The organism is uncultured Anaerococcus sp. (assembly GCF_963512375.1).
GTDB lineage: Bacteria > Bacillota > Clostridia > Tissierellales > Peptoniphilaceae > Anaerococcus.
The window spans coordinates 1-42415 of record NZ_CAUPMI010000020.1 but is presented as its reverse complement, the minus strand read 5'-3'; the positions used below and the strand labels follow the sequence as shown (position 1 = coordinate 42415).

The window sequence follows — 42415 nt, the reverse complement described above, 5'->3', positions numbered from 1 at the left end:
AGGTTTAAGGAGGGGCATGAGGGGGCATCGGCCGCCCCCTTCGCCCCTCCTTTAGGCGAAGTCATCAGCTTGATGATAATAATTTACTATAAGATATAGTTACGAAGAAAAATAGTATATGATATTGTATTATTTAAGGATGAAAGTCTTGGGGCTCCCCCTTGAGACGAAGATTCAATTGTAAATAGAAAATATTAATTATGTGATGAAGTTACGAAGAAAAATAGCAAATAAAAATAATTTATTAAGCAATAAAGTTACAAAGAAAAATACTACATAATATTGTATCACTAAAAAAAAGCATATAATAATATTATTATCTTGGATAAAAAACCCCAACCAGGGGGTTATCAGGGGGAAGCCCCCTAAAAATAATTTATCTTGGATAAATATAGAAAGGAATAGTTAGAAAAAATGAATTTTATTATAATCTCTCCTTATTTTCCACCAAATTTTCAAAATTTCTCCCACCGTCTTAGGGCTAATGGGCTTAATGTTTTGGGGATTGGGGATGAACCTTATGAAAACTTATCTGATGAGCTTAAGGGCTCTCTTGGGGAATATTTTAGGGTTGATTCTCTAGAAAATCTTGATGAAGTTAAGAGGGCTGTGGCCTTTTTGTTTTTTAAGCATGGACCTATCGGAGGCCTTGAAAGCCACAATGAATATTGGTTGATGCTTGATGCTAAGCTTCGTGAACAATTTAATATACCAGGCCTTAGGCCAGATGACCTCCTTAAATTTAAGTATAAGTCTAGAATGAAAAAGTATTTCAAGGAGGCTGGGGTCCCTGTTCTTGAAGGTTATGTAATTAAAAATGATGATGATTTTAAGAAGGCTGTTGAAGAAATTTCCTATCCTTTTGTGGCCAAGCCTGATAATGGTGTTGGAGCTGGTGGGACTTTTAAGATTGAAAATGAGGACCAGGCTAAAGATTTCCTTGAAAAATGGGATAGGTCTATAGAATATTTCGTGGAGCCTTATGTAGAAGATGGAATACTTTGTACTTATGATGGGATTGTTGACTTGGATGGGGAGATAATCTTTGAAACTGGTCTTTATCATACTATTCCTACTCTTGAGCTTGTTCGTGACCAGCTTGACCTGGCCTTTATTGTTAAAAGTGACCTTGATCCAAAAATCGTCGAATATGGTAGGGCTGCTGTAAAGGCTTTTGGTATGAAGGGAAGATTTTTCCATATAGAATTTTTCAAAAGGGCTGATGGGTCTTATATAGCTATCGAATATAACAACAGGGTTACTGGGGGCTATGCTATAGATGTCTATAATCACGCCTTTGCTATCGACCTTTATGATATTTATGCCAGGATGGTTAAGGGTGAGAAGATTTCTAAAATTGCCAAGGCTCCTCACAATGCCCTTGGTCTAAGCCAGAGAGATATTTATACTTATTGCCATTACGAAGATGATATTAGGGCGAAATTTGGCGATAGGGTCAAGGAAGCAAGTCGTGCTGAAAAGGCCTTTGCTTCAATCCAAGGTGATTTTAAATATATAATTACAACTGATGATGTAAATGAGATTGACCAAATCATTGATTTTGTCCATAAGCACAAGGAGGACTAATGCACGTAGAATTTTTAAGCCATTATTCTGGAATTTTGGGTAGGGAAATGTACTTAAATAGGTATGGCTATTCGGGCATGCCTGTCCTAGTCTTCCCATCATCTGGGGGAAGCCACAACGAATTTGCCGACTTTGGCATGATTGATGCTGCCAAAGACTTTATAGAAGCAGGTAGGGTTCAATTTTTTACCCTATCTTCTATTGATGGGGAATCTTGGTTGGCTAATAAGTCTATGCACGATAGGGCCCTTGCCCACAACCAGTATGATAAATATATCATTGAAGAGGCAATTCCCTTTATTAAACACAAGACCGTCTGGTTTGATCCTATGATGACTACGGGGTGTTCGATGGGAGCCTTTCATGCTGTCAATTTCTACCTAAGACACCCTGATGTATTTTGTAAGACCCTTGCCCTATCAGGTGTCTACGATGTTAGATATTTTGGGGGCGACTATGGGTCAGATATGGTTGTCTACGAAAATAGTCCGGCTGATTATTTATGGAATCAAAATGACCCTTGGTTTTTAGATAAGTATAGAAGCGGATCTATAATTGTTTGCACTGGCCACGGACCTTGGGAAGATGATGGCCTCCCATCATTTTATACCTTAAAATCCGCCTTCGAAGCAAAAAATATCCCAGCCTGGTTTGACGAATGGGGATCAGATGTGCCCCACGATTGGCCATCTTGGCGCAGGCAATTGCCTTACTTCTTGGGACATTTATTTGGCTAAATATTATAAATAACAAAGAATTAAAGGGCTATCCTAGTGGGATAAGTCCTTTTTCTTATCCTAAAAGGATGTTAAAAAACGAAGTCCTTTAAAAGACCCAGAGGAAGACCTCTTGAAATTAATCGATTTTCTAAGGAAAAACCCAGAATTTGACTTAATCCAATTTGAGTTAGATAGGCTTGCTGTAAATGTCTATAAACTTAGGGCAAATGAAGGAATAAAAATACCTGAAGACCTTGGCATTATAGGTTTTGAAAATATCAATGCGACAGACTTTACCAACCAAGCCATAACTTCCATAGATCAGAGAATTTCCGACCAGGTTGATTTTGCTATAGATAAGCTTCTAAAGATTTTAAATGATGAAGAAGCTCAAACAAATATTGTTTTAGAGGCAAAATTAATTGAAAAAGAAAGCGATTTTATGGGTATTAATACATAAGAGGCTTTGTTTAGGAAAGCAAATATTCGATATAGAAAAAATTGGAGGATGATTATGACAAATTTTATTGAATCTTTTGATGGCACAGCTTTATTTTACAACAAGGAAGAAGCAAAAAATGCCAAGGCTGCAGTTGTTATTGTCCATGGATTGGCAGAATATTCTGGTAGGTACGATTATGTGGCTGAGAAATTTCACAATGCAGGTTTTTCGACCTATAGGTTTGACCACAGGGGCCACGGCAAGTCTGAAGGCGAGAGGGGATATTACAAGGACTACGAAGACATGCTAGAAGATGTAAATGTAGTTGTAGATAAGGCTATAGAAGAAAATCCTGATAAGCCAGTATTCTTGCTAGGCCATTCTATGGGTGGTTTTGCAGTAAGCCTTTACGGGGCAAAGTATAGAGATAAGAACCTTGCTGGAGTCATAACTTCTGGTGGTCTTACCCACGATAATAATAAGTTGACTGAAATGGTAGGTCCTGGCCTTGACCCACACACAGAACTTCCAAACGAGCTTGGCGACGGGGTTTGCTCTGTAAAAGAAGTTGTAGAAGCCTATGTTGCTGACCCATTAAACCTTAAAAAATACCAACTGGGTCTTTTATATGCATTAAAGGACGGAATAGTTTGGTTTAAGGAAAATGAAAAAGACTTTTCTTACCCAGTTTTAATCCTCCACGGCAGGGACGACGCCCTAGTTAACTTTAAAGATTCTTTTGACTTTTTTGAAAACAACTCTTCTAAAGATTGCCAAATCAAAATATACAAGGGTCTTTACCACGAAATCATGAATGAATACGCCAAAGACGAAGTAATTGGCGATATAATTAGCTGGATAAATAATAGAATATAAGCAAGGAAGCTTTAACAACAAAAACGCTAGGGGGAAAATTTTCTTGGCGTTTTTTTTGATTTGCTTTTAGGGAGGGATAAGATTGAAAATTATACTTACAAAAAGTGCCGGAAACAACTAGTGTAAGATTAGTTAGTGATGATGTATTACTATTTTGTTTCATAAATACATTGTATTAGAAAAAGACGAGGATGCTTAGTTTCCTCGTCTTTTTCTATATTAGGACTTTTGCAAAAGCCACTTATATTTTTTAGAAGTCTACCTTTTCTCCGTAATAAGCGGCGTGGTAGATTTTTTTGATGTCTTCTGGGCTTGTTTCTCTTGGGTTTGTAAGTGTACAAGCATCCTTGAAGGCATTTTCGCTCATTGTATCTAAAACTTCTTCAAATTTATCTTCTGGGATTACTGTATTCTTACCATCTTTGATATTAGCACTTATACCAACAGCTGCATTTAGCTTTCTAATTTCTTCAGCTATATCATCAACTCCAAGGATTTTTTCTATCTTGTCATATTTATCTGTTGATTTTCTATTGTAATCGATGATGTATGGAAGCATGATAGCATTGGCTTCGCCGTGGGTTAGGTGGAAGATGCCGCCGATTTTGTGGGCCATGGAATGAACTATACCAAGGGAAGCATTGGTAAAGGCCATACCAGCTATACAAGAAGCAATGTGCATTTTTTCACGAGCTTCCATGTCATCTCCTTTGTCATAGGCCTTTTTTAGATAGCCAAAGACAAGCTCTATAGCTCTGATTGCATATGGATCTGTAAAATCATCAGCTGCTGTAGAAACAAAGGCCTCAACAGCGTGGGTCATGACATCCATACCTGTAGCTGCTGTAATCTTAGGAGGCATGGTAGCAGGAATTCTCATGTCAAGTAGGGCAACTTCTGGAACGAAATCTGGGTGAACAAGTGGGTATTTTATTTCCTTTTCTGTGTCTGTGATAACAGAGAAGGCTGTAATTTCACTAGCTGTACCAGATGTAGAAGGTATACAAATCATCCTAGCCTTGTTCTTAAGTGGTGGGTTGTCAAAAGCTGCAAGTCTTTCAAAATCCCAATCTGGATATTCATAGAAAACCCACATAGCCTTAGCAGCATCCATAGCAGAACCGCCACCTATAGCAATAATCCATTCAGGTTCAAATTCAGCCATCTTAGCCCCACCAGCTAGACAAGTCTTAACAGATGGATCTGGCTCAACTCCATCGATGATTAAAACTTCCATACCAGCCTTTTCTAATTGTTCTTTAGCCTCATCTAAAAAGCCAAATCTCTTCATAGAAGAACCACCAGTTACAAGGCAAGCCTTCTTGCCCTCTAGGCTGGCTAAATATGTAAGAGCGTTTTCCCCGTGTACAATTTTGTTAGGTACTGAAAAAGTTGTATAAGTCATAAATTCCTCCGATTCTATATTTGTTAATTTAATAACTAACTATCTGAAAACATTATACTGCAGCTATTATTTTTAGCAAGATATAACCAAGCAAATTCAAGTCTTTATGAAAAAGATTGATGGAAGCTAGCAAAGATTCTTAGTTTAGACCTAAAATGAGTATAATAAAGATAAGATTGAATGATTGAAATGAGGAGGAGATTATGAAATTTAACTTTGATCAAATGCTTGAAAGGCATGGTATGGATGCTATAGCGGTCGATGGGCTTGGCCTTATGCCTGGTATGAGTCCTGATAGACCAAAGGAGGGCTTTGATGTAATTCCTATGTGGGTTGCTGATATGAATTTCCCAACAGCACCCTCTATTCAAGAAGCCATCATCAATAGGGTAAACCATCCAGCCTTCGGCTATTTTATGGCGACTGATGCCTACTATGATGCGATTATTTCTTGGCATAAGGATAGAAAAGGAATCGATGATATCAAAAAAGAGGATATCGGCTATGAAAATGGGGTCTTGGGCGGTCTTATATCAGCCTTAAATGTCTTTTGTTCCAGAGGAGATAAGGTCCTAGTTCATTCTCCTACCTATATCGGTTTTACAAATTCTTTGGCTAATAATGGCTATCATATCATCCATTCAGACCTAATAAAGGATGAGGATGGAAGATGGGTCATGGATTATGAGGACATGGAAAGAAAAATAATTGACCAAAAAATCACTACAGCTATCATCTGTAACCCTCATAACCCAACAGGCAGGGTTTGGACAAGAGAAGAACTTAAGAAAGCTGTCGATATTTTTGAAAGACATCAGGTAAAGATTATTTCAGACGAAATCTGGTCAGATATTATTCTCTTTGACAACAAGCAAATCCCAACCCAATCAGTAAGTGCCTATGCCCACGAAAACACAGTTGCCCTCTACGCTCCAAGCAAGACCTTCAACCTAGCAGGCCTAGTCGGTTCTTACCACATTATCTACAATGAATATATAAGAAATAGGATAAGTAAGGAAGCCTCTCTTTCCCACTACAATTCCATGAATGTCTTATCCATGCATGCCTTAATCGGGGCCTATTCAAAGACAGGCCATGAATGGACTGACGAGCTTAATAAGACTATAGGCGAGAATGTGACCTATGCTTGTGACTTTATAAGGGATAATTTTGCTGGCGTTGAAGTATTTAAGCCAGAAGGAACCTATATGCTCTTTGTTGACTTTGAGAAATATTGCAAGGATAAGGGAGTGGATATCGGTCATATCCTAAAATCTGGCTGGGATGTAGGAGTGGCCTGGCAGGATGGTAGGCCTTTCCATGGCAAATATGCTATAAGGATGAACCTAGCCTTGCCTCATGAAAAGGTAAAAGAAGCCTTTGCTAGACTTAAAAAATATGTTCTTAAGTAAAAAAATATCCCACTCTTTGTAAAAGAATTGGAGGATTTCTACTTAGGTCTTATAAGAATGGTAAAGTCTTATAAAGGAGATTTTATGGATTTTATTAAAAAAATTCCTGCGGGAAATATGATGGTGCCCCTCTTGCTTGCGGCCCTTATTCATACCTTTTATCCTGGCGGAATAGGATTTGGAGAATTTAGCCAGGCCTTATTTACGAATGGGTCTGTTAAGGTCCTCATGGCCCTAAACCTCATGGCAGCTGGTTCTCAGATAGATTTTTCAAACATTGGCGAAGTCATAAAGAGGGCTGGGGTCATTTCTATTGCCAGGATTTCAATGGGTCTTATTCTTGTCTTTGGTATTTCCAAATTTTTTGGCAGTGATGGGATTTTTGGCCTATCGCTATTAGCCCTGGCTTGTGGCCTTTTAAACCACAACAACTCAGTCTTTATCAGCCTAAATATAAACTATGGAGATAGGATTGACCAGGCTTTGGCAGGCTTCGGGTCCCTTATAACAGGACCTATGCTTGCCATGCTAGTTCTTGGCATGGGTGGCCTTGCCAATATTCCTTTTTTGGCAATCTTAGATTCTGCCATGCCAGTAATCTTGGGAGTTTTTATTGGTCATTTCATAAAGGGGTCTAGGGAGATTTTTGCAAGTAGCCAAAAGATGATTATTCCCTTTTTAGGATTTTCTATGGGCGCTGCCATTGACCTTAGGAATGTCTACAGGGCAGGTTTTTCTGGCCTAATCCTTGCCTTCATTGTAATTGCTATAGTGGGATCTTTTACAGTTCTTGCTGATATGAAGGTTAATAAAAGACCAGGGCATGCTGGATGGGCTCTTTCCACAACTGGGGCCAATGCAGTAGCTGTTCCTGCTATGATTGCAGAAATTGATCCGACCTGGCAAGCTTTTGTAGGCCTTGCCACAGCCCAAGTAGCAGCCTCAGTAGTAGTTACAATTATCCTCACGCCCTTAATTACAGATTTTTGGGCCAAGAGATTTAAAAGCTAGATTAATAAGGAAAGAATATGGAATTTGTAGTAAGAGAGATAAAAGATAAGAAAGAAAAGGAAGAGATAGCTAGGGAGATTTTAAATGATTTGCCAGAGTGGTTTGGCCTTCCTGAAAGTACTGAAGCCTATATAAGAGATTCTCAAGCTAAGCCCTTTTTGGCAGCTTTTTGTAAAAATAATCCGATTGGCTTCATTGTCTTAAATGCGACTAGTCCTGACTGTGCAGATATTTTTGTAATGGGTATAAAAAAAGCCTTTCACCGCCAAGGAGTGGGAAAAGCCTTAAATAAAGAGTATGAAAGGCTTGCCAAATCTCTAGCTTATTCGTATTCGCAAGTTAAGACTGTTCAGTCAGGTATTTATGAAGAATATGATATCACAAACGGTTTTTATAAGGCTATCGGCTATAAAGAGCTGGAGGTCTTTCCGAGTCTTTGGGACGAATGGAATCCTTGCCAGATATATATTAAGTATCTTGGGGACTAAGAGATTCGTAAGGGACAAGAGCACCTTGACTTTTACTTAGGAGAAAATATGTTGAGTAATTTTTTTAAAAAAATACCAGCGGCTACAATAATTGTCCCACTATTTATTGGGGCCCTTATAAATAGCCTTCTGCCAAATATTTTTAACATAGGACCCATGACTAAGGCCATTGCAAGTCCTGATGGGCTCAATGCAATTATAGATATAACCCTCCTTGCTGTTGGTAGCCAGCTTACCTTAGCCAGATTAAAAAAAGCCCTACACAGGGGTTTAGTTTTGCTTTTGTCTAAGTGGCTTACAGCGATTGTCCTAGGCCTTATATTTTTCAAGGCCTTTGGAAGAGAGGGTATCTTTGGCATATCGGCCCTTGCCTTCATCGCCGCAATTTCAAACCAAAATAACTCCATCTTTATAGGTATAAGCGGAGATTGTGGGGATGAGTATGACATAGCAAGCGCAGCCATAACAGCTATTATTTCTGTGCCGATTTTTACTTATTTCACTCTGTCAATGCTGGGGGTTGCAGATATAACACCTACGTCCATCCTGGATTTAGCCATGCCAATTCTTTTAGGCATCCTTCTTGGAAATATTGACCAGGGCTTTTGTGAATTTCTTGCAGGAACACAAAAGTATATCATGCCCTTTTTGGGTTTTGCCATTGGTTGTGGTATTAATCTTGGAACCATCATAAGGGGAGGAGTAGGTGGCTTTATCTTAAGCCTTCTAACAATTGGAGCAGCCTTTGTAATTAGCCTACCCCTTGATATTTTCATAAATAAAAGACCAGGCTGGGCGGCTATCTCAATTTATACAGCAGCTGGCAACTCGGTGATAGTGCCAAGCTTAGTGGCAGATTTAGATCCGACTTGGAAGAGCCTAGCTCCTCTTGCTAGTGCCCAACTAGGAACTGTAGTAATCCTTACATCAATATTAGTGCCAATAGTTGCTGGCCTTTGGAATAAATATTATAAAAAATCCTAAGCTCTATAATATATATATAGAAAGAAATATTAATAAGAAAATTATAATAGACCTTGAAATATATGATTATCCTAGTAAACTTAATGCTAGGCTTGAAGAAAAGCTTGTAATTTAAATAGATTTTATAAATGCTGGTTAATATATCTAAATTTATGAAAAATCTTAAGAAATAACTTGCAAAGCAAGACTTAAAGCCGTATTATATAAGGGTGCTTAGAAGTTAGATGTTGCTTATGTTTTAAGGCCAAAGACATAAGGGAACTCTAATCGAGCAAGCTTGGGAAGAATCCCAAGTGATTTCCAAATTATTATCAAACGCCCGGACGGGCGTGAAAGAAAGAGAGAGGAAAATGGCTAATCAACAAAAGATAAGAATCAGACTTAGAGCTTATGATCACGAAGTGATTGACAGCTCTGCAGAGAAAATCGTAGAAGCAGTTAAAAGAAGCGGAGCAGAAGTAAGTGGACCAATTCCATTACCAACAGAAATCGAAAGAATTACAATTCTTAGAGCTGTCCACAAATACAAAGATTCCAGAGAACAGTTTGAACAAAGAACACACAAAAGATTAATCGACATCATAGGACCTAATGCAAAGACATTAGACGCACTAAAGAAGTTAAATCTTCCAGCTGGTGTTGATATCGAAATTAAACTATAACTGTAATTAGGATGATTGAGAATAGGGGTTAATAAGAATTAACTAGATTGATCAATCCGCTGTAATTAAGGAGGTACTCATGAAGAGTATATTTACAACAAAAGTAGGCATGACTCAAGTAATCGATGCTGACGGAGTTATCACTCCTGTTACTGTTCTAAAAGCAGAGGAAAATGCCGTTGTCCAAGTTAAGACAATCGAAAATGACGGTTACAATGCTATCCAAGTAGGAACAGTTGACAAAAAAGAAAAGAATGTCAAAAAACCTATCAGAGGTCACTATGACAAAGCTGGCGTATCTTACAAAAGATACCTTAAAGAAATTAGACTAGGCGATGAAGCTACAGAACTAAAAGCTGGTGATAAAATCACAGTTGATATCTTTGAAGAAGGCGAACTAGTTGATATAGTTGCTATATCAAAAGGTAAGGGAACTCAAGGTGCTATCAAAAGATGGAACTACGGAAGAGGACCTGAAAGACATGGTTCAAAATCTCACAGAGTAGCAGGTGCTAGAGCAGCAGGTTCTGACCCAGCTAGAGTATTCAAAGGTAGAAAAGGTTCAGGAAAAATGGGACATGACCGTGTTACTATCCAAAATGTTAAGCTTGTAAAAGTTGACGCTGAAGATAGCTACATCTTAGTAAAAGGTGGCGTTCCAGGACCTAAAGGCGGCCTTGTAGAAGTAAAAAGCGCTATTAAAAGCCTAGACTAAGGAGGAGAAAATGCCTAAAGTAGATATTTTAAATATAAAAGGAGAAAATGTTGGTTCTCTAGAGCTAAACGAAACTCTATTTGCTACAGAAATAAGCGAACACGCTGTATATGAAGTAGTTAAAAACCAACTTGCAAATAAAAGACAAGGTACTCAATCTGCTAAGACACGTGCTGAAGTACGTGGTGGTGGTAGAAAACCATTCAGACAAAAGGGAACTGGACGTGCTCGTCAAGGTTCTATAAGAGCACCACACTTTACAGGCGGTGGCGTAGTATTTGCACCAAAGCCAAGAGACTACAGCTACAAATTAGCAAAGAAATTAAGAAGAAAAGCACTTTACTCAGTACTTACATCTAAACTTGAGAACAATGAACTAGTAGTAGTTGATAGCCTTGCCCTAGAAAATTCTAAGACAAAAGAAGCAAAGGCTGCACTAAGCGCCCTAAATGCTGAAAAGAAAGCATACGTAGTAACAGCAGAAAGAGATGACCTAGTATATAGATCATTTAGAAACCTTGCTGGCGTAGACGTAGCTGAGGCAAGACTAATAAATGTTTATGATTTAGTAAGACACGACAAGTTAGTAATTACAAAAGATGCAATTGCTAAACTTGAGGAGGTATTTATCTAATGAAAGCACCTTACCAAATAATCAAAAGACCAATTATTACAGAAAAAAGCATGGAAATGCTTGATGAAAACAAATACACATTTGAAGTAGACAAAAATGCAAACAAGCCACAAATCAAAGAAGCAGTAGAAGCAATCTTTGAAGGCGTAAAAGTAAAATCAGTTAGAACCATGAACTATACAGGTAAAAAAGTAAGAACAAGATATGGTTATGGTAAAAGAAGTGACTGGAAAAAAGCTATCGTTGAACTAACAGAAGATAGCCAAGCAATTGAATACTTCGACGGACTATAAGGAGGGGTTAAATGGCTATTAGAAAATTAAAACCAACTTCAAACGGACATAGAAATATGTCAGTAAGTACCTTTGAAGAAGTTACTACATCAAAACCATACAAGAAACTTACAACCGACCTTAAGAGCAAGGGCGGAAGAAACAATACAGGTAGAACAACACTAAGATTCCGTGGCGGCGGAGTAAAGAGAAGATATAGAATTATCGACTTCAAAAGAGATAAGGACAATATCCCAGCAAAAGTACAAACCATCGAATACGATCCAAACAGAAGCGCATATATCGCACTAGTAGCTTATGCTGATGGTGAAAAAAGATATATCCTAGCTCCAAAGGGACTAAAAGTAGGCGATGTAATCGAAAGCGGTTCTGAAGCTGATATCAAACCAGGAAACGCACTAGAGCTTAAAGACATCCCAGTAGGTACAACAGTACACGCTGTAGAGCTTAGAGCAGGTACAGGTGCAACACTTGTAAGAAGTGCAGGAACTGGTGCTCAACTTATGGCTAAAGAAGGAAACTTTGCAACACTAAGACTACCTTCAGGCGAAGTAAGAATGGTACACCTAAACTGTAAAGCAACAGTAGGAACTGTAGGAAATACAGAACACGAGCTAATCAGAGCAGGTAAGGCTGGTAAGAGCAGATACCTAGGCAGAAGACCACACGTAAGAGGATCAGCAATGAACCCAGTAGACCATCCACACGGTGGTGGTGAAGGTAGAACACCAATCGGTAGACCAGCACCAATGACACCATGGGGCAAAAAAGCAATCGGTGTTAAAACAAGAAATGCTAAAAAACAATCTTCTGCATACATCGTAAGAAGAAGAAACGAAAAATAGGGGGATATAATGGCTAGATCACTTAAAAAAGGACCATTTGTCGATGATCATTTAATGAAGAAAATCGAAGCTTTAAATGAAAAAAATGAAAAGAAAGTTGTAAGAACATGGTCAAGACGTTCTACAATATTCCCTGAATTTGTAGAACACACAATCGCAGTACATGACGGAAGAAAACACGTTCCAATCTATATCACAGAAGATATGGTAGGTCATAAACTAGGCGAATTTGTACCAACAAGAACATTCAGAGGCCACGCTAAAAAGGCAACTGAAATGAAAAGCAAAATGAGGTAGGAGAAACTAATGAAAGTAAGAGCAATAGCTAAATATCAAAGGATATCTCCTCTTAAAGTTAACTATATAGCAAGAGAAATCAGAGGCAAACAAGTTGATGAAGCACTAAATATCCTTAGATTTACAAACAAAAAAGGTGCTAGACTACTTGAAGATGTACTAAAAAGTGCAATTGCCAACGCTGAAAACAACAACGGACTTGATAGAGAAAATCTAATAGTTGAAAAAGCATACGCAAATGATGCACCAACTATGAAAAGATACAGACCTAAAGCAAAGGGTGCTGCATACCCTATATTAAAAAGATCAAGTCATATCGGCGTAGAGTTAGCGGATATAGAGGAAAGGTAGGATTAATATGGGACAAAAAGTAAACCCTAAAGGATATAGAGTAGGCGTAATCAAAGATTGGGATTCAAAATGGTTTGCTGACAAAAAAGATTTCTCAGACCTTCTAGTAGAAGACTACAAAATTAGAGAATTCATCAAAAAGGCAGCATACGAAGCAGGAATCGCAGATATCGAAATCGAAAGAGCAGTAAACAATCTTAAGGTTACAATCTTTACAGGAAAACCAGGAATGGTAATCGGTAGAGGTGGAGCTGGAGTAGAAGAACTAAAAGCAAAATTAGAAAAAATAGCTCCTGGTAAAAGAATCATCATCAATGTTGAAGAAATCAAATACCAAGACCTATCTGCTCAACTAGTTGCTGAAAATATCGCTCAACAATTAGAAAACAGAGTTGCATTTAGACGTGCAATGAAACAAGTAATCGGTAGAACAATGAGAGCTGGCGCAAAAGGAATCAAGACAATGGTTTCAGGAAGAGTTGGCGGTGCTGATATGGCAAGAAGTGAAGGATACTCAGAAGGTACAATTCCACTTCAAACCTTAAGAGCAAACATAGACTACGGATTTGCTGAAGCAGATACAGAATATGGTAAGATTGGTTGCAAGGTTTGGATCTACAAAGGCGAAGTACTTCCAGGAGAAAAAGCTGAAAGAGAACCAAAACTAGCTGCACCACAAAACAACAGAAGAAGAAAAAGAAATAATAGACGTCCAAACAAAGCTAACGCAAAGGGACAAAATTAGTCTTAAAGATTAGGAGAAATTTTTATGTTAATGCCTAAAAGAGTTAAATATCGTAGACAACATAGAGGCAGAATGAAAGGTAATGCTAATAGAGGAAACCAACTAGCTTATGGTGAGTATGGTTTACAAGCTCTAGAAGCAAGCTGGATGACAGCAAACCAAATCGAGGCTGCTCGTCGTGCGATGACAAGATATATAAAAAGAGGCGGAAATATTTGGATCAAAGTATTTCCAGACAAACCAGTATCTAAAAAGCCTGCAGAGGTAAGAATGGGTTCTGGTAAAGGTGCACCAGAATATTGGGTAGCCGTTATCAAACCAGGAAAAGTACTATTTGAGATGAGTGGTGTTAGTGAAGAAGTTGCAAGAGAAGCTATGAGACTTGCTGCACAAAAACTTCCAATAAAGACAAAATTCATCCAAAGACTTGAAGTAACAGGTACGGAGGAATAAGGATGAAAGTAAAAGAAATCAGAAATTTATCAGATAGAGACCTAGATAAACAACTATTTGATTTACAAAATGAGCTTTTCAATCTTCGTTTTAGGCTTGCCACAGGTCAATTAGAAAACCCAGCAGCTATTGGAACTGTTAAGAAAGATATAGCTAGAGTAAAGACTATCCAAACAGAAAGAAAGCTACAACAGGGCAAGGAGGCTTAATCTTAAATGGAAAGAAATAGAAGAAACATACGCCAAGGCGTGGTAGTTTCAGATGCAATGGATAAAACAATAACAGTCCTTGTAGAAGATAAAATACCACACCCAGTATATAAGAAAAGAATAAACAGAAGCAAAAAATACAAAGCTCATGATGAAAATAACGAAGCTAAAGTTGGCGATAAAGTAGTAATAATGGAAACAAGAGCCCTATCTAAAACAAAAAGATGGAGACTAGTACGCATTAGCCAAGCGGCAGAAATTGTTTAATTGATAAGGAGATTATTATGATACAACAAGAAACTCGTATGAGAGTTGCAGATAACTCCGGCGCAAGAGAACTTTTAGTAATCAAAGTTCTTGGAGGAACCAGAAGAAGATATGCTAATATTGGTGATGTAGTAACTTGTTCAGTTAAAAGTGCAACACCCGGCGGAGCGGTAAAAAAAGGTCAAGTAGTAAAAGCAGTAATAGTTAGAACAAAAAGAGGACTAAAAAGAGTCGATGGTTCAACAATCAACTTCGATGATAATGCTGCAGTAATCATAAAAGATGACCTAACACCAGTAGGAACAAGAATCTTTGGACCAGTAACCAGAGAACTAAGATCTGAAGGCTTTATGAGAATTATCTCACTAGCACCGGAAGTATTATAGGGGGATAAAATGCATATAAAAAAAGGCGATAAAGTCCAAATAATATCAGGTGAATATAAAGGACATGTTGGAGAAGTATTACAAGCTTTCCCAAAAGAAAATAGAGTAATAGTTGAAGGTGCAAACGTACAAGTGAAACACCAAAAACCAACCCAAATGGGTGGCGAAAGCGGAAGACTTGAAAAAAATGGTCCTATTGATGCATCAAATGTACTTCTATATTCAGAAGAACTAAAAAAAGGTGTTCGTACAGAAATAGTTTACGAAGATGGTAAAAAAGTTCGTAAATCAAAGAAAACTGACGAAAAATTCGACTAGTTGATAGGAGAAATTATGACAAGCAGACTTAAAGAAAAATATCAAAACGAAGTTGTTGGTAAGTTAATAGAAAAATTTGGTTACCAAAACGTAATGGAAGTTCCAAAATTAACAAAGATTGTTATAAACTGCGGACTTGGAGAAGCAAAAGATAACCAAAACTTATTAAACTCAGCTAAACATGAGCTTAGCCTAATAACTGGTCAACAACCAATAGAAATAAAAGCTAAAAAATCAGTAGCAAACTTCAAACTAAGAGAAGGTCAAGCAATTGGTACAAAAGTAACCCTAAGAAGAGAAAAAATGTATGACTTCCTAGACAAGTTAATCTCAATTTCACTACCAAGGGTAAGAGACTTTAGAGGAATAAATCCAAACTCATTTGATGGAAGAGGAAACTATTCACTTGGTATCAAAGAGCAACTAATCTTCCCAGAAATCAAATACGATGATGTAGACTTCCTACACGGAATGGACATCTCAATCGTAACAACAGCTAAGACTGATGAAGAAGCAAAAGCATTCTTAGAATTAATGGGAATGCCTTTTAAGAAATAGAAGGAGCAAAAATGGCTAAGAAGTCACTAAGAGCTAAACAACAAAGAAAACAAAAATTCTCAACAAGAGAATACACAAGATGTAAACTTTGTGGAAGACCACACGGCTACTTAAGAAAATATGGAATCTGCCGTATTTGCTTTAGAGAACTTGCAAATAATGGACAAATTCCAGGAGTAAGAAAAGCAAGCTGGTAATTAAGGGGGAAAGATAATTATGATGACAGATCCAATAGCGGATATGCTAACAAGAATCAGAAATGGTAATAAAGCAAACCATAAACAGGTTTCACTACCATCTTCTAATGAGAAAAAAGCTATTGCCCAAATACTTCTTGATGAAGGCTTTATAACAGGGTTTAACGTAGAAGAAGACGGCAAACAAGGTATTCTTACAATAGATTTAAAATATACAGAAAATGGCGAAAGAGTAATCTCAGGCTTAAGAAGAATTTCTAAACCAGGCCTAAGAGTTTACGTAAAAGCAAACGAAGTTCCAAAAGTACTTGACGGACTAGGAACAGCAATTATTTCGACATCAAAAGGACTTTTAACAGACCGCGCTGCAAGAAGCGAAAACGTAGGCGGCGAAGTTATTTGTTACGTATGGTAAGGAGTAATATATGTCAAGAATAGGTAAACAACCAATACACATACCTTCTGGAGTAACAGTAGAAATAAATGGAAGAAATGTAAAAGTAAAAGGCCCAAAAGGCGAAGATTCTCTAACAGTATCTGAAAGAGTAACACTAGTCCAAGAAGGCGAAGAAATCCTAGTACAAATTCCAGAAAACTACACAAAAGAAGAAAACATCGACCACGGTCTATATAGATCACTACTAAACAACATAGTAGTAGGTGTATCAGAAGGTTATTCAAAAACACTTCAAATCGAAGGTACAGGATATAGAGCAAATAAACAAGGTAAAAACCTAGTAATGAACCTAGGCTACTCACACCAAGTAACAATGGCAGATCCTGAAGGAATCGAAGTAGAAGTACCAAATGATAGAACTATAATTGTAAAAGGATTCAACAAACAATTAGTAGGTCAACATGCTGCAAACATCAGAGCAAAAAGAAAACCAGAACCATACAAAGGCAAGGGAATCAGATACACTGATGAGCATGTAAGACGTAAAGTCGGTAAAACAGGTAAGTAGGAGAAAATAATGGCAAGAAAACACAAAAACGATAGACTAATAACTCGTAAAAAAAGAGTTAGAGCTAAAATTTCAGGCACTCCTCAAAGACCAAGACTTTCAGTATATAAATCAAATACAAACATCTATGCACAACTAATCGACGATGTAAACGGAGTAACACTTGCAAGTGCTAACACCCTACAAAAAGAAGTAAGCGAAGCTAAAGCAGCAAACATAGAAGCAGCTGAAAAAGTAGGAAGCGCAATAGCAAAAAGAGCACTCGAAGCAGGCATAGAAGAAGTAGTATTTGACAGAAACGGATATTTATATCACGGAAAAGTTAAAGCACTAGCAGATGCAGCAAGAGAAGCTGGTCTTAAGTTTTAGGAGGTTTTGAAAGTGAAATATTTATTAAAAAGTGAAGTGGAAAAACTAAACCTCGAAGATAGAGTAGTTGCAATCAACAGAGTTGCTAAAACCGTAAAAGGTGGACGTAACATGAGATTTTCAGCACTAGTAGTAGTTGGAAACTCAAACGGAGTAGTTGGTGTAGGAACAGGTAAAGCTACAGAAGTACCAGAAGCAATAAGAAAAGCAACTGAAAATGCTAAAAAACACATGATCGAAGTTCCAGTAGTAGGTACAACAATACCACATAGAATACAAGGACACTCTGCAGCAGGAAGAGTACTACTAATGCCAGCAGCAGAAGGTACCGGAATCATCGCAGGTGGTCCAGTACGTGCTATATGCGAACTTGCAGGTTACAAAGATATCAAGGCTAAAAACCTAGGTACATCAAACCCAAGAAACATCATCAATGCATGTGTAGAAGCATTCTCAAACATGAAAACAGTCGAAGAAATCGCAAGACTTCGTGGTAAATCGGTAGAAGAATTTGACTATTAAGGAGAAAACAATGGCAAAAATTGAAATCACACTTAAAAGATCTTTTATCGGTAAAAAAGATGATCAAATAAGAACAGCAAAAGCCCTAGGCCTAAGAAAAATTGGTCAAACAGTGGTAAAAGAAAATAATGACGCAATCAAAGGTATGATACACAAAATCGACCACATGGTATGTGTCAAAGAAATAAACTGAGGTGGGAAATGAAATTACATGATTTAGCCCCAAATGAAAGATTAAAAGATAAGAAAAGAAAAGGTAGAGGTGCAGGTTCAGGCCTTGGTAAAAGATCTGGACGTGGACAAGACGGCCAAAACTCAAGAAGTGGTGGCGGTACAAGACCAGGCTTTGAAGGTGGCCAAATGCCTCTATACAGACGTCTTCCAAAAAGAGGATTCAAAAACATCAACAGAAAGATTTACGAAACAATCAATGTTGAAAGCTTAAACATCTTCGAAGACGGAACAGAAGTAACACCAGAATTATTATTTGAAAACAAAATCCTAAGAAAAAACAAAGCAAAAGCAGGCGTTAAAATCCTAGGAGACGGAAATCTAGAAAAGAAACTAACAATAAAAGCTCACAAATTCACAAAATCTGCAGAAGAAAAAATCAAAGCAGCAGGTGGATCAGTAGAAACTATCGAAGTTAAAAAATGGGTAAAACCATCTAAAAAAGCTTAATAGAAAAGAGTGATTCATGCTAGATATAATAAAAAAGGCAGCTGGAGAAAAGGAAATTAGACAAAAATTTTACTTTACTCTAATGATGCTTGTAATCTATAGGTTAGGAAATAACATTCCAATACCATTTATAGATGCCCAAGCCCTAGCCAATGCTTACAGCAATGTTGAGGGAACCTTAGTCGACTACCTAAACATGTTAACAGGTGGTGGCTTATCAACCCTATCAATATTTGCTCTAGGTGTACAACCATACATTACAGCATCAATCGTAATGCAGCTGTTAACAGTTGTAATACCAAGGCTAGAAGAGCTAACTAGAGAAGGTGAGCAAGGAAGAAAAACCATCCAAAAATACACCAGATACGTAACCATAGCTTTAGCAATATTCCAAGCAATCGCTATAACAAACGGTCTATACGGAGCAGCCCTATCAAATGCGACAGGCTTCCAAAAAATCGTAATGAACGTAGTATTAATCGGTGGAACAATGTTTGTAACATGGATGGGCGAAACCATGACAGAAAAGGGACTTGGCAATGGTACAAGCTTACTAATCTTCATGGGAATCATCGCCTCCTTCCCAAGAACCCTAGCTAGATGGCAAGAAGGTCTACACTACAAAACCACAAGCGTACTTGCAATCGCCATAATGTGCGTAATCATAGTACTAATAGTAATGGCAGTAGTAATGATCTCAGAGGGTGAAAGAAAAATACCAATCCAGTATGCAAAAAGAGTTGTCGGACGTAAAATGTATGGCGGCCAATCAACCCACATACCAGTAAAGGTAAACATGGGTAACGTAATGCCAATAATCTTTGCATCAGCAGTTCTAGCAATCCCATCAACTGTTTCCCTATTCTTTGGAAACGGAAGACAAAGTGGATTAACAGCATTTTTCAATAATTCAACCTTTGGATTTGGAGTATACCTATTAGTACAAAGTGCGCTAATATTAATATTTGCCTACTTCTACAATCAAATCCAATTTAACACTGTCGAGTATGCAAAGCAACTTCAACAAAACGGTGGATTCATCCCAGGCATCAGACCTGGAAAACCAACCAGTGACTTCCTAGCAAATGTATCAACAAGAATCACATTTGTAGGATCAGTAGCCCTAGCCCTACTAACCATAGTACCAGCTGTAGCAAGTAGAGTATTAGGACTAGACATATCATTCGGTGGATCAAGCGTCATAATCGTAGTTGGAGTAATAATAGAAACTGTTAAACAAATCGAAGCTATGATGACAATGAAGCAATATAAAGGATTTTTAAACAGGTAAGACATGAATATAATTTTGTTAGGCCCACCAGGAGCTGGAAAGGGTACGCTATCAAGTAAAATAATAAAAGAAAAAAATGCAGTTCAGATAGCAACAGGTGATATATTCAGATATAATATCTCAAATAAAACTGAACTTGGAATGAAAGCGAAATCTTATATGGACAGAGGAGACCTAGTACCAGATGAGCTAACAATAGACCTGGTATGGGATGCCTTTGATAAAATTGACCACGAAAGTGACACCCTAGTCTTATTTGACGGATTTCCAAGAAACATGAAACAGGCCAAAGCCTTAGACGATGGAATGGAAGAAAGAAATACCGAAATAAGCAAGGTAGTATACTTTAATGTAGATAGCCAAATCCTAATAGATAGGATTACAGGCAGAAGAGTATGTCCAGACTGCGGAGAAACCTACCACATAGAAAATCACAAGCCAGAAAAAGAAGGCATCTGTGATAGATGTGGGGGAAAATTAATCCAAAGAAACGATGATAACTACGAAACAGTCAAAAATCGTATCAATATCTACAACGAACAAACCAGCCCACTTATAGACTACTACAAAGAAGCTGGCAAGTTAATAACAATAGATGGCGCTAAAACTCCAGAAGAAGTTTTTAACGAGTTTAATGATAAATTAGGGGAATAAACTTAATTTATGTTAGGAAAAAAAGATGTGATAGAATCTTTCATAGATTTCTAGAACAAAGTCGTTGATAAGAAATAAAGCGTTCAATAGACATTTTAGAGATAATAAAAAGGAGGTTCTATCAATGTCAAAAAAAGATGCTATAGAAGTAACAGGGGAAGTTATCGAAGCCAAACCAAATGCAATATTTGTGGTAAGACTAGATAACGGACATGAAATACAAGCTCATATATCAGGAAAGCTTCGTATGAACAGCATTAGAATATTAGAAGGAGATAAGGTAACAGTAGAATTATCTCCTTACGATCTTAGCCAAGGTAGAATAACTTGGAGAAAAAAATAGCCCGGCGATATATCGGGTAGTCCCTCGATTCTGGGTGAAGGATTTGAAAAATCCTTCATTTTCGAGACAAGCGTAGCGAGTCCGAAAAACTAAGCGAGATGGCTTGAAAAGCCATCGAGAGGATATTACATTCTTAATTAAGAAAAAAGTCAAGAAATAAATCCTTCATTTTCGAGGCAAACGAAGCGAGTCCGAAAAACTAAGCGAGAGGCCGGTGGCCTCGAGAGGACATTATCCAATTTTCTTACCAAGGCAAGATATAAACTTAAGTTAGGAGCAAAAATGAAAGTTAGAGCATCAGTTAAAAAAATGTGTGATAAATGCAAGGTTATCAAAAGAAACGGAAAAGTAATGGTAATCTGCGACAATCCAAAACACAAACAAAGACAAGGTTAGGAGGGTACAATGCCAAGAATAGCTGGTATAGATTTACCTAGAGAAAAAAGAGCAGAAATCGGACTAACATATATATATGGTATAGGTCGTTCAACTGCAAACGAAATACTAAAAAACACAGGAATCAATCCTGATACAAAGATGAAAGACCTTACAGAAGAAGAACTCGGTCAAATCCGTGATGAACTAAACAAATACACAATCGAAGGTGACCTAAGAAGAGAAAGAAATCTAAACATCAAGGCCCTAAGAGAAAATGGTTCATACAGAGGACTAAGACACAAAATGGGACTTCCAGTAAGAGGTCAAAACACTAAAAACAACGCAAGAACAAGAAAAAGCAGAAAGGGTTAATAAATGGCTCCAAAAGGAAAAAAATCTACTAAAGGTAGAAGAAGAGTTAAAAAGAATGTTGAACGTGGCCAAGCACACATTTCATCAACATTCAATAATACAATGGTAACACTTACTGATATGCAAGGAAATGCACTCTCTTGGGCAAGCGCAGGACAATTAGGCTTTAGAGGCAGCAGAAAATCTACTCCATTTGCAGCTGGTGAAGCAGCAGATGTAGCAGCAAAGAAAGCTATCGAACATGGTCTAAAAACTGTAGAAGTTTACGTAAAAGGCCCAGGTTCAGGAAGAGAATCTGCAATCAGAAGCTTACAAGCAGCAGGACTAGAAGTTACAATGATCAAAGATGTAACACCAATCCCACACAACGGATGTAGACCACCAAAGAGAAGAAGAGTTTAATAAGGAGATATTATGGCAGTAAGTAAAGATCCAGTTTACAAAAGAGCGAGAGCTTTAGGTATTTCTCCAGCCTACCTAGGATACACAGGTTCTTCAAACAGAGCTCTTCCACAAAGAAGAAGCAAACTATCTGAATATGGTATGCAACAAAGAGAAAAACAAAAAGCAAAATTCATCTACGGAGTAAGTGAAAAGCAATTTAGAGGTTACTACGACAAAGCTAGCAGAATGAAGGGACAAACAGGTGAAGAGTTAATCATCCTATGTGAAAGAAGACTAGACAACATAGCCTTCAGATCAGGCCTAGCAAGAACAAGAAGAGAAGCTAGACAAATAGTAACACACGGCCACTTATTAGTAAATGGCAAACAAGTAGACATCCCATCATACCTAGTAGAAGAAGGCGATGTAATCGAAGTTAGAGAAAAATCAAGAAGCAAAGAACTATTCAAAAACATCAAAGAAGTAAATGCATCATTTGGCGTAGTAGAATGGTTAGATTCTGATATAGAAAACCTAAAAGTAAAAGTAGAAAAATTCCCAACAAGAGAAGAGATAGATATTCCAGTTGAAGAACGTATGATAGTAGAGTTTTACTCTAAATAGGATTAATTAAGTTAGAACTAAGGAGCTACCATGATCGAAAAATTAAACACAGATATAGAAATACTGGATATAAACGAAGAAGACCATTACGGCAAATTCGCCCTATATCCATTAGAAAGAGGATATGGTACAACCATTGGAAACAGCATGAGAAGGGTGCTACTATCATCCTTACCTGGTTCTAGCGTCTCAAAAATACTAATAGATGGTGTACTCCACGAATTTTCAGTAATAGATGGAGTAGTTGAAGACGTTCCTGAAATAATATTAAATATCAAAGGCCTAAGAGTCAAAAAACACTCAGAAGAAGACGTGACCCTATTTTTAGACATAGAAGGACCAAAAATAGTCACAGCCAAAGATATAAAAGAAGATGCCTTAGTTGAAATAGCTAATCCTGACCATTATATAGCAACAGTAAATGATAAATCTAAGCTATTAATAGCAATGGATGTCACAAATGGAAAGGGCTATAGGATAAGTGAAGAAAACAAAGACGAAGCAGATCCTATAGGAACAATCGCTATCGATTCATCCTTCACTCCAGTAGAAAAAGTAAACTACACAGTAGAAAATACTAGAGTAGGGGAATCAACAGACTATGATAAATTAATCATAGAAGTATGGACAAATGGAACAGTCAGCCCACAAGAAGCCCTAGCAGAAGGCTCATCCATCCTAATGGAAAACTTCTCCTTCTTCAATGAACTACCAGATAAACAGTTCCCACCAGAAGAAGAAATAATCGAAGAAGTTGAAGAAGAAAACTTAGACGAAGGCCTAAACAAAACAATCGAAGAATTAGACCTATCCCTAAGATCATTTAACTGCTTAAAGAGAGCAGGCTTCAACACAGTGGCAGATATCTTAGAAGTTCCAGAATCAGAATTAAAAACAATCAAAAACTTCGGTAAAAAATCACTAACAGAAGTAATAGACAAAATCCACGAACTTGGATTTGCTCTAAAAGATGAATAGGAGGAAAACATGGCAGGAAAAAGAAAACTTGGTAGAAGAACCGACCACAGAAATGCTATGCTAAGAAACCTAGTACAATCATTACTTGAAAACGGTAGAATCGAAACTACAGTAACAAGAGCCAAAGAAACACAAAAAATGGCTGAAAAAATGATCACACTAGGTAAGAAAAACACACTTCACACAAGAAGACAAGCAGCAAGCTACCTATATAAGCCAGAAGTAGTTCAAAAACTATTTTCAGAAATAGCACCAGAATATGAAAACAGAAATGGTGGATACACAAGAGTACTAAAACTAGGACCAAGAAGAGGCGACGGATCAGAACGCGCAATCCTTGAATTAGTTTAATAAATAAATGCCCAAAACTCGCGGCTGTGGGCATCAGATAATTTATTTAGATTATAATTTAAATAAAGACCATCCTCAAAAGAGGGTGGTTTTTTCGTGACTAAAAGAGAGATGTTTATATTTTGTAGATCCCTGACAAAATCACCCTCCTATATCATTTATACAAAGCAGTGAGGAATAATCCTATGAAGTTAGGATTAAAATTAAATTATTTTAAATGATTAATTAATTCTGCAACAGCCCTAATCCCACCCAAGCCCGCACAGTCGGGCTTTTTCTTTTCCTAAATTTCATTTGCAAACTAGATTGAATTAGCATGCTAAAAATGATATAGTCATATTAAGAAACTTTAAGGGGCATGTGATGACAAAGTCTTTAGGAAAAGCACATTATTTAAGAGAAAATTTCAATTTTTTTATCCTAAATGCCATGGATGATTGGGTTAGGATAATAGATGACAGGGGAGAAGTTGCCTTTGTTAATGATGCCTTAATGGAAGCCCTAAATAAGAGCCAGACCCTAAAGACCTACCTAGACGATAACATCGACCTAATCTTAAGCAATAGCAACGAAGTAGTCAAGACCACGACCATGATCGAAGAAAAGCACATCGATGGCAAATATTATTCCATAAAGACCTCGCCAATCTTCTACGACGGAGACTTTGCTGGCACAATCGAAGTCTACAGGGATATTACAAGCGAATCCATCCTAAAAATCGACCTCTACAATGCCAACAAGGACATGATTGATGATTTAAGATTTGTAAGAAGAATCCAATCCTCAATCCTTCCCAAAAATAAAACCTACGGCAAGCTTAAGATATCAGGTATCTACAGCCCTTCAGAAAAAGTCTCAGGTGACCTTTACGATTTGATCAAAATCGACGAAAATAGGTCAGCCTTTTATATAGCAGATGTCATGGGCCATGGGGTCAAGGCGTCGATAATGACCATGTTTTTGAAAGTGTCCATGTCCGCAATCTTTGACAAGCACCCAGAATACAGCCCTAGCCAAGTCTTTCTCAATCTCAGGAAGAAATTTACCAGACTTGAGATAGACTCCAGCCAATATTTCACAGCCTGGCTTGGCATATTTGACTTCAGGGACAATAGCCTAGTCTTTGCCAATGCTGGCCACAACTGCCCACCCCTAATCTATAAGCAAAGCCAGGGAGCAGCTGATTACCTACTCGTAAGCGGCAGGATGATATCAAATATAATCGAAGCAGACAAATACAAAGAAAAAAAACTAAGCTTAGAAGAAAATGACAAGATTCTATTCTTCACAGATGGGACCATAGAAGCAAAAAACGAAAATGGCAAGGAATACGGCCTAGAAAGGCTCAGAGAAGAATTCTCTAACAATCCTGACCTAGAAGCTCTCTACCAAAACATAAGAGACTTCAACTGGCAGCAAATGGCAGATGACCTAACCCTTGCCCTCATAGAATACGGAGGAAATGATGAAAATTAACCAATATATAGACCACACCAACCTAAAGGCAGATGCCACCTTTGACCAAATCAAAAAACTAGTAGACGAAGCAGTAGAGTACGACTTCTACTCAGTTTGCGTCAACTCATCCGATGTCAAATTCATAAGAGATTATAACAAAGACATCAAAATCGCAGCAGTAGTAGGATTTCCACTAGGAGCCATGACCAAGGATGCCAAAGTCTTTGAGGCAAAAGAAGCCATCAGAGATGGGGCAAGCGAAATCGACATGGTAATCAACATCGGCAGGCTAAAATCAGAAGACTACTTCTATGTAGAAGATGAAATCAGAGCCATCAAAGAAGCCATAGGAGATAATATCTTAAAGGTAATCATAGAAACTTGCCTTTTAACAGAAGATGAAAAAGTCAAAGCCTGCAAGCTAGCCCTAAATGCCGGGGCAGACTTCGTCAAGACATCCACAGGCTTTTCAACAGGAGGAGCGACTGTCGCTGATATCAAGCTAATGAAAGAAGCAGTAGAAGGTAAGATCAAGGTAAAGGCAAGCGGTGGCATCCACACAAAAGAAGAAGCCCTAGCCCTAATCGAAGCAGGCGCTGACAGGATAGGCGCAAGCAAGTCAATAGACATCTGCAAGGAGTAAAAATGGCCAACGAAATAATGATGCAATCCTTTGAATGGGATACAAATGGAGACGGTTCCTTCTATAAAAATCTAAGCAAAGCAGCCAAAGACCTCAAAAAGGCGGGCATAGATGCCCTTTGGCTCCCACCAATGTGCAAGGGAGGCGGGGACATGGACGTAGGCTACGGAATCTACGACCTCTGGGACCTAGGTGAATTTGACCAAAAAGGCACCATCAGAACTAAATACGGGACCAAAGACGAACTAATCAAAGCCATCGAAGACCTCCACGCAGCAGGCATCAAATCCTACGCAGACGTAGTCCTAAACCACAAGGGCAATGCAGACTTTAAGGAAAACTTCAAGGCAGTCATGGTAGATCAAAACAATAGAGAAGAAGACGTCTCAGGAGAGATGGAAATTGAAGCTTGGACAGGCTTTGACTTTGAGGGAAGGAAAGGTAAATATTCAGACATGGTCTGGCACTACTACCACTTCACAGGAGTAGACTACGATGCCAAGACCGATACATCAGCCATTTTCAGAATCCTAGGCGATGGCAAATATTGGGACGAAGACGTCTCCAAAGAAAAGGGCAACTTCGACTACCTCATGAACTGCGACATAGACCACACCCACCCAGAAGTAAGAGAAGAAATATTCAAATGGGTTGACTGGTTCACAGAAGAAACCAAGGTCGATGGCTTCAGATATGATGCCCTCAAACACATATCAGGCGACTTCATCTACGACCTATCCAAATATGTTATACAAAAAAAGGGAGCAGACAAGTTCTACCTCTTCGGAGAATTTTGGCAATATGACACAGGAGCCATCGAATCCTACCTAGACAACTCAGACTACAGGATTGACCTCTTTGACGTACCCCTACACTTCCATATGAACGAAGCCAGCAAATCCATGGGCAACTACGACATGAGAAAAATTTTTGACAACACCATAGTCAAAGACTTCCCAGCCCAGGCAGTAACCTTCGTAGACAACCACGACAGCCAACCAGGCCAATCTCTAGACTCATGGGTAGAAGAGTGGTTCAAAGAAATAGCCTACGCCCTCATCCTATTCAGAAAAGACGGTTACCCATGCCTCTTTGCAGGAGACTACTACGGCCTAATAGGAGAACATAAAACAGAACCACTAAAAGACATGCTAGATAAGATGATGCAAGTTAGGAAATCCTACAACTATGGCGAACAAGACGACTACTTCGACCACCCATCAGTCATAGGCTGGGTCAGAAGAGGAGATGAAAGCCACAAGCCACTAGCAGTCCTAGTCTCAATAAAAGACATGGCAGAAAAGCAAATGTTCGTCGGCGAAAGCGAAGCTGGAGCCACCTACACAGACCTATCAGGCAAAAACGAAGACATAAGCATAGATGAAAACGGAAATGGAGTATTTACAGTTGGACCGGGAACAGTAACCTACTGGGTCAACAAAGACACAATATGAAATATTACGCAGTAAAAAAAGGCAGAAATCCTGGGATCTACACATCCTGGGATTCTTGCTTAAAAGAAGTAAAAGGCTACCCAAACGCCTCCTACAAGTCCTTCAAGACTAAAGAAGAGGCCCTAGCCTTTATGTCAAATGAGAAAAAGGAAATAAAAATAGACCAAGACACAGTCATAGCCTACGTAGACGGATCCTTCAACCTCAAAGAAAAAACCTACGGGGCAGGAGTAGTCCTAATAAAAGATGATACAGAAGAGACATTCTACAAAGCTTATAAAGACGACTACTACATCCACAGAAACGTAGCAGGAGAAGTAAAGGCAGCAGAGCTAGCCATAGAAAAAGCCCTAGAAAAATCCTACAAAAAAATCCTAATCCACCACGACTACCAAGGCATAGCCAGCTGGGCCGATGGAGAATGGAAAGCAAACAACACCCTAACCAAAGCTTATCAGGCCTATATAAAAGAAGCAAGAAAGCAAATAGAGATAGGATTTGTAAAAGTAAAAGGGCATTCGAATGATAAGTATAATGATCTTGCAGATGAGTTGGCCAAAAAAGCTATTTTTTAAAATAGCTTTTTTTCAATATCAAAAAATTGAACTTTAGGGGGCTTAGCCCCCTAAAAACCCCCTTTTTATCCTTGTTTTTTAATGAATTATTATTATTTGCTATTTTTCTTCGTTATGTCATCTCATAATAAATAATTGTCATCAAGCTGATGATTTCGGCAAAGGGGGAGGGCCAAGGACCCTTTCGCATGGGTCCTCATCGCCCTCCCCCTTACACCCCCTCTTCGTTACACCCCGCAAGCGACTCCTTAGCGGAGGGCGATATATGTAGATTTTTTTCAAAAATCTTCTTTATTATGGCGGATAACTTCGTATTTAGGTAGCTTTGCTCTTACTGATTTAAAATCAAAAGCCCCCTAAAAATCACAATCTAGTCCAACTAGGATTTTTATAGCTACTTATCGTCTTAGTAGTTACAGTATTTGTATTTAAGTGTGGATGTCAGTGTGATTTTCTAAACGGTGACTTTTTATTTTAAATCTCTTCATAGATTAGTATAGAAGTCTCGCTTATCGCAATGTTTGCAAAAGCAAACGAGCCTAATAACTAATATGACGTTAATATCCTCTCAGAATACAGAACAAATCTCCCAAGGTCGGGAGATTTTGTAAATGGAGATGCAGTTAAGAAAATCTCCTGACGCACGATTATAAATAAAGATTCTGTAACTTCTAAGATGTAGAGTAGATATAATACAAAAATTTGGGCTAGATTGAGATTTTTAGGCATCGGAATGTCAAAATCAGTTAGGATAGGGATAGCTAATACAAGGGGTTCCGTCTACAAAGAGTGGCTTGCCAACGGCAAGCTTCTATACATGCTCCCCGCTTTAGGGGCCGCCTGGGGGTGTAACGGAGAGGAGTTTAAGGGGAGGCCGATGAGGGACCATGCGGAAGGTCCCTTGGGCCTCCCCTTGAGACGAAGATTTAATTGTAAATAGAAAAAATTTATTAAGTGATAAAGTTACGAAGAACAATACTATATAATATTGTATCACTAAAAGAAAAGACTCTTGGCCCTCCCCCTTGGACGAAGATTCAATAGTAAATAATAATCATTTAATAAAAGATATAGTTACGAAGAGAAACACCAAATGATATTGTATCATTAAAATAAAAGTAATAATTCCGAAGAAAAATAGTAAATAAAAACCATTATACTATATGATATTCCCTTGATTTTAATATATTAATTGGTATATTATTAAATATTATCAATACAACAAAAACCCACACAATTAACATTAAAGTAACCCTCATAATTGTGAAGATTTCTTAGAAGTCCAAATCTTAGGACAAAAACTTGAAATCAAGCCATTTAATCCTAATGAATGGAAATTCTATTGTAGAAATTCTAGCCAATTGTGAAGATAACTTGTTGATATATTTAGATAAATTTTAGATATATTGATATTTTGATCAAATGTGTTGACAATGTGGAGACTATGTTGTAAGATAATAATTGTAAAGTGAGTACTAAAAAAATGTACAAAAATTAAACGAAATTTATAAGGAGAACAATAATTATGAAATTAAATAAATTAGCAGCAGGTGCTCTTGCACTAGCTCTAGGTCTTGGTGCAGTAGCACCAGCAGTAGCTGCAGAACACAGCTATTCACAACTTAACGCTGAACAAGCAGACAAACTACAAAAAGAAGCTCAAGGACTAAGAGAAAAATTAGTTAAAGCTGGCGAAGCTGAAACAAAAGCTAAAGCAGCTTACGACGCAGCAAAAGCTGAAGAAAAAGCAGCTTATGATGCATACGTAGCTCTAGTTGGACAAGTTTACGAACTTTCTACAATCAGAGATTACGTAAAAGGTGAAAAAGACGTTGATACAGCAAAAGAAAAATTCGTTAAATTTGCTAGAATTCAAAAAGAATCTCAAGAAAGAAATCTTGCTCAAAAAGCATACAACGAATTAGACGCACTTACAAAAGTAACACTTCCATCATTTGAAGATCTTCTTAACGGTACAGGCAGAACTACAGTTGCTGCTCTAGGTGATAAAGATGCTGCAGATAAAGTTCCATCTGGTGCAGTAGCTGAATCAGTAGGTGGACTACTAAGACAACTTGCTTCATATGATGATGCAAAAGTTTCTGAAAAGAAAATTGCTGATGCATTTGATAGACTTCTTGTAGCAGTTAAAGATGCTAACAGAAAATTCAGACTAATGAACGAAGCTAAAGCAGCTACAATTGCAGCTAAAGCTAAGCTAGATGCAAACCTAAAAGAAGCTGACGTATACCTAAGACAATTTGGTGCAGCTCTAGTTTATGACGGAAGCAAATACAAAGTAACAGGACCAGAAGTTGCTGGACACCCAACAGAAGCTGGTAGAGACCTTGGTAAAGTAGCATCTTCTAAAAAAGTTGACTATGCAGCTCTTAAAGCAGCTAGAGATAAAGCATTCGAAACATACAATGCAGCTAAACTACTTCTTGAAAAATTCCCAGAAACAGTTAAATCTGTTAAACCAGCTCTAGAAGCTGAAGTTGCTAAAGCAGCTAACCTAATCAAGAAAGCAGACGCTCTTCTAGCTAAAAAATCAGCATTCATCGCTACAGCTTACGCTGCAGAAGAAGATGACGCAGCAGCAGCTGAAGAACTAACAAAAGCTCTTAACGAAACAAACGACAAAATGGAAGAGCTTATGAACAAAAACGAAAAAGAAAACAAAGAAATCAACGAAAAAGCTGAAACACCAGTTAAACCAGCTGAAGAGAAAAAAGAAGAGAAAAAAGAAGACAAAAAAGCTAACAAACCAGCAAGAAAAGCTGGAAACAACGCTAAAACAGGTATCGCTGGAGTAGCTGGCGTAGCTGGAATCCTTGCAGCAGCATCAGTTGCTTACGCAGCAAGCAAAAGAGACTAATTAATAATTAGAATCTAAAGAGGCGGTCAACAAAGAGTGCACTCTTAGACCGTATCTTAAAATAAAATACCCGGGTACTCACTTCAAAAAACCTTCCATTAATTTGGAAGGTTTTTTTATGGGGATTTTGAGATTAATGGGTAATAATACAAATCACATTCATATGTATTAAACCCACTTACTAAACCCCTAAGAGTTTAAACCTGTCACTAAACCACCCATCCGCATGACTCACGCACACACCCACCCCGAAAGAGCTATGGAGAGGAGGGGTCTCATCAGTAGAGTGCATAAAGAGATTAGTAACTACATCGGGCTATGTATGTACATAATTAAGTAGAAACCAATCATCGATGTACCCACAAAACTCTAAAAACACCTAACCATGAGATTTCTCGTTTCACTCGAAATGGGAGGGAAGATGGTGACACACTTGTTTAGGTTCCTTACAAATAATATTATCTTAGACAATAATTCATATTCTAGCACAACTAGGGACTAAACTCTCCCACCCCGATAGAGCGATAGCGACGAGGGGTCTCATCAACTTTCTCTATATAGGGATTAGCCTCTACATCGGGCCATGTTCCTACTCCATTATGTATAAAAAAATCACCGATGTATGTACAGAACCCTAGATAAACAAAACCATGAGATTTCTCGTTCCACTCGAAATGGGAGGGGGACGCTGGTTCCATATTTTATTATCATCCTTGAAATATAATATTCTCTTAACGAATAATTCAAAAACTAAAGCTTACCACGGCATCCAAAACCCCGTACGTCCACACAATAACCCACCCCGACAGAGCTTGCGACGAGGGGTCTCATGGTTCTTTACATAAAGGGATTAGTAAATACATCGGGCCATGTATATACTTCAATAGGTACAAACCTATCACCGATGTAGGTACAGAACCCTTGATAAACAAAACAATGGGGTCCTCTTAGAGCCGGACGGGCTTGCACTCACGTTCGTTCGAAATGGGAGGGGGTGTTGCTATTACATTTAATTTTAATTCCTTAAGGCTAATATTCTTCTTATAGAAACCCTCTGTATCAAACAATACCATGAACCACATACCCACACCAAACACCCCACACCCCCAATCATTGAAAACCACCTATTTCCTAGTATAATACAAGGGTATAAATGTGTGTATTTTAAAGGCCTTTTGGGTCTTTTGCTTTATAAAGAATGTGAGATTTTATGAAATTTAAGCTTAATTCAGAATATAAACCACGTGGAGACCAGCCGGAGGCTATTAAAGAGCTTTCTGAGGGAATCCTTGCTGGTAAGAAGGACCAGATCCTAAGAGGGGTGACTGGGTCTGGTAAGACCTTTACCATGGCCAATATTATCGAGAAGGTCCAAAGACCTACCCTTGTCCTTGCCCACAACAAGACCCTTGCCTACCAGCTTTTTACAGAGTTTAAGGAGTTTTTCCCGGACAATGCTGTAGAATATTTTGTTTCCTATTATGATTATTACCAGCCAGAGGCCTATGTGGCTGCAACTGACACCTATATTACCAAGGACTCATCTATCAACGATGAGATTGACAAGATGCGCCACTCTGCGACTATGGCTCTTTTTGAGCGTAGAGATGTTATTATTGTGGCATCTGTATCTTGTATTTACGGCTTGGGTGATCCGATTGATTACAAAAAGCTAGTCGTATCCCTAAGGCCTGGCCAAGAAATAAGTCCGGCAGGAGTTATGAAAAAGCTAATTGATGTCCAATATGTGCGAAATGACGTGGACTTTGATAGGGGGACTTTCAGATCTAGGGGAGATATCCTTGATATCTATCCAGCAGGTTTTGACCAAAAGGCCATCAGGGTTGAGTTTTTTGGAGATGAAATCGACCAAATTTCAGAATTTGATCCTCTAACAGGCAAGGTTTTATCAAAGCTTTCCCACGGCTATATCTATCCTGCCAGCCACTACGCTACAACAAGCGAGAAGACTGAAAGGGCAATAGTTACAATTGAAGGAGAGCTAGAAGAGAGAATCAAGGAATTTGAAAGCGAAAATAAATTATTAGAGGCCCAAAGAATTGAGCAGAGAACTAGGTATGACATAGAAATGCTCAAGGAAATCGGCTTTTGCTCGGGTATAGAAAATTATTCTGCCCACCTATCCCAAAGGCCAAGAGGGTCAAGACCTTACACCCTAATTGACTATTTTCCAAAAGATTTCGTCCTAATGGTAGATGAGTCCCACGTCTCTATCCCACAAGTAGGGGGCATGTATGCAGGCGATAGGTCTAGAAAGCAAAATCTAGTAGATTACGGCTTTAGGCTCCCTTCAGCCCTAGATAACAGGCCACTTAAATTTGAAGAATTTGAAAAGCTAATTAACCAGACAATCTATGTATCGGCAACACCAGGCCCATACGAGATGGAAAAAACAGGGGGTAAGATTGTCGAGCAAATTATAAGGCCAACAGGGCTTCTTGATCCACTTGTAGAAATAAGACCGACAGAAAATCAAATAGATGATCTCATAAATGAAGTCTACAAGACCAAAGACAAGGGTGATAGGGTCCTAGTCACAACCCTAACCAAGAAAATGGCCGAAGACCTCACAGACTACTTAACAGAAAAGCAAATCAAGGTCAAATACCTCCACTCAGACATCAAGACAATCGAAAGAAGCGAGATAATAAGAGAGCTAAGGCTAGGAGAATTTGACGTCTTAGTAGGAATCAACCTCTTAAGAGAAGGATTAGATATACCAGAAGTATCCCTAATAACAATCCTAGATGCCGATAAGGAAGGATTTTTAAGAAGCGAAACCTCCCTAATCCAAACCATAGGAAGGGCCGCCCGTAACTCAGAAGGCAGGGTAATAATGTATGCCGACCGCATCACAGGGTCTATGCAAAAGGCAATCGACGAAACAGAAAGAAGAAGAAAAATCCAAGAAGCCTTCAACAAAAAGCACAATATAACCCCAACCACCATCAGGAAAAACATAGGCGAAATAATCCAAGTAACCAAAAAAGCAGAAGAAACAGAAGAAATCCAAGAAATAAACAGAGCAGAAATAGAAACAATCCTAATAAACATGGAAGCAGAAATGTACAAGGCTGCAGAAGAATTAGACTTTGAAAGAGCAGCAAAACTAAGAGACCAGATAAAAAAGATGAGAGAAGATTTCTGATTCAAAATCAGAGTATTTTAGGGGATTTTCCCCTAAAACCCCTTATTTCTTATACAATATAAGATTATTATTTGGTTTAATTCTTCGTATTGTTATCACATAATAAATGATTATTATAAGTATATCCCTTCGTTCAAGGGGGAATCCCTAGGGAACGTTTCGCACGTTCCCTCATCGGACGGAAACCCGTTTGCTACGCAAACTCCTTCGTGCTACCGCACTACGTTTCCGGCATAAACGCCCCAAATCAAGGGGCGTTTATGTCCCCCTTACACCCCCATTTCCCTCACCCCCTCTGCTCCTAAGGCGGAGTGCGAAACATGAAGATTGCCTAACGGCAATCCACTCTTGGTAGACAAAACCCTTTGTATTAGCTATCCCTATCCTTAGTGATTTTGAAATTCATTCGCCTAAAATCTGATAACTCGCTACGCTCAAACAATCAGATTTCTTAACGGCTCATTCATTTACAAAATTTCCAGACCTTGGGAGAATTATTCTGTATTCTGAGAGAATATTAACGACAAAGCAGGTCTAAGGCTCGTTTGCCTTTGGCAAACATTGCGATTAGTGGGGCTTATATTTTAATCGCGATAGCGATGGGTTTTCTAATCTATTGGAAGATTTAAAATAAAAAGTCACCGTAAAGAAAATCACACTGACAGTCGCACTTAAATACAAATACTGTAACTACTAAGATGATAAGTAACTATCAAAATACAATTTGGACTAGATTGTGATTTTTAGGGGACTTTTGATTTTAAATCAGTAAGAACAAAACCACCAATATACGATGTAATCCGTCATACCAAAGAAGATTTTTGAAAAAAATCTTCCTATTTCGCACTCCGCTCAAGGAGCAGAGGGGGTGAGGGAAATGGGGGTGTAAGGGGGAAAGCTGGAGGGGGCCTCTGCCGCCCCCTTAGCGTTCCCCCTTATTACGAAGATTCAATTGTAAATAAAAATAAATTACTAAATGGTTAAGTTACGAAGAAAAATATTAAATAACAATAATTCATAATGAAATAAAGAAAAAATAATTTATCTTGGATAAAAAAAGAAAGGACTATTAATGTCAGAAAAAAACATTATTATTAAAGGAGCAAGGACTAATAATCTCAAAAACATTGACCTGACTTTGCCTCGTGACAAGATGATTGTCTTTACGGGTTTGTCTGGGTCAGGGAAGTCTACTCTTGCCTTTGATACTATCTATGCTGAGGGCCAGCGCCGTTATGTGGAGAGCTTGTCTTCTTATGCTAGGCAGTTTTTGGGTGGGATTGATAAGCCTGATGTCGATGCTATTGAGGGGCTTTCTCCTTCGATTTCTATAGATCAGAAGACTACCAATAGGAACCCTAGGTCTACTGTTGCTACTGTGACTGAGATTTATGATTATTACAGGCTCTTATATGCTAGGATTGGCGATGCTTTTTGTCCAGTTTGTGGCAAGCCTATTGTGGCCCAGTCTGTGGACCAGATGGTTGACAGGATTATGGAAATTGAGGAGGGCTCTAGGATTCAGCTCCTTGCTCCTGTGATTAGGGGCAAGAAGGGCCAGCACAAGAAGGCCCTGGAAAATATTAGAAAAGAGGGCTTTGTTAGGGTTGTGATCGATGGAGAGAGATATGAAATCGAAGATGACATCGATCTTGATAAGAATAAGAAGCATGATATTTCTGTAATTGTCGACAGGATTAAGATGAAGCCTGGCATTGAATCTAGAGTGGCTGATTCGATTGAAACTATTATCGGCCTTTCTGATGGGCTGGTGATTGTGGATGTGATTGGTAAGGAGGAAATCCTCTTATCATCCAAGCTTGCCTGTCCTGAAGGCCATGTGTCCTTGCCAGAAATTACCCCAAATATGTTTTCATTTAACGCTCCTATTGGCATGTGTCCAGAGTGTAATGGGCTTGGCTTTCATTTACAAATTGATAAGGACCTTATTATTCCTGATTATAGCCTTTCTATCAACCAAGGGGCTATCGATCCTTATGCAGGTTCTGGCAAGGGTACCTACTATTACCAGGTGGTAAGGGCCATTGCTGACCATTATAAATTTGACCATGACAGACCTCTTGAAGATGCTCCAGAGGGGATGATTCACGATATCCTCTATGGTACTGATTATGACCTTTCTTTTATTTTTGATTCTCACTTTTCAGGTCAAAAACGCTATGTGGGGATTTTTGAAGGGGCCATCCAAAATCTTTGGGATAGGTACCAAAGGACCAATTCCGATGCTCAAAAGAAGAAATTTAGGGAATACATGGGCGAAGAGGAATGCAGGGTCTGCCACGGAGATAGGCTTAAACCTGAGGTTTTGGCTATTAAGGTTGGTGGCCTAAATATTTCAGAGTTGACTCGTCTTTCTGTGGCCAAATCTATCGAGTTTTTCGAAAAGTTAGAACTTTCCGAGATGAAGGCGAAGATTGCCGAGCTTATTATCAAGGAAATTAAGGGCAGGCTCAAGTTTTTAGACGATGTAGGCCTATCCTACTTGACCCTAAATAGGGCGGCGGCGACTCTTTCTGGTGGGGAAAGCCAGAGGATTAGGCTGGCTACCCAGATAGGCTCTGGCCTTGTGGGTGTTTCTTATGTCCTTGATGAGCCATCTATTGGCCTCCACCAAAGGGACAATGACAAGCTAATAAAATCTCTAAGAAACCTCACCGACATCGGCAATACCCTCATAATCGTAGAACATGACGAAGATACCATGAGGGCGGCAGATTATATAGTTGATATCGGTCCAAGGGCTGGCATCCACGGGGGCCAGATTGTCGCTAAGGGTAGTCTTGATGAGATAATGAAAAATAAAGATTCCATAACTGGGGACTATTTGGCAGGCAGGAAGAAAATTCCTGTACCAAAGGAAAGGCGCAAGTCTGATAAGTTTATAGAAATAATCGGGGCTGGGGAAAATAACCTCAAAAATATTAACGTGAAATTCCCACTTTCAACCCTCACCACAGTTACAGGTGTATCTGGCTCTGGTAAGTCTTCACTTGTCAATCAAATTCTCTACAAGGTCGCCACAAGAAAGCTTAATAAAACCAAAATCCACGCCGGTATCCACAAGAAAGTTATAGGCCTTGACCAGATTGACAAGGTCATAGCCATTGACCAGTCACCAATCGGTAGGACTCCAAGGTCAAACCCAGCCACCTACACCAAGCTTTTTGACAGCATCAGAGATGTCTTTGCCATGACCAACCAGGCCAAGATGAAGGGCTTTAAGAAGGGAAGATTTTCCTTTAATGTCAAGGGAGGCAGGTGCGAGGCTTGTAAGGGAGATGGGACAATCAAGGTAGATATGATGTTTTTGCCTGATGTTTACGTGCCTTGCGAGGTTTGCCACGGCAAAAGATACAACAGGGAGACCCTGGAAGTCAAATACAAGGGCAAGGATATTTCAGAGGTCCTTGATATGACAGTCGAAGAAGGGATAGAATTTTTTGAAAACCACCCACCAATTGTAAGAAAGCTCCAAACCCTCTACGATGTAGGTCTTGGTTATATCAAAATCGGCCAACCATCTACAGAATTATCAGGAGGAGAGGCCCAAAGGGTCAAGCTTGCAACAGAGCTTGCCAAGGTATCAACAGGTCAGACCCTCTACATCCTAGATGAGCCAACTACAGGCCTTCACACAGCAGATGTCCACAAGCTAATCGAAGTCCTAAATCGCCTGGTAGATCAAAATAATACGGTAGTAGTAATCGAGCATAACCTAGATGTAATCAAGGTTTCAGACTACATCATCGATCTAGGCCCAGAAGGAGGCGATGGGGGCGGAGAGATTGTCGCCACCGGCACTCCAGAAGAAGTCGCCAAGGTCAAAAAATCCTACACAGGCAAATACCTAAAGAAAATCCTAAAATAAGATCAAGTATCATTGAAAAATCAAAGGCTCCTGATAGAAAAAATCAGGGGCTTTTGTATTGGAAGAAAATATATGAAAAAATAATTGCTAAAAACTTACAAGTATCATATAATATATCTAAAGAAATCTTTTTCCTGAAAATTCGGGAAGTGAGTTGCAAGTAAAAATGTAAGCGGTTAAACTTGCTATTTTTAGGCAAAGAAAGGAAATTATATGACAGAAGTTAAATTATCCCTACAATCAATTCAAAATGACAAGGCCCTATGGGAAGAAAAAGGCTTTGCATTGCCAAGCTATGACATTGAAAAGGTCAGAGCGAACACAAGAGAAAACCCTGAATGGGTACATTTTGGTGGTGGAAACATTTTTAGAGCCTTCCCAGCTAGAATTCAAGATGAAATCTTAGATGAAGGCCTAGCTGAAACAGGTGTTATTATCTTTGAAACCTTTGCTGCAGAAAAGCTAGACTATATTTTCGGTGAAAATGATAACTTATCAACAGCTGTAACCCTCAAATCTGACGGCACAGTTGACCTAAGAGTAGTAGGAGCAATTGCAGAAACAGTAAAGGCAACCAAGGCTCAAGATTGGGCAAGGGCTGAAGAAATCTTTGCCAAAGAAAGCTTAAAGGTAGTATCTTTCACAATCACAGAAAAAGGCTATAACATCAAGGGCTTAGACGGGGACTTTACAGACCAAGTTAAGGCAGAAATGAAGGATAAGGACCTAAATGTATCTAACTCAATGGCGATAGTCGCAGCTCTTTTATACCACAGATTTAAAAATGGAGCTTATCCAATAACCATGACATCTATGGATAACTGCAGCCACAATGGCGATAAGCTAAAGGCATCAGTCCTTGATTTTGCAAAGGCTTGGGCAGAAAATGGCATAGTAGAAAAAGAATTTGTTGACTATTTAGAAGATGAGACCAAGGTATTTTTCCCACTATCAATGATCGATAAGATAACACCAGTGGCAGATAAATCAATCGGTAAGATCCTTAAAGACAAAGGCTACAGCCCAGTAGAAAGCCCAGTTATGGATGGCAGACCACAACCACCTTCATATGTAAATGCTGAAGAGACAGAATATTTAGTAATAGAAGAATCAAAGGCTACAGAGTATCCTCAATGGGATAAGAAGGGCATCATCTTTACAGACAGAAAGACAGTAGATGAAGTAGAGACAATGAAAGTAACAACCTGTCTAAACCCACTTCACACAGCCCTAGCAGTTTATGGTTGCCTACTTGGCTATGACCTAATAAGTGCAGAAATGAAAGATGAAGACCTAGTCAAACTAATCAAGGGCGTAGGCTACACAGAAGGTATGCCAGTAGTAGTAGACCCAGGTATCATCGATCCAAAGGCCTTTATCGATACAGTACTAAATGTTAGATTCCCTAACCCATTCCTACCAGATGCTCCACAAAGAATAGCAACAGACACATCTCAAAAGGTAGCTGTAAGATATGGTAAGACCCTAAATGCTTATAAGGCTCAAAACCCAGAAGCAATCAAAGACCTAAAATTCATCCCAGCTGTTATAGCTGGTTGGTTAAGATATCTCCTAGCCATAGATGATGAAGGAAAAGCCTTTGAACCATCACCAGATCCAATGCTAGCAAGCCTACAAGAAGACCTAAAAGATGTGAAATTTAAAGACAACGAAGGCATCGATGAGAGCCTACTAAAGATTATAGGCAATGAAGAAATCTTTGGCATAGACCTAGTAGAAATAGGCCTAGCTGATAAGATAATAGCAGACTTCAAAGAAATGAATAAAGAAGAAGGCGGAGTAAGAAAATTCCTACAAAGCCTATAAAACAAAGACCACCGGGTAACTGGTGGTTTTTTTGGTGGGTAATTTATGAAAATTCTTAAGCGGAAATTAAGCCATAAGTATAAAGACTTTTGCTAAGACTGGCGAGATAGTTAGATTCGAAAGTCATTCAGGCGAGCGAAGTTAGGAAGAATCATATCATTTCAATCTTTAAAATATTCTCTTTTGACTATTGACATTTATCTTATATATGCTATAATATTCATATGAGCAAGCAATCATATGAAAGGAGGCTAATATGAATATAAAAAATATTTCAGATAATATCTTGGCTGATCTGGCTGATTTGTTTAAGATTTTCTCAGACTCTACCAGGATGAGGATTATGTATAGGCTCTTTGATGGACCAGTGAGTGTGGGAGATATAGCTGAAAGCCTTGATATGAGCCAGTCGGCTATTAGCCACCAGCTTAGAAATCTCAAGGAGAATAATCTTGTAAAGGCAGAGAGGGATGGGAAATCTATGATGTATTCCCTGGCTGATGACCACGTCAAGATTATTATTACAACTGGCCTTGACCATGTTTGTGAAGATTGCAAGAATTGCCCAGAGTGCGAAGAAATTTGTGAGGATTAATTTAGGAGGATTTTATGAAAAAGAAATATATTATCGAAGGTTTGGATTGTGCTAATTGTGGAGCTAAGATTGAGGATGCTATTTCCAAGATGGATGGAGTAAATTCAGCTAGCGTTTCATTTTTAACTGAGAAGGTCAAGCTTGATTTAGCTGATGATATAGACCTTGTTGCCTTCCTTAAAGAGGCCAATGAGATTGCTGATAGGATTGAACCAGGGTCTGTGATTAAGGAGAAATAGATGTTTAAGTTAATGACTAAGGACCACAAGAAAGAGCTTTACAAGCTTATTCTTATTGGCCTTGCTAGTTTTGGACTTGCCTTTGCGACAGGCCACAGGCATAATGATGTCGGTCATCCTAATTGGGGAGTGCTTTTAGCCTTTCTTCTCTTGTATTTAATAGCGGCTGCTGATGTTTTGAAGGCTGCCTTTGAGGGGATTAAGAGGGGCCAGGCCTTGGATGAGAACTTTCTTATGACTATCGCTACCCTTACAGCCTTTATCATAGGAGATTATGTTGAAGCTATTGCTGTTATGGTTTTTTATGGCTTTGGAGAGCTATTTGAAGAGATTGCTACCCACCGTTCTAAGGAAAATATCAAGGACCTCCTAGACCTAGTGCCTGACCTTGCTAATAGGGTTCTTGATGATGGGTCTGTTGAAGAGATTGACCTGGATGATGTAGAAGTGGGTGATATACTCATGGTTCGTGATGGGGAGAAGGTCGGAGTCGATGGCCTTGTAATCGAAGGCAGGGCCCTGGTTGATACTTCTTCTGTAACTGGAGAATCTATGCCGGTTGAAATCGAGCCAGGAAGTCAAATCATTTCCTCATCTATTGTCACAGATGGGATTATAAAATATAGGGCAGAGAAGGAATTTGACGATTCTGTAGCTGCTAAGATTATCGAGCTTATTGAGGATTCACACACAGCAAAATCTGATAGCGAAAAGCTTATTACTAGATTTGCCAGGGTCTACACACCAATTGTCGTGGCTCTTGCAGTCCTAGTTGCCCTTGTTCCACCACTTTTCATGGGTGGGGCCTGGTCAGATTATCTCTTTAGGGCAGCGACCTTTTTAGTATTGTCCTGTCCATGTGCCCTTGTCTTGTCAGTGCCACTTTCCTTTATGTCAGGCCTTGGGCTAGCAAGTCGTGACGGGATTTTGGTTAAGGGCAGCCAATATTTTGAAGACCTAAAGACAGCTGATATTCTCCTTACAGATAAGACAGGAACACTAACTACAGGAGAATTTCTTGTTAAGGATATAGTTTATTACAATAATGGTGATAAGGAAGAGCTATTAGATTTTATTTATAATCTAGAAAAGATGTCTACACATCCTCTTGCACAAGGTATTGTCGCCTCTCTTAATAGAGAAGAAAAACCTGATTTATTTGATGATGTTGAAAATGAAAAGGGTCTCGGAATTAAGGCTAGAACTAAGGATGGCAGAGAAATAAAAATTGGATCAGCAAGATATGTAGCCTATGAGGGAGAACTTACAGATAGGGCCGTATTTTTAGCCGTAGATGGAAAGCTAGCTGCAAAGATTATCGTTGAAGATGAGATAAAGAAGGGGGCTAAGGAGACTATTGCCTACCTTAAGGGAGAATTTAAGGAAATTGGTGTCGTATCTGGAGATAGCGTCTTTGCTGTAAAGGACTTGGCTGATAAGCTTGATATAGATATCTACCATGCAGAAGTCATGCCAAAGGACAAGCTAGAGATCATGAAGGCCTACCAGGATGCTGGCCACAAGGTTGTCTTTATAGGCGATGGGATAAATGATGCCCCAGTCCTTAAGAATTCTGACATAGGCATATCCATGGGCGAGACCGCATCAGATTTAGCCATAGAATCATCAGATATCCTAATAGCAAATGGCCAGTTTAGCCAGCTTGAAAGACTGATGAAGATAGCAAGTATCACCAATTCGACAGTTATACAAAATATTGTCTTTATAATGACAGTAAAAATTTTAATACTAATCCTAGGCCTCTTTGGCTATGCATCAATGTGGCTAGCCATCATAGGAGATGTAGGCGTATCCATAGCCGCCATTCTCTGGGCTATGAGGATTTTAAAAAAGGACCTCTAGGGGTTCTTTTTAGTACCATAAATAGTGTAAGAAAGAAAGTAATTTCTATCTTGCACTAT

Annotated in this window: 50 protein-coding genes; 49 read left to right on the top strand and 1 reads right to left on the bottom strand. The window is 38.7% G+C overall.

Going from position 1 to position 42415, the window contains the following annotated elements:
- Nucleotides 1-414: 414 nt before the first annotated feature.
- The 4 genes from RRB46_RS08715 to RRB46_RS08700 all read left to right on the top strand — a co-directional run bounded on the left by RRB46_RS08715 (nucleotide 415) and on the right by RRB46_RS08700 (nucleotide 3624).
- On the top strand, nucleotides 415-1587 hold the full coding sequence (locus tag RRB46_RS08715; protein WP_297690246.1) for an acetyl-CoA carboxylase biotin carboxylase subunit family protein: 1173 nt from the start codon (nucleotides 415-417) through the stop codon (nucleotides 1585-1587).
- Complete coding sequence (locus RRB46_RS08710; protein ID WP_297690248.1) at nucleotides 1587-2324, top strand: esterase family protein; 738 nt, start codon at nucleotides 1587-1589, stop codon at nucleotides 2322-2324. Before RRB46_RS08715 ends, RRB46_RS08710 begins: the two co-directional genes overlap by 1 nt.
- Nucleotides 2325-2436: 112 nt before the next feature.
- Nucleotides 2437-2766 (top strand): substrate-binding domain-containing protein, encoded by a 330-nt coding sequence (locus RRB46_RS08705; protein ID WP_297690250.1) that lies wholly within the window; start codon nucleotides 2437-2439, stop codon nucleotides 2764-2766.
- A 54-nt stretch (nucleotides 2767-2820) separates the two neighbouring features.
- Nucleotides 2821-3624, top strand: a complete 804-nt coding sequence (locus RRB46_RS08700; protein ID WP_297690252.1) for an alpha/beta hydrolase — start codon at nucleotides 2821-2823, stop codon at nucleotides 3622-3624.
- A gap of 250 nt (nucleotides 3625-3874) precedes the next feature.
- Here RRB46_RS08700 and RRB46_RS08695 read toward each other — a convergent pair whose 3' ends face one another.
- The gene (locus RRB46_RS08695) at nucleotides 3875-5029 is read right to left on the bottom strand and encodes an iron-containing alcohol dehydrogenase (protein ID WP_311538219.1); all 1155 of its coding nucleotides are present in this window, start codon (nucleotides 5027-5029) and stop codon (nucleotides 3875-3877) included.
- Nucleotides 5030-5232: 203 nt separating this feature from the next.
- On the opposite strand from RRB46_RS08695, the gene RRB46_RS08690 reads away from it, so the two are divergent.
- The 45 genes from RRB46_RS08690 (at nucleotide 5233) to RRB46_RS08470 (ending at nucleotide 42356) form a co-directional block, all read left to right on the top strand.
- Nucleotides 5233-6441 carry a MalY/PatB family protein gene (locus RRB46_RS08690; protein ID WP_296127653.1) on the top strand — a complete coding sequence of 403 codons (1209 nt, stop codon included), beginning with the start codon at nucleotides 5233-5235 and terminating at the stop codon, nucleotides 6439-6441.
- An 84-nt stretch (nucleotides 6442-6525) separates the two neighbouring features.
- On the top strand, nucleotides 6526-7452 hold the full coding sequence (locus tag RRB46_RS08685; protein WP_296127655.1) for a 2-keto-3-deoxygluconate permease: 927 nt from the start codon (nucleotides 6526-6528) through the stop codon (nucleotides 7450-7452).
- 17 nt (nucleotides 7453-7469) lie between these two features.
- Nucleotides 7470-7940 carry a GNAT family N-acetyltransferase gene (locus tag RRB46_RS08680; RefSeq protein WP_296127658.1) on the top strand — a complete coding sequence of 157 codons (471 nt, stop codon included), beginning with the start codon at nucleotides 7470-7472 and terminating at the stop codon, nucleotides 7938-7940.
- Nucleotides 7941-7988: 48 nt separating this feature from the next.
- The gene (locus RRB46_RS08675; protein WP_311538218.1) at nucleotides 7989-8924 is read left to right on the top strand and encodes a 2-keto-3-deoxygluconate permease; all 936 of its coding nucleotides are present in this window, start codon (nucleotides 7989-7991) and stop codon (nucleotides 8922-8924) included.
- A gap of 350 nt (nucleotides 8925-9274) precedes the next feature.
- Nucleotides 9275-9586, top strand: a complete 312-nt coding sequence (gene rpsJ / locus RRB46_RS08670) for a 30S ribosomal protein S10 (protein WP_004826901.1) — start codon at nucleotides 9275-9277, stop codon at nucleotides 9584-9586.
- 79 nt (nucleotides 9587-9665) lie between these two features.
- A complete protein-coding gene (gene rplC / locus RRB46_RS08665) occupies nucleotides 9666-10301 on the top strand; it encodes a 50S ribosomal protein L3 (protein ID WP_311538217.1) in 636 nt (211 codons plus the stop codon).
- A 10-nt stretch (nucleotides 10302-10311) separates the two neighbouring features.
- A complete protein-coding gene (rplD, locus tag RRB46_RS08660) occupies nucleotides 10312-10935 on the top strand; it encodes a 50S ribosomal protein L4 (protein WP_296127665.1) in 624 nt (207 codons plus the stop codon).
- The gene (rplW, locus tag RRB46_RS08655; protein ID WP_106461028.1) at nucleotides 10935-11228 is read left to right on the top strand and encodes a 50S ribosomal protein L23; all 294 of its coding nucleotides are present in this window, start codon (nucleotides 10935-10937) and stop codon (nucleotides 11226-11228) included. Before rplD ends, rplW begins: the two co-directional genes overlap by 1 nt.
- A gap of 11 nt (nucleotides 11229-11239) precedes the next feature.
- Entirely contained in the window at nucleotides 11240-12073 is an 834-nt protein-coding gene (rplB, locus tag RRB46_RS08650) for a 50S ribosomal protein L2 (protein WP_296127668.1), read from the top strand.
- A 9-nt stretch (nucleotides 12074-12082) separates the two neighbouring features.
- Nucleotides 12083-12370 (top strand): 30S ribosomal protein S19, encoded by a 288-nt coding sequence (rpsS, locus tag RRB46_RS08645; protein WP_106461026.1) that lies wholly within the window; start codon nucleotides 12083-12085, stop codon nucleotides 12368-12370.
- 9 nt (nucleotides 12371-12379) lie between these two features.
- Nucleotides 12380-12721: a 50S ribosomal protein L22 gene (gene rplV / locus RRB46_RS08640; protein ID WP_106461025.1), complete on the top strand. Its 342-nt coding sequence runs from the start codon at nucleotides 12380-12382 to the stop codon at nucleotides 12719-12721.
- A 7-nt stretch (nucleotides 12722-12728) separates the two neighbouring features.
- The gene (gene rpsC, locus RRB46_RS08635) at nucleotides 12729-13466 is read left to right on the top strand and encodes a 30S ribosomal protein S3 (protein WP_296127677.1); all 738 of its coding nucleotides are present in this window, start codon (nucleotides 12729-12731) and stop codon (nucleotides 13464-13466) included.
- A 24-nt stretch (nucleotides 13467-13490) separates the two neighbouring features.
- Nucleotides 13491-13919: a 50S ribosomal protein L16 gene (gene rplP / locus RRB46_RS08630; RefSeq protein ID WP_296127679.1), complete on the top strand. Its 429-nt coding sequence runs from the start codon at nucleotides 13491-13493 to the stop codon at nucleotides 13917-13919.
- 2 nt (nucleotides 13920-13921) lie between these two features.
- On the top strand, nucleotides 13922-14128 hold the full coding sequence (gene rpmC / locus RRB46_RS08625) for a 50S ribosomal protein L29 (RefSeq protein WP_106461022.1): 207 nt from the start codon (nucleotides 13922-13924) through the stop codon (nucleotides 14126-14128).
- A 6-nt stretch (nucleotides 14129-14134) separates the two neighbouring features.
- On the top strand, nucleotides 14135-14395 hold the full coding sequence (gene rpsQ / locus RRB46_RS08620) for a 30S ribosomal protein S17 (protein ID WP_296127683.1): 261 nt from the start codon (nucleotides 14135-14137) through the stop codon (nucleotides 14393-14395).
- Between the two features lie 17 nt (nucleotides 14396-14412).
- Complete coding sequence (gene rplN / locus RRB46_RS08615) at nucleotides 14413-14781, top strand: 50S ribosomal protein L14 (RefSeq protein ID WP_106461020.1); 369 nt, start codon at nucleotides 14413-14415, stop codon at nucleotides 14779-14781.
- Between the two features lie 9 nt (nucleotides 14782-14790).
- Complete coding sequence (gene rplX, locus RRB46_RS08610; protein WP_296127685.1) at nucleotides 14791-15099, top strand: 50S ribosomal protein L24; 309 nt, start codon at nucleotides 14791-14793, stop codon at nucleotides 15097-15099.
- 15 nt (nucleotides 15100-15114) lie between these two features.
- Nucleotides 15115-15657 (top strand): 50S ribosomal protein L5, encoded by a 543-nt coding sequence (gene rplE, locus RRB46_RS08605; protein WP_296127688.1) that lies wholly within the window; start codon nucleotides 15115-15117, stop codon nucleotides 15655-15657.
- A gap of 11 nt (nucleotides 15658-15668) precedes the next feature.
- Nucleotides 15669-15854 carry a type Z 30S ribosomal protein S14 gene (locus RRB46_RS08600; protein WP_004836723.1) on the top strand — a complete coding sequence of 62 codons (186 nt, stop codon included), beginning with the start codon at nucleotides 15669-15671 and terminating at the stop codon, nucleotides 15852-15854.
- Nucleotides 15855-15873: 19 nt separating this feature from the next.
- Nucleotides 15874-16269 (top strand): 30S ribosomal protein S8, encoded by a 396-nt coding sequence (gene rpsH, locus RRB46_RS08595; RefSeq protein WP_265237750.1) that lies wholly within the window; start codon nucleotides 15874-15876, stop codon nucleotides 16267-16269.
- A 10-nt stretch (nucleotides 16270-16279) separates the two neighbouring features.
- Complete coding sequence (gene rplF / locus RRB46_RS08590) at nucleotides 16280-16819, top strand: 50S ribosomal protein L6 (protein WP_296127697.1); 540 nt, start codon at nucleotides 16280-16282, stop codon at nucleotides 16817-16819.
- Between the two features lie 6 nt (nucleotides 16820-16825).
- On the top strand, nucleotides 16826-17188 hold the full coding sequence (gene rplR / locus RRB46_RS08585) for a 50S ribosomal protein L18 (protein ID WP_399530159.1): 363 nt from the start codon (nucleotides 16826-16828) through the stop codon (nucleotides 17186-17188).
- A gap of 12 nt (nucleotides 17189-17200) precedes the next feature.
- On the top strand, nucleotides 17201-17710 hold the full coding sequence (gene rpsE / locus RRB46_RS08580) for a 30S ribosomal protein S5 (RefSeq protein WP_296127702.1): 510 nt from the start codon (nucleotides 17201-17203) through the stop codon (nucleotides 17708-17710).
- Between the two features lie 10 nt (nucleotides 17711-17720).
- Nucleotides 17721-17903 carry a 50S ribosomal protein L30 gene (gene rpmD, locus RRB46_RS08575; protein ID WP_234025846.1) on the top strand — a complete coding sequence of 61 codons (183 nt, stop codon included), beginning with the start codon at nucleotides 17721-17723 and terminating at the stop codon, nucleotides 17901-17903.
- 8 nt (nucleotides 17904-17911) lie between these two features.
- Entirely contained in the window at nucleotides 17912-18391 is a 480-nt protein-coding gene (rplO, locus tag RRB46_RS08570) for a 50S ribosomal protein L15 (RefSeq protein ID WP_296127705.1), read from the top strand.
- A gap of 16 nt (nucleotides 18392-18407) precedes the next feature.
- A complete protein-coding gene (gene secY / locus RRB46_RS08565; RefSeq protein WP_296127708.1) occupies nucleotides 18408-19682 on the top strand; it encodes a preprotein translocase subunit SecY in 1275 nt (424 codons plus the stop codon).
- Nucleotides 19683-19685: 3 nt separating this feature from the next.
- Nucleotides 19686-20336, top strand: a complete 651-nt coding sequence (locus RRB46_RS08560; RefSeq protein ID WP_296127711.1) for an adenylate kinase — start codon at nucleotides 19686-19688, stop codon at nucleotides 20334-20336.
- 124 nt (nucleotides 20337-20460) lie between these two features.
- Nucleotides 20461-20679 (top strand): translation initiation factor IF-1, encoded by a 219-nt coding sequence (infA, locus tag RRB46_RS08555; RefSeq protein ID WP_265214196.1) that lies wholly within the window; start codon nucleotides 20461-20463, stop codon nucleotides 20677-20679.
- A 282-nt stretch (nucleotides 20680-20961) separates the two neighbouring features.
- A complete protein-coding gene (gene rpmJ / locus RRB46_RS08550) occupies nucleotides 20962-21075 on the top strand; it encodes a 50S ribosomal protein L36 (RefSeq protein WP_019191178.1) in 114 nt (37 codons plus the stop codon).
- Nucleotides 21076-21084: 9 nt separating this feature from the next.
- A complete protein-coding gene (gene rpsM, locus RRB46_RS08545; protein ID WP_106461008.1) occupies nucleotides 21085-21429 on the top strand; it encodes a 30S ribosomal protein S13 in 345 nt (114 codons plus the stop codon).
- A gap of 3 nt (nucleotides 21430-21432) precedes the next feature.
- Nucleotides 21433-21831 (top strand): 30S ribosomal protein S11, encoded by a 399-nt coding sequence (rpsK, locus tag RRB46_RS08540; RefSeq protein WP_072536891.1) that lies wholly within the window; start codon nucleotides 21433-21435, stop codon nucleotides 21829-21831.
- A gap of 12 nt (nucleotides 21832-21843) precedes the next feature.
- On the top strand, nucleotides 21844-22437 hold the full coding sequence (gene rpsD / locus RRB46_RS08535; RefSeq protein ID WP_296127729.1) for a 30S ribosomal protein S4: 594 nt from the start codon (nucleotides 21844-21846) through the stop codon (nucleotides 22435-22437).
- A gap of 30 nt (nucleotides 22438-22467) precedes the next feature.
- A complete protein-coding gene (locus RRB46_RS08530; RefSeq protein WP_311538216.1) occupies nucleotides 22468-23415 on the top strand; it encodes a DNA-directed RNA polymerase subunit alpha in 948 nt (315 codons plus the stop codon).
- A gap of 9 nt (nucleotides 23416-23424) precedes the next feature.
- Nucleotides 23425-23766, top strand: coding sequence for a 50S ribosomal protein L17 (gene rplQ / locus RRB46_RS08525; protein WP_296127734.1), 342 nt, complete (start codon nucleotides 23425-23427; stop codon nucleotides 23764-23766).
- A gap of 363 nt (nucleotides 23767-24129) precedes the next feature.
- The gene (locus RRB46_RS08520) at nucleotides 24130-25242 is read left to right on the top strand and encodes a SpoIIE family protein phosphatase (RefSeq protein ID WP_311538215.1); all 1113 of its coding nucleotides are present in this window, start codon (nucleotides 24130-24132) and stop codon (nucleotides 25240-25242) included.
- Nucleotides 25232-25867 (top strand): deoxyribose-phosphate aldolase, encoded by a 636-nt coding sequence (gene deoC, locus RRB46_RS08515; protein WP_311538214.1) that lies wholly within the window; start codon nucleotides 25232-25234, stop codon nucleotides 25865-25867. The genes RRB46_RS08520 and deoC overlap by 11 nt, the downstream gene beginning before the upstream one ends.
- 2 nt (nucleotides 25868-25869) lie before the next feature.
- Complete coding sequence (locus RRB46_RS08510; protein WP_311538213.1) at nucleotides 25870-27321, top strand: alpha-amylase; 1452 nt, start codon at nucleotides 25870-25872, stop codon at nucleotides 27319-27321.
- Entirely contained in the window at nucleotides 27318-27896 is a 579-nt protein-coding gene (locus RRB46_RS08505; protein ID WP_311538212.1) for a ribonuclease H family protein, read from the top strand. The genes RRB46_RS08510 and RRB46_RS08505 overlap by 4 nt, the downstream gene beginning before the upstream one ends.
- Before the next feature lie 1525 nt (nucleotides 27897-29421).
- A complete protein-coding gene (locus tag RRB46_RS08500) occupies nucleotides 29422-30774 on the top strand; it encodes a hypothetical protein (RefSeq protein ID WP_296127746.1) in 1353 nt (450 codons plus the stop codon).
- Between the two features lie 1210 nt (nucleotides 30775-31984).
- The gene (uvrB, locus tag RRB46_RS08495) at nucleotides 31985-33943 is read left to right on the top strand and encodes an excinuclease ABC subunit UvrB (protein ID WP_311538211.1); all 1959 of its coding nucleotides are present in this window, start codon (nucleotides 31985-31987) and stop codon (nucleotides 33941-33943) included.
- Between the two features lie 1072 nt (nucleotides 33944-35015).
- The gene (uvrA, locus tag RRB46_RS08490; protein WP_311538210.1) at nucleotides 35016-37832 is read left to right on the top strand and encodes an excinuclease ABC subunit UvrA; all 2817 of its coding nucleotides are present in this window, start codon (nucleotides 35016-35018) and stop codon (nucleotides 37830-37832) included.
- A gap of 213 nt (nucleotides 37833-38045) precedes the next feature.
- Nucleotides 38046-39659 (top strand): mannitol dehydrogenase family protein, encoded by a 1614-nt coding sequence (locus tag RRB46_RS08485; RefSeq protein ID WP_297689968.1) that lies wholly within the window; start codon nucleotides 38046-38048, stop codon nucleotides 39657-39659.
- Between the two features lie 256 nt (nucleotides 39660-39915).
- Entirely contained in the window at nucleotides 39916-40254 is a 339-nt protein-coding gene (locus RRB46_RS08480) for a helix-turn-helix transcriptional regulator (protein WP_296127759.1), read from the top strand.
- A gap of 14 nt (nucleotides 40255-40268) precedes the next feature.
- A complete protein-coding gene (locus RRB46_RS08475; protein ID WP_296127762.1) occupies nucleotides 40269-40493 on the top strand; it encodes a cation transporter in 225 nt (74 codons plus the stop codon).
- Nucleotides 40494-42356: a heavy metal translocating P-type ATPase gene (locus RRB46_RS08470; RefSeq protein ID WP_297689970.1), complete on the top strand. Its 1863-nt coding sequence runs from the start codon at nucleotides 40494-40496 to the stop codon at nucleotides 42354-42356.
- Nucleotides 42357-42415 lie beyond the last annotated feature (59 nt).

Coding starts and splice junctions, on each gene's coding strand:
- rpsJ (WP_004826901.1), top strand. CDS start 9,275: ATGGCTAATCAACAAAAGATAAGAATCAGACTTAGAGCTTATGATCAC.
- RRB46_RS08680 (WP_296127658.1), top strand. CDS start 7,470: ATGGAATTTGTAGTAAGAGAGATAAAAGATAAGAAAGAAAAGGAAGAG.
- rplO (WP_296127705.1), top strand. CDS start 17,912: ATGAAATTACATGATTTAGCCCCAAATGAAAGATTAAAAGATAAGAAA.
- RRB46_RS08475 (WP_296127762.1), top strand. CDS start 40,269: ATGAAAAAGAAATATATTATCGAAGGTTTGGATTGTGCTAATTGTGGA.
- uvrB (WP_311538211.1), top strand. CDS start 31,985: ATGAAATTTAAGCTTAATTCAGAATATAAACCACGTGGAGACCAGCCG.
- infA (WP_265214196.1), top strand. CDS start 20,461: ATGTCAAAAAAAGATGCTATAGAAGTAACAGGGGAAGTTATCGAAGCC.
- rplF (WP_296127697.1), top strand. CDS start 16,280: ATGTCAAGAATAGGTAAACAACCAATACACATACCTTCTGGAGTAACA.
- rplD (WP_296127665.1), top strand. CDS start 10,312: ATGCCTAAAGTAGATATTTTAAATATAAAAGGAGAAAATGTTGGTTCT.
- rpsK (WP_072536891.1), top strand. CDS start 21,433: ATGGCTCCAAAAGGAAAAAAATCTACTAAAGGTAGAAGAAGAGTTAAA.
- RRB46_RS08690 (WP_296127653.1), top strand. CDS start 5,233: ATGAAATTTAACTTTGATCAAATGCTTGAAAGGCATGGTATGGATGCT.
- RRB46_RS08700 (WP_297690252.1), top strand. CDS start 2,821: ATGACAAATTTTATTGAATCTTTTGATGGCACAGCTTTATTTTACAAC.
- rplW (WP_106461028.1), top strand. CDS start 10,935: ATGAAAGCACCTTACCAAATAATCAAAAGACCAATTATTACAGAAAAA.
- RRB46_RS08530 (WP_311538216.1), top strand. CDS start 22,468: ATGATCGAAAAATTAAACACAGATATAGAAATACTGGATATAAACGAA.
- rplC (WP_311538217.1), top strand. CDS start 9,666: ATGAAGAGTATATTTACAACAAAAGTAGGCATGACTCAAGTAATCGAT.
- rpsD (WP_296127729.1), top strand. CDS start 21,844: ATGGCAGTAAGTAAAGATCCAGTTTACAAAAGAGCGAGAGCTTTAGGT.
- rpsH (WP_265237750.1), top strand. CDS start 15,874: ATGATGACAGATCCAATAGCGGATATGCTAACAAGAATCAGAAATGGT.
- rpsC (WP_296127677.1), top strand. CDS start 12,729: ATGGGACAAAAAGTAAACCCTAAAGGATATAGAGTAGGCGTAATCAAA.
- RRB46_RS08485 (WP_297689968.1), top strand. CDS start 38,046: ATGACAGAAGTTAAATTATCCCTACAATCAATTCAAAATGACAAGGCC.
- rpsS (WP_106461026.1), top strand. CDS start 12,083: ATGGCTAGATCACTTAAAAAAGGACCATTTGTCGATGATCATTTAATG.
- RRB46_RS08695 (WP_311538219.1), bottom strand. CDS start 5,029: ATGACTTATACAACTTTTTCAGTACCTAACAAAATTGTACACGGGGAA.
- rplQ (WP_296127734.1), top strand. CDS start 23,425: ATGGCAGGAAAAAGAAAACTTGGTAGAAGAACCGACCACAGAAATGCT.
- rplE (WP_296127688.1), top strand. CDS start 15,115: ATGACAAGCAGACTTAAAGAAAAATATCAAAACGAAGTTGTTGGTAAG.
- RRB46_RS08480 (WP_296127759.1), top strand. CDS start 39,916: ATGAATATAAAAAATATTTCAGATAATATCTTGGCTGATCTGGCTGAT.
- rpmC (WP_106461022.1), top strand. CDS start 13,922: ATGAAAGTAAAAGAAATCAGAAATTTATCAGATAGAGACCTAGATAAA.
- rplV (WP_106461025.1), top strand. CDS start 12,380: ATGAAAGTAAGAGCAATAGCTAAATATCAAAGGATATCTCCTCTTAAA.
- rplB (WP_296127668.1), top strand. CDS start 11,240: ATGGCTATTAGAAAATTAAAACCAACTTCAAACGGACATAGAAATATG.
- deoC (WP_311538214.1), top strand. CDS start 25,232: ATGAAAATTAACCAATATATAGACCACACCAACCTAAAGGCAGATGCC.
- rplN (WP_106461020.1), top strand. CDS start 14,413: ATGATACAACAAGAAACTCGTATGAGAGTTGCAGATAACTCCGGCGCA.
- secY (WP_296127708.1), top strand. CDS start 18,408: ATGCTAGATATAATAAAAAAGGCAGCTGGAGAAAAGGAAATTAGACAA.
- RRB46_RS08500 (WP_296127746.1), top strand. CDS start 29,422: ATGAAATTAAATAAATTAGCAGCAGGTGCTCTTGCACTAGCTCTAGGT.
- RRB46_RS08560 (WP_296127711.1), top strand. CDS start 19,686: ATGAATATAATTTTGTTAGGCCCACCAGGAGCTGGAAAGGGTACGCTA.
- rplX (WP_296127685.1), top strand. CDS start 14,791: ATGCATATAAAAAAAGGCGATAAAGTCCAAATAATATCAGGTGAATAT.
- rpmD (WP_234025846.1), top strand. CDS start 17,721: ATGGCAAAAATTGAAATCACACTTAAAAGATCTTTTATCGGTAAAAAA.
- RRB46_RS08675 (WP_311538218.1), top strand. CDS start 7,989: ATGTTGAGTAATTTTTTTAAAAAAATACCAGCGGCTACAATAATTGTC.
- uvrA (WP_311538210.1), top strand. CDS start 35,016: ATGTCAGAAAAAAACATTATTATTAAAGGAGCAAGGACTAATAATCTC.
- rpsQ (WP_296127683.1), top strand. CDS start 14,135: ATGGAAAGAAATAGAAGAAACATACGCCAAGGCGTGGTAGTTTCAGAT.
- RRB46_RS08600 (WP_004836723.1), top strand. CDS start 15,669: ATGGCTAAGAAGTCACTAAGAGCTAAACAACAAAGAAAACAAAAATTC.
- RRB46_RS08710 (WP_297690248.1), top strand. CDS start 1,587: ATGCACGTAGAATTTTTAAGCCATTATTCTGGAATTTTGGGTAGGGAA.
- RRB46_RS08470 (WP_297689970.1), top strand. CDS start 40,494: ATGTTTAAGTTAATGACTAAGGACCACAAGAAAGAGCTTTACAAGCTT.
- rplP (WP_296127679.1), top strand. CDS start 13,491: ATGTTAATGCCTAAAAGAGTTAAATATCGTAGACAACATAGAGGCAGA.
- rpmJ (WP_019191178.1), top strand. CDS start 20,962: ATGAAAGTTAGAGCATCAGTTAAAAAAATGTGTGATAAATGCAAGGTT.
- RRB46_RS08715 (WP_297690246.1), top strand. CDS start 415: ATGAATTTTATTATAATCTCTCCTTATTTTCCACCAAATTTTCAAAAT.
- RRB46_RS08520 (WP_311538215.1), top strand. CDS start 24,130: ATGACAAAGTCTTTAGGAAAAGCACATTATTTAAGAGAAAATTTCAAT.
- rpsM (WP_106461008.1), top strand. CDS start 21,085: ATGCCAAGAATAGCTGGTATAGATTTACCTAGAGAAAAAAGAGCAGAA.
- RRB46_RS08685 (WP_296127655.1), top strand. CDS start 6,526: ATGGATTTTATTAAAAAAATTCCTGCGGGAAATATGATGGTGCCCCTC.
- RRB46_RS08505 (WP_311538212.1), top strand. CDS start 27,318: ATGAAATATTACGCAGTAAAAAAAGGCAGAAATCCTGGGATCTACACA.
- RRB46_RS08510 (WP_311538213.1), top strand. CDS start 25,870: ATGGCCAACGAAATAATGATGCAATCCTTTGAATGGGATACAAATGGA.